Here is a 55,661-nt window from a genome sequence, read left to right as displayed (position 1 = left end):
TCGACAGCGCGGTGCCGGCGTTTGAGCGGATCATGATCGAGACTGCGCTCAAGCACACCGCTGGTCGTCGTCGTGATGCAGCGGTTTTGCTGGGCTGGGGGCGTAATACCCTGACGCGCAAGATCAAGGAACTGGGGATGAAGGTGGATGGTGGGGATGATGATGAGGGGGAAGAGGGTTAATCAGCCTTTAGATCATCATCGTTGCATAGATCCATTCGCGGGCAAGCCTCGCTCCTACAGGATTTTTACGAACCTGTAGGAGCGAGGCTTGCCCGCGAAGCTTTTGGGGCCAACATGCACCGACTGAATGCAGAGTGAACCGCAATCGCGCACGCCAACCGATCCAAAATCCCACCTGCGTTCACAATCGAACCCCTGGCGAAAAAACACGAAAGCCCCATATTACGGGGCTTTCGGCGTTTCAGAGCGTGTGATTGTTTCAACCTGTTAAAACCTGGCACGCCCCCTGCAATAGTCCATTCAGTGATTCAGTTCACTACCCGGTTTCGGGGACCTTGGTACAGGCAGGCCGGGGATTCCCCTCTTTACATCGGGCTCACACCGCACTTGCGACGAGCCCAAACAGTTTTGGGGCCCTTGATACAGGCAGGTCAGGGGTTCCTTCTTTACACCGGGCTCACGCAATGCGCGAGCCCTCCCGTTTTGGGAACCTTGGTACAGGCAGGCCGGGGATTCCCTCTTTTATTGCTCCCGGAGATGGATCTCCAGCCGCCAGCGGTCATCGACCTCGCTACCGGCCCACTCGCCTTGCAGTGGCCGGGCCGCCACCACCGACAGCAACAACCCCCCATCACTCAATCGCACCCGCCAGTTCACGTTCTTGTCGTTGAGCTTGAGCTGACCTTTCTGCGTCTTGCCCTCCGCCTCGAACAGCAACGCCAGGCTGCCGTCGATAAACTCGCCGTGGGACTTGGGTTCGTTGTTGAACCACACCACCAGGCCGTCGTTCGTCACCTCGATCTGCTGCAATTCACTGGGGTCGGGCGTGGTCAGGCGACCGATCATCAGCCCCACCATTACCCCGACAATCGCCAGCGAACCCATCACGCGCGGGAATAGTTTCGAACGGGGATCCGCTTGCGGCGTAGAATGCCCGTCATCTTTACCTTCGGAGCCGTGCATGTTTCACGTCATCCTTTTTCAACCAGAAATTCCGCCGAATACCGGCAACGTTATCAGGCTGTGCGCCAACAGTGGCTGCCACCTGCATTTGATCGAACCGCTGGGCTTCGAGATGGACGACAAGCGCCTGCGCCGGGCCGGCCTCGATTACCACGAGTATGCCACCCTGCAACGCCATGCGGACCTCGCCAGTTGCCTGGAGAGCCTTGGTCATCCAAGGGTGTTCGCGTTTACCACCAAGGGTTCGCGGCCGTTCCACGACGCGAGCTTCGCCGAGGGCGATGCCTTTCTGTTCGGCCCGGAAAGCCGAGGCTTGCCGGCGGAAGTGCTGGACGCCCTGCCCGGCGACCAACGCCTGCGTTTGCCGATGCGCGAAGGCTGTCGCAGCCTGAACCTGTCGAACACTGTGGCGGTTGCCGTCTACGAAGCGTGGCGGCAGAACGACTTCAAATAACACCCCATAACAAATGTGGGAGTGAGCCTGCTCGCGATGGCGGTGTGTCAGCTGACATTGATGTCATCTGACACACCGCCATCGCGAGCAGGCTCACTCCCACACGGGTGTCGCTGCGCAGCTTATTGAACGGTTGGAGTCTCGCCAGCCGCCTGCATGCGTTGCAGTTCTTGTGCGTACAGCGCGTCGAAGTTGACCGGGGCCAGCATCAGGGCCGGGAACGAACCACGGGTCACCAGGCTGTCCAGGGTTTCGCGAGCGTACGGGAACAGGATGTTCGGGCAGAACGCGCCGAGGGTGTGGCTCATCGAAGCGTCGTCCAGGTTCTTGATCAGGAAGATCCCGGCCTGTTGCACTTCAGCGATGAACGCTACTTCTTCACCGTTTTTCACGGTCACGGACAGGGTCAGCACGACTTCGTGGAAGTCGCCTTCCAGTGCCTTCTGGCGGGTGTTCAGATCCAGACCGACGCTTGGTTCCCACTGCTGGCGGAAGATCGCCGGGCTTTTCGGGGCTTCGAACGACAAGTCACGTACGTAGATGCGCTGCAAGGAGAATTGCGGTGCGGTTTCTTCTTCGCTAGCTGCAGTGTTCTGTTGGTCAGTCATCTCAGATCCTTTCTGATCTTGGGGTCTTATAGGGAAGGCATTCAGGCCTTGAGCATGGCGTCGAGCTTGCCGGCGCGCTCAAGGGCAAACAAATCATCACAACCGCCAACGTGGCGCTCACCGATCCAGATCTGCGGCACGGACGTGCGCCCGGCCTTCTGGGCCATGGCGGCGCGCACCTGCGGCTTGCCATCGACCTTGATCTCTTCGAAGGCCACGCCTTTGTTCTCGAGCAGGTACTTGGCTCGCGAGCAGTAAGGGCAGTAATCGCTGGAATAGACGACGACGTTGCTCATATCACTTCACCAGCGGCAGGTTGTCGCCTTTCCAGCTGGAAATACCGCCGGACAGCTTGGCGGCGGTGAAGCCGGACTTCATCAGTTCGCGAGCGTGAGTGCCGGCGGTCTGGCCCATGGCGTCGACCAGGATGATGGTCTTGGCCTTGTGCTTTTCCAGTTCGGCCACGCGAGCAGCCAGTTTGTCGTGAGGAATGTTCAACGCGCCAACAATATGACCGGCGGCGAAATCCTTGACCGGACGAATGTCGATCACAACGCCCGCGTCCTTGTTGACCAGGCCGGTCAGTTCACCGGTGCTCAGGCTGCGGCCGCCGCCTTGCATCTGATAGGCGATCAGCAACGCCAGCAGTACCACGAAGATACCGACGAGCAGATAGTGGTTAGTGGCAAATTCAATCAGGTGAGCAACCATCGAAGGAGGTTCCAGGGCGTTAAAATGTCGGCCAGTATACACAGCCACTATGGTGGGCCAAACCCCGTCCGGCGGTGACGCCGTCGGAACTTCGCTTTAAACTGCCACTCCCTTTTCCATTGCCCTCTTTTAACTCAGCCACGAGTGGAATCCATGACTACCACGCCTAAACCTTTGGTCCTGATTATTCTCGACGGCTTCGGTCACAGTGAGAGCCCTGAATCCAACGCCATCTATGCGGCGAAGAAGCCCGTACTGGACCGTCTGTGGGCCACCGTGCCGAACGGTCTGATCTCGGGCAGTGGCATGGACGTCGGCCTGCCGGATGGCCAGATGGGCAACTCCGAAGTCGGCCACATGAACCTCGGTGCCGGCCGCGTTGTGTATCAAGACTTTACTCGCGTGACCAAATCGATCCGCGACGGCGAGTTCTTCGAGAACCCGACCATCTGCGCGGCTGTGGATAAAGCCGTTGCCGCCGGCAAAGCCGTGCACTTCATGGGCCTGCTGTCCGATGGCGGCGTTCACAGCCACCAGGATCACCTGGTTGCCATGGCCGAATTGGCTGCCAAACGCGGCGCGGAAAAAATCTACCTGCACGCCTTCCTCGATGGCCGCGACACGCCGCCGAAAAGCGCCCAGTCGTCGATCGAACTGCTCGACGCGACCTTCCAGGCCCTCGGCAAAGGCCGGATCGCCAGCATCATTGGCCGTTACTTCGCCATGGACCGCGACAACCGTTGGGACCGCGTGTCCCAGGCCTACAACCTGATCATCGATGGCAATGGCGAATTCAACGCCGCCACCGCCCAGGAAGGCCTGCAAGCCGCGTACGAGCGTGGCGAGAGCGACGAATTCGTCAAAGCCACCTCCATCGGCGAGCCGGTTAAAGTCGAAGACGGCGACGCCGTAGTGTTCATGAACTTCCGCGCCGACCGCGCCCGCGAGCTGACCCGCGTGTTCGTCGAAGACGGTTTCAAGGATTTCGAGCGCACCCGCCAGCCAAAACTGGCCGGTTTCGTCATGCTTACCCAATACGCCGCCAGCATCCCCGCGCCATCGGCCTTCGCTGCCGGCAGCCTTGACAACGTGCTCGGCGACTTCCTGGCGAAAAACGGCAAGACGCAGCTGCGCATCGCCGAAACCGAGAAGTATGCCCACGTGACCTTCTTCTTCTCCGGCGGCCGTGAAGAACCGTTCCCGGGCGAAGAACGCATCCTGATCCCGTCGCCGAAAGTCGCCACTTATGACTTGCAGCCAGAAATGAGCGCGCCGGAAGTCACCGACCGCATCGTCGACGCCATCGAAAACCAGCGTTACGACGTGATTGTGGTCAACTACGCCAACGGCGACATGGTCGGCCACAGCGGCGTGTTCGAAGCAGCGGTAAAAGCCGTGGAATGCCTGGACCTGTGCGTCGGCCGCATCGTCGATGCGCTGGACAAAGTCGGCGGCGAAGCGCTGATCACGGCTGACCACGGCAACGTCGAGCAGATGTCCGACGAAACCACCGGCCAGGCGCATACCGCGCACACCACCGAGCCGGTGCCGTTCATTTATGTCGGCAAGCGTGACCTGAAGGTGCGTGAAGGCGGCGTGTTGGCAGATGTGGCGCCGACCATGCTGAAGCTGTTGGGCCTGGAAAAACCGGCTGAAATGACCGGGACTTCGATTCTGGTGTAATCCGGTCGCTCAAACACCGCCAAACCCTGTAGGAGCAAGCTTGCTCGCGATAGCTATCTAACCGTCGACATCTATGTTGAATGTTAAGGCCCTATCGCGAGCAGGCTCGCTCCTACAGTGGGTTTGCGTGGTTTTTCGGGCCGGTTATCACACAGCCCCAATTGGGCGTTTTTTTTGCAGCGTGGGGCGGGCATACTAGGCCGTCCCTTTCCCTGGTGTCGCCCGCCTCTATGCTTCGCGTCCTGATAGCCCTTGCCCTGACTTGCCTGCTCCAACCGGCCTTTGCTGACGAGCGCGCGCAAACCCAACAACAGTTGGACGCCACGCGTCAGGACATCGCCGAGCTGAAAAAACTGCTGGGCAAGCTCCAGGAAGAAAAATCCGGGGTGCAGAAAGACCTCAAGGGCACCGAGACCGAGATGGGCAAGCTCGAGAAGCAGGTCGAAGCCCTGCAAAAAGAGCTGAAGAAAAGCGAATCCGAGCTGCAGCGTCTCGATGGTGAGAAAAAAAAACTCCAGAGCGCGCGCATTGAACAGCAAAGACTGATCGCCATTCAGGCCCGCGCGGCCTATCAGAACGGCCGTCAGGAGTATTTGAAGCTGCTGCTCAACCAGCAGAATCCGGAAAAATTCGCCCGCACCCTCACCTATTACGATTACCTGAGCCAGGCCCGCCTGGAGCAGTTGAAGAGTTTCAACGAAACCTTGCGCCAACTGGCCAACGTCGAAAAAGACATCGCCCTGCAACAAGCGCAGTTGCTGGTGCAAAAGAGCAGCCTCGACAGCCAGCGCGATGAACTCGACAAAGTCCGTCAGGAACGCCAGCAAGTCCTCGCCAAGCTCAGCGATGACGTAAAGGCTCGCGATCAGAAACTGGCCGCCCGCGAGCAGGATCAGGCAGACCTGTCTAAAGTCCTTAAAACCATCGAAGAAACCCTGGCCCGCCAGGCTCGTGAGGCAGAAGAAGCGCGGCAAAAAGCGCTGATTGCCCAGCAGGAAGCCGAAAAAAAGCGTTTACGTGAGGCTCAGGCGGCAGCAGATGCAGACGCCACTGACGCCCCACGCAAACCCATTAAATCGACACCCGGCGCCTTGGTATCAAGCTCAGGCGAGACGTTTGGCGGCCCGTTTGCTTCCAGCCGGGGAAAACTTCCATGGCCGGTTGATGGTCGACTGCTGGCACGCTTTGGCGAAACCCGTGGCGACGACGCCCGCACCAAGTGGGACGGCGTGATGATCAGCGCCTCCGCCGGCAGCCAGGTGCATGCCGTGCACGGTGGTCGCGTGGTGTTTGCCGACTGGCTGCGCGGTGCCGGCTTGCTGGTGATCCTTGACCACGGCAACGGTTTTTTGAGTCTTTACGGTCACAACCAGACGCTGCTCAAGTCTGCGGGTGACGTGGTGAAAGCCGGTGAGTCCATCTCCACTGTCGGTAACAGCGGCGGGCAGGACACTCCAGCACTGTATTTCGCAATTCGTCAGCAGGGTCACCCGAGTGATCCGGCGCAATGGTGCCGCGCGCAAGGATAGGCGTTGAGTCACCTACATTAGGAGTTCGTTCGACATGCTGCATTTGTCCCGTCTTACCTCGCTGGCCCTGACGATCGCCCTGGTGATCGGCGCGCCTCTGGCGTTCGCTGCTCAACCGGCTCCGGCGGTCGCGCCTGCGGGCACTGCTGCGACTACCAAGGCGCCGCTGCCGCTGGAAGAGTTGCGCACCTTTGCCGAGGTCATGGACCGGATCAAGGCAGCCTATGTCGAACCGGTGGACGACAAGACCCTGCTGGAAAACGCCATCAAGGGCATGCTCAGCAACCTCGACCCGCACTCCGCCTACCTGGGCCCGGAAGACTTCGCTGAATTGCAGGAAAGCACCAGCGGCGAATTCGGCGGCCTGGGCATCGAAGTCGGCGCCGAAGACGGTTTCATCAAGGTGGTTTCGCCGATTGATGACACGCCCGCCTCGAAGGCCGGCATTCAGGCCGGCGACTTCATCGTCAAGATCAACGGCCAGCCGACTCGCGGCCAGAGCATGACCGAAGCCGTGGACAAGATGCGCGGCAAGATCGGCCAGAAAATCACCCTGACCCTGGTTCGCGATGGCGGCACACCGTTCGACGTGACCCTGTCCCGCGCCATCATTCAGGTGAAGAGCGTGAAGAGCCAGTTGCTGGAGTCCGGCTACGGCTACATCCGCATCACCCAGTTCCAGGTCAAGACCGGCGAAGAAGTCTCCAAGGCCCTGGCCAAGTTGCGCAAGGACAACGGCAAGAAGCTCAAAGGCATCATCCTCGACCTGCGTAACAACCCGGGCGGCGTGCTGCAGGCGGCGGTGGAAGTGGTCGACCACTTCATCACCAAGGGCCTGATCGTTTACACCAAGGGCCGCATCGCCAACTCCGAGTTGCGCTTCTCCGCCACCGGCAAAGACGAAAGCGAAGCGGTGCCGATGGTTGCGCTGATCAACGGCGGCAGCGCCTCGGCCTCGGAAATTGTGGCCGGTGCCTTGCAAGACCAGAAACGCGCGGTGGTCATGGGCACCACCAGTTTCGGCAAGGGCTCGGTGCAAACCGTGCTGCCGCTGAACAACGACCGCGCGCTGAAGATCACCACGGCGCTGTATTACACGCCGAACGGCCGCTCGATCCAGGCCCAGGGCATCGTCCCGGACATCGAAGTGCGCAAGGCCAAGATCACCAGCGAGCAGGACGGCGAATACTTCAAGGAAGCCGATCTGCAAGGTCACCTGGGCAATGGCAACGGCGGCGCCGACAAACCGACCGGCTCCAGCGCCAAGGCCAAGGCAATGCCGCAGGACGATGACTACCAGTTGGCCCAGGCCCTGAGCCTGCTCAAAGGGCTGAGCATCACTTCCGGCCGCTGAGATGCGCCTGCGGTTGGTTCTCGGTCTGCTGTGCTGTCTGGCGGGTGTTGCTCACGCGGCGCCCGCCCCTCAAAAAGCCTACATCAGCCTGATCATCGATGACCTGGGGCAGAACCTGCCCCGGGATCGCCGCGTGCTGGCCCTGCCCGGCCCGGTGACCACGGCGATCATGCCCGACACACCCCACGCCACCGAATTCGCTCGCGAAGCCCATCGCGCCGGCAAGATTGTCATCTTGCACATGCCGATGGACCCCGCCACGGGACCGTTCGCCTGGCATCCCGAGCTGCCCATCGAAGAGCTGGAGAAGCGCCTCAACGCGGCGTTCAAAATGGTCCCGTACACAAGCGGCATCAACAACCACATGGGCAGTCGCATGACCGCACAGCAACCCGCCATGGCCTGGTTGATGGCGGATTTGCAGCGGCGGCACAAGTTCTTCGTCGACAGCCGCACCAGCGCGCAAACCGTGGCCGCGGCCGAAGCGCAGAAGATCGGGTTGGCGAGTGTTTCGCGGGATGTGTTTCTGGATGATGAGCGAACGGAAGCGGCGATCTTCACCCAGCTACAGACCGCGATCAATCTGGCGCACAAACAGGGTTCGGCGGTGATGATCGGGCATCCGTATCCGCAGACGCTGGCAGTGCTGGAGCGCGAATTGCCGAAGCTGAAAGCTCAGGGCATTGACTGGATTGATATCAAGTTGATGATCAGCGTGCGCAGCAACCGTGCAACGACTGCGCACGGCAAGGACGGCGTTTACCGCTAATCAACGGAACCACTGTAGGAGCCGGCTTGCCGGCGATGGCAGCCTCGAATCATGCATCGATTTCACTGCCGCCATCGCCGGCAAGCCGGCTCCTACAAGGATTGGCTGGACGGTTAGAGGTACCGCCCCATGATCTCGTCCACCACGCCTTCCTTGCGCAGCTGATCCAGCGCGGCTTGCAGCTTGGCGACGGTTTCATCCGGCACGTCTTTGTTCAGCGCCAAATACAACTCCGCACTGTTGAAGCGCAACACGGTCTTGAGCCCGGTGACGCCGTCCTGACGCGCCAGGTAACGCCCGGCCGGGTCGCCCGTGGCCCACAAGTCGATCTGGCCGCTGGTCAGCTTCTTCGCGTTGTCCTGATCCCGCAGCACGACAATCGGCTTCAACCCTTGCTTGGCCAGCGTCTCGGCAATCGCATCGCCCTTGTACGCACCGATCTTGTATTTGCGCGCGTCTTCCAGGGTTTCCAGGCTGATCTTGCTGTCCGCCTTGGCCAGCATGATCCAGTCATCCGGACCGATCGGGCCGACCCACTTGAAGAGCTTTTCACGGTCCGGCAGTCGTGCCATCACGAACACGCCATACCCGGGTTTCTCGAGGGCGAGCTTGTAGATGCGCTCCCAAGGGAAACGCAGGGTCAGGCTGTAGGTTACGTCGGCACGCTTGAACATCTCGCGGACAATGTCCACGGCGATGCCATTGATGTTCTCGTCCTGAGCGAAGTTCTTGCCGTTCTTGGCCATGTTGTAAGGCGGGAAGTTTTCCGTCAGCAGCACCAGGTCGGCGTCGGGATTTTCGGTGGCGTGCACGCCACTGATCTGCAATAGAGAAGCGCTGGCAAGGGCAAGAAGAAGGCGTTTGAGCATGTCTGGCTACCGAGATCCATGGCGTACCCAAGAGTGCCTTGAGCCCGCCATGATGTCCACTGGCCTGTATCGTTTGTTTAGCGCATCACGATGCCGCGATGGGCCATGTAGGCCTTGGCTTCCTGCACGGTGTATTCACCGAAATGGAAAATACTAGCGGCCAGAACAGCGCTGGCGTGACCTTCGATGATGCCGTCGGCCAAATGCTGCAGGTTGCCGACGCCGCCGGAGGCGATCACCGGAATCCCCAGCGCGTCGCTGATCGCACGGGTAACGCCCAGGTCGAAGCCGTTTTTCATGCCGTCCTGGTCCATGCTGGTCAGCAGGATTTCGCCGGCTCCCAGGCCTTCCATCTTCTTCGCCCACTCGACGGCGTCGAGACCGGTCGGCTTGCGCCCGCCGTGAGTGAAGATTTCCCAGCGCGGGGTTTCGCCCGGACCGGAGACCTTCTTCGCGTCGATGGCAACCACGATGCACTGCGAACCGAAATGCTGCGCCGCCTCACCCACGAATTCCGGGTTGAACACGGCGGCGGTGTTGATCGAGACCTTGTCTGCGCCGGCATTCAGCAGGTTGCGAATGTCCTGCACGGTGCGCACGCCGCCGCCAACGGTCAGCGGAATAAAGACCTGGCTGGCCATGCGCTCAACGGTATGCAGCGTGGTGTCGCGACCGTCGACGCTGGCGGTGATGTCGAGAAAAGTAATCTCGTCGGCACCCTGCTCGTCGTAACGACGGGCGATTTCCACCGGGTCGCCGGCATCGCGGATGTTTTCGAACTTCACACCTTTGACGACCCGGCCGTTATCCACGTCCAGGCAAGGGATGATGCGTTTGGCCAGCGCCATGGTCAGTCCTCAGCCTTTGTACGAATCGCAGAAAGCTTGCGCTTCAGCGACGTCGAGGGTGCCTTCGTAGATTGCCCGGCCGGTGATCGCGCCGATGATGCCCGGCGCCTTGGCGTCGAGCAGCGACTTGATGTCGCCCAGGTTGTGGATACCACCGGAAGCAATAACCGGGATCTTCGTGGCCGCAGCCAGCGCAGCGGTGAACGGCACGTTGCAGCCCTGCATCATGCCGTCTTTGGCGATGTCGGTATAAACGATCGCAGACACGCCGTCGGCTTCGAATTGCTTGGCCAGGTCGATGACCTGAACGGTGCTGATTTCAGCCCAGCCATCGGTAGCGACGAAACCGTCTTTGGCATCGAGGCCGACGATCACTTTGCCCGGGAACGCGCGGCAGGCTTCAGCAACGAACGCCGGATCTTTCACGGCTTTGGTGCCGATGATCACGTAGCTCACGCCCGCTTTGACGTAGTGCTCGATGGTTTCCAGCGAGCGGATACCGCCGCCGATCTGGATCGGCAGGTTCGGGTAGCGCTTGGCGATAGCGGTGACCACTTCGCCGTTGACCGGCTGGCCTTCGAAGGCACCGTTCAGGTCGACCAGATGCAGACGACGGCAACCGCCCTCCACCCACTTGGCGGCCATGCTCACCGGGTCATCGGAGAACACCGTGGAATCTTCCATGCGGCCCTGGCGCAGACGAACACAGGCACCGTCTTTGAGATCGATAGCGGGAATAATCAGCATCTGGCAAACCTTCAAATTCGAGTGTTCAGCTTCGCTCGGAAATCAGTTTTTCTCGAGCGCCCACAAGTCGCTTTCGATGCTTTCGAACCTTTCTTTAAGGTGCGTCTGCACATCGAAAATCGCCCTGTTGTAATAGTGCGGCGCAATTTCACGGGTAAACAGCTCAAGGATTTCGGCCGCTTCGAACGAACCCAGGTCCAGTTCGAAGCGATCCTCCATGAAGCGTTTGATCTTGTGATTGGCCTCGTTCTCCTGCTCGGGAGTGAGGGTCAGGATCGGCGGCTTCTTCTTGACGGCCATTTACCAGCGACCATCCCACGCAGCGAAGTTCTGCAGCAATTGCAGGCCATGGGTATGGCTCTTCTCCGGGTGGAACTGCACGGCGAAACGCGAGCCATCGGCCAGCGCCGCAGCGAAATCGACACCGTAGTGACCGCCACCGACCACCTGCCGCGCGTTACCGGCAGCGATGTAGTAGCTGTGCACGAAGTAGAAACGCGCCAGGTCCGGAATGTTGTGCCACAGCGGGTGACTCACCGTCTGCTTCACTTCGTTCCAGCCCATGTGCGGGACTTTCAGGTGTTCGCCGTCTTCAACAAGGCCTTTGCCGAAGAACTTCACCGCGCCCGGGAACAGACCGATGCAGTCGACGCCGTCGTTCTCTTCACTTGTGTCGAGCAAGGCTTGCATGCCGACGCAGATGCCGAGGAACGGACGGTCCTGGCTGACTTCACGCACCAGCGAGTCGAAACCCAGGCGACGGATCTCCGCCATGCAATCGCGAATCGCACCGACGCCGGGGAAAACCACTCGGTCAGCTTCGCGAATCACGTCGGCATCACTGGTGATCAAGACCTTGCCGGCACCGACGTGCTCGAGGGCCTTGGCCACCGAGTGCAGGTTGCCCATGCCGTAATCGATAACCGCGACCGTCTGCATTACAGAACGCCTTTGGTCGATGGCATCTGACCGGCCATGCGGTCATCGAGCTCTACGGCCATGCGCAGTGCGCGGCCGAAAGCCTTGAACACGGTTTCGATCTGGTGGTGGGTGTTGGTGCCACGCAGGTTGTCGATGTGCAGGCTGACCAGCGCGTGGTTGACGAAGCCCTGGAAGAATTCCTGGAACAGGTCAACGTCGAAACCGCCCACGGTGGCGCGGGTGTAGGGAACGTGCATCTGCAGGCCAGGGCGGCCGGAGAAGTCGATCACCACGCGCGACAGCGCTTCATCGAGCGGCACGTAGGCGTGGCCGTAGCGACGGATGCCTTTCTTGTCGCCGATGGCTTTGGCGAAAGCCTGACCCAAGGTGATACCGACGTCTTCCACGGTGTGGTGGTCGTCGATATGCAGGTCGCCCTTGCTGACGATATCCAGGTCGATCAGCCCGTGACGGGCGATCTGGTCCAGCATGTGCTCAAGAAAAGGAACACCGATATCAAATCGGGCCTTTCCGGTGCCATCCAGGTTGATCGAGGCTTTGATCTGGGTTTCCAGAGTGTCGCGCTCGACTGACGCCTTACGTTCGGCCATCACCAGCTCCGCAAAATCATTGGGCGAAAAAGGCAGCCATTATAGGGGCGCGGGCGGGAAACAGAAACACGAGAGGTGATATGACTGACGGAGTGAATTCAACAAAGTCGGTGGTGTACCTGTCATGACATGTAGGAGCGAGGCTTGCCCGCGAAGGCGGTGTACCTGAAACACCGCATCATCGTTCTTCGCGAGCAAGCTTCGCTCCTACAGGTAGCAGTGCGCCCGACGGATCGGGCGCGGGGTACTTAGTGGAATAGAACTGCCGTTTTCTGCAGGGTCACCCAAACACCCCACGCCAACGGAATCCCCACCACCAGCCACGCTGCAATCGCCAACGGCTTGGTGCCCGACGCCGCTTTCCACTCCAGCGAGGTGCTGGCATCAGCACCCTTGTCGTGGCCCAGCGCCTGTTCGGCGGCCAGTTCAGCGTCGGTCATGAAGTACTTGTCGGCCACCGGGCGCACCAGCAGGTTGCAGATGAAACCCAGCACCAGCAGGCCCGCGAGGATGTACAGCGTGATGTCGTAAGCGGCGGCACGTTCAACGCCGATGCTCAGCTGATACTCACGCAGGTAGTTCACCAGCACCGGACCCAACACACCCGCTGCCGCCCAGGCGGTCAACAGACGACCGTGGATCGCACCGACCATTTGCGTACCGAACAGGTCCGCCAGGTAAGCCGGCACCGTCGCAAAACCGCCGCCATACATCGACAGGATGATGCAGAACGCCGCCACGAACAGCGCAACGTTGCCCAGGTGACCAAGGTTCGGGATCAACGCGTACAGCGCAAAACCGAGGGCGAAGAACACGAAATAGGTGTTTTTGCGGCCCAGGTAATCCGAGAACGATGCCCAGAAGAATCGGCCACCAATGTTGAACAGGCTCAGCAAACCGGTGAAGCCGGCAGCAATCGCGGCAATCGAGGCCAGTTGGCCCGCGTCCAGCTGACCAAACGTCTGGTCGGTACCGAGCAATTTGCCGGCGAACACTTCCTGCAACAGCGGCGAAGCCATGCCGAGGATGCCGATACCGGCGGACACGTTCAGGCACAGCACCAGCCATACCAGACGGAATTGCGGGGTTTTCCACGCCACATTCACGTGCACGTGACGATGAGTGATCATCGCGTTCGAAGCTTTTTTCGCCGGAGCGGTCCAGCCTTCAGGCTTCCAGCCGGTTGGTGGTACGCGGTAGGACAGTGCGCCGCCGATCATGAACACGAAGTAGATCGCGGCCATCACCAGGAAGCTCTGCCACACGCCCACGCTGTCTGCCGACGCGAAGTGCCCCATCAAGGCTGCGGCCAGCGGAGCACCGACCATCGCACCACCGCCAAAACCCATGATCGCCATGCCGGTCGCCATGCCGCGCTTGTCCGGGAACCACTTGATCAGGGTCGAGACCGGCGAGATGTAACCCAGGCCCAGGCCGATACCGCCAATGACCCCGGAGCCGATCCACATCAGCCAGATCTGGTGCGTATACACACCCAGCGCCGAAATCAGCAGACCACCACACCAGCACAGTGCCGACACAACGCCAGCCTTGCGCGGCCCGGCGTGTTCCAGCCAGCCACCCCAGATCGCGGCCGAGCAGCCGAGGAAGATGAAGAACAGGGTGTAGATCCAGCCGAGCATCGAGATCGGCCAGTCGCATTGCGACGAGAACACTTGCGAGATGAAGCTCATGTCCGGTGCACAGGTCACCGCCTTGGTCACGCCCAGGGCTTTGGACAGTGGCAACCAGAACACCGAAAAGCCGTAGGCCATGCCGATGCAGAGGTGGATGGCCAGCGCGGCCGGTGGCACCAGCCAACGGTTGAAACCGGGCTTGGCGATGATGCGCTCCTTGGACAGGAACGCAGGCTGGCCGGCATAGATGCCGTCCGCCGTGATGCTCGTGGTCATTGTGTATCCCCCAATTATTAGTATGGTTCGCCAGCCACTGCTCACCTCCAGCCTTTATGCGCACGCATGACTGTTTTTTTGAGGTAAAGCTCCATTTTGGTGCGACATCGCGTCGCAGAAGGACGGACGAACCGGCAGAGGTTACCATTTGCACGTGACAGAAAAACCAAACTGATATCACGTTTTTGCAAGTCATCTGTTCTCGTACCACTGAAGGAACCGTCATGCCTGTCATCGTCGAGCTGCTGAACGAAGCCACCTACCAGGATCAGCAGGATTTGCAGAAGATTTACCGCGATGCGCCGGATTGGCTGTTCGCGCCGTTTGCCGATGATGTGCAGTTGATCGAAGGCTGCCTGCGGGACGGCTCGCTGATCGCCGGGCGTTTCAATGATCGCCTGCTGGGCGCGGCACGTTTGCAAAGGCACCAGGACGTCTGGCATCTGTCCCAACTATGTGTACGAAAAATCACCCGTCGTCGTGGGGTTGCCGAGCGAATGGTGAACGAAGCGCAGAAACTGGCGTCGCAATCGGGTGCGACATTGCGCCTGCTGGCACCTGCCGGGCACCTTGAGTCCCAGGCGCTGGCGGCCAAACTGAAAGTGCCACTGGATGTGCTGCCGGGTTGATCGCTGACCGGTCGTCCACTTCTGAGCGCTATACTCCCCGGCTAAATCGACTAACTACAAGGACTCGCCCATGAAAGCGTTCGGCAAAATCCTGGGTCTGGTACTTCTCGGGTTGTTGCTGATCATTGTGGCGCTGGGCTTTGCCCTGACCCACCTCTTCGATCCCAACGACTATAAAGACGAGATTCGCCAGATTGCCCGCGACAAGGCCCACATCGAGCTGACGCTCAATGGCGACATCGGCTGGAGCCTGTTCCCGTGGCTGGGCCTGGAATTGCACGAAGCCAGTGTCGCGACCCTGGCCAAGCCCACCGAACCGTTCGCTGACTTGCAGATGCTCGGCCTGTCGGTGCGCGTGCTGCCGCTGCTGCGCCGTGAAGTGCAGATGAGCGACGTGCGCGTCGAAGGCCTGAACCTGCGCCTGAACCGCGACAAGGACGGCCACGGCAACTGGGAAGACATCGGCAAGGTGCCGGCGACGGCCAACTCGACCGCTCCTGCGGTCACACCCGGCGAACCTGCACCGCAAACCACCGTTCAAGTGGAAAAACCGGCGCAGCCGATCCGCCTGGACATCGACAGCCTGACCGTCAACAACGCCCGCGTTGAATACAGCGACGAGAAGACCGGCCAGCATTTCAGCGCCGAAAGCATCCAGTTGAGCACCGGGCCGGTCCACGATTCGACCAACATCCCGGTCAAGCTCACCGCGTTCCTGGGCACCAACCAGCCCGTTCTGCGGGTCCGCACCGAGCTCAATGGCGAGCTGCGTTTTGAACGCGCCTTGCAACGCTACAAATTCGAGGACATGAAGCTGTCCGGCGAAATCGCCGGTGATCCGCTGCAAGGCAAGACCGTGACCTTCGCCGCCCAAGGGCAGTTGCTGCTGGATAAAGCAGCGAACGTCGCCGAATGGACTGGCATCAAGATTTCCGCCAACCAGTTGCGTGCACTGGGCGAACTGAAGGTCAACGACCTCGACAAAACGCCGCAAATCAACGGCGGCCTTTCGATTGCCCAATTCGACCTGGCGAAATTCGTCGACAGCATCGGCCAGAAACTCCCGGCGATGGCTGAAGGCAGTTTGAGCAAAGTTGAACTGGTCAGCCGCATTGCCGGTACGCCGACCAGTCTGGTGCTCGACAACATCAACCTGAAAGTCGATGACAGCACCTTCAGCGGTCGTATCGCCGTCGAGGATTTCGCCAAGCAATCGCTGCGCGCCGCGCTCAAGGCTGACACCTTCAACGTCGACCGCTACCTGCCGCCAAAATCCGCCGAAGCCAATAGCGCGACGCAAGTGCGCCAGGCCGAAGTGGCCAGCACCGAAGCCGATGCCATGGCCGGCGCAGGCAGCACACCGCTGCCGGACAAGCCCACCAAAGACGCGTGGAGCAACGAGCGCCTGCTGCCGGTGGAGCGCCTGAGCAAACTCGACGTGGATGCTGACCTGACCTTTGGCCAGTTGACCCTCGACAAGCTGCCGATCCAGAACGCGGCGCTCAAGGCCAATGGCAAGGAAGGCCTGCTGACGCTTGAGAACCTGCGCGGCGACCTGTACGACGGCACCTTCGAATCCAGGGGCACCCTCGACGTGCGCCAGCAGACACCGGCGCTGAACATGCAGACACGCATCAGCAAAGTGCCTGTGGAAAAAATCCTCGAAAGCCAGGGTAAAAAACCGCCAGTCAAAGGCCTGGTCACGCTCGACAGCAACCTGACCGGCAATGGCAACAGCCAGAAAGCGCTGATCGAAACCCTCAACGGCAATGCCAGTTTCGTCATCAACAACGGCGTGCTGCTCAATGCCAACCTCGAACAGCAACTGTGCAAAGGCATCGCCACGCTCAACCGCAAAACCCTCAGCGGCGAACCACGCGGCAAGGACACGCCGTTCCAGGAGCTCAAGGGCAACCTGGCCTTCCGTAACGGCGTGGCCAGCAACCCGGACCTGAAAGTGCGCATCCCGGGCATGACCGTGAATGGCGACGGTGACGTCGACCTGCGGGTATTGGGCATGGACTACCGCGTCGGCATCATCGTCGAAGGCGATACGAGCGCCATGCCGGATCCGGCCTGTCAGGTCGGCGACAAATTTGTCGGCATCGAATGGCCGCTGCGCTGCCGTGGCCCGCTGGAACTCGGCGCCAAGGCTTGCCGCCTCGACAACGAACGCATGGGCCAGGTCGCGTCCAAAATGGCGGGCGACAAAATCAGCGAAAAAATCGACGAAAAGCTTGGCGACAAAGTCAGTCCCGAGCTGAAAAACGCATTGAAGGGGCTGTTCAAGCGATGAGATCCGAGCAGTTTTCATCGGCGGTGCTGGACTGGTACGACCGCCACGGCCGCCACGATTTGCCTTGGCAGCAAGGCATCACACCGTATCGGGTGTGGGTCTCGGAGATCATGTTGCAGCAAACCCAGGTCAGCACCGTGCTGAATTACTTCGACCGGTTCATGGCCTCGCTGCCGACGGTCGAAGCCCTGGCCGCCGCGCCGGAAGACGAAGTGCTGCACCTGTGGACCGGCCTCGGTTACTACACCCGCGCGCGCAATTTGCAGAAGACCGCGAAGATCGTCGTCGCTGAGTACGGCGGCGAATTTCCGCGGGATGTGGAAAAGCTGGTCGAGCTGCCGGGGATCGGCCTGTCCACGGCGGGCGCCATCGCCAGCCTGAGCATGGGCCTGCGGGCGCCGATCCTCGACGGCAACGTCAAACGCGTCCTGGCGCGCTTTACGGCGCAAGAGGGTTATCCGGGCGAGCCGAAGGTCGCGAAACAGCTGTGGGCGAACGCTGAGCGCTTCACGCCGCATGATCGGGTCAACGCCTACACCCAGGCGATGATGGATCTGGGCGCCACGCTTTGCACCCGCAGCAAACCGAGCTGCCTGCTCTGCCCGCTGGAAAAGGGCTGCGAAGCGCACATGCTCGGCCTGGAAACCCGCTACCCGATCCCGAAGCCACGCAAAGCCGTGCCACAGAAGCGCACGCTGATGCCGATGCTCGCCAACGGAGACGGCGCGATTCTGCTTTACCGTCGCCCTTCCACGGGCTTGTGGGGCGGTCTCTGGAGCCTGCCGGAACTCGACGACCTCGACGACCTGCAACATCTGGCCTCACAGCACTCGCTGGAGCTGGGCAGCCAACAAGCGCTGCCGAGCCTCGTACACACGTTCAGCCATTTTCAGTTGTCCATCGAACCCTGGCTGGTTCAGGTCCAGGAGTCCGGCCATCACGTGGCCGAGGCCGACTGGCTCTGGTATAACCTCGCCACCCCGCCGCGCCTGGGCCTTGCCGCCCCGGTCAAAACCTTGCTCGAACGCGCGGCCGCCGTATTGAACGCAGGAGAGTCGTCATGACCCGCACCATCATGTGCCGCAAGTACAAAGAAGAATTGCCAGCCCTGGAGCGCGCTCCATTCCCGGGCGCCAAAGGCCAGGACATTTTTGACCACGTCTCGGCGAAGGCCTGGGCCGACTGGCAGAAACACCAGACCCTGCTGATCAACGAAAAACGCCTGAACATGATGAACGCCGAAGACCGCAAATATCTGCAAGGCGAGATGGACAAGTACTTCTCCGGCGAGGAATACGCCAAGGCTGAAGGCTACGTTCCGCCTGCAGAATAATCCCGCTTTATCGGGGGTCGGAACGTAAGCGACGGTAATAATTAAATTTTTTTTGAAAACTTGCTTGACGACCCCCTGAAAAACCCGTTTAATGCGCCCCGTTGCCCAGATAGCTCAGTCGGTAGAGCAGGGGATTGAAAATCCCCGTGTCGGCGGTTCGATTCCGTCTCTGGGCACCAAATACCGAAAACCCTGAATCGCAAGATTCAGGGTTTTTTTATGCCTGCGATTTAACGAAGTCCGGCACACGGTGGCGGAAGCGACGGATCGACGATCTGCCGGAAGAACAGCGTAAGCAGCAGATCCTGAGAGGCCAGACCGCTCAAGCCTAAAACCACGCAATGGGCGGACAGATGATTCCCTGCAGCCCATTCGCTGGAACAAAGGCATCGGCCGGTCAACTCCGGTTAACTGCTAGCTTTCACCGGCCCAATGAAAGACCAGATTACGCGCAGGACCACTTCCTATCTCGGCACTGTCACGCCGCACTTCTCCATGTCGCGTAGCAACCACGGTGTACTTGCCGGGCGGTAGCTGAACATAAACCAGCGGGCCAGCCTCGTTCAGCGTCAACACGGTTTGCCCTTGGGCTTTCTGAATGACCACGTCGACGTCGGGAATGTATTTATTCTCCGCCCCGACCGAAAACGTCATGTGCAAGTTATAGCCAGCCGTTTGCTGGATGGCCTTCGACTCATCCAGGCCTATACCGCCGGACAGATAAGTAATTCCGTTTTGCTCCTGCGGTTGAACCTGCACGCCAGCGCTGTCGATTGGTTCAAGACTGGCGGCAGACGACATCACCGGGAACATCAACATGCCCACCGCGGCGATGGGCAACGCAAGGGAATGCACGTACTTCATGATCACGCCTCCCGGGCTCCATGGAACCCATTTGTCATGCCTTTTAGATTTCCTCTCGAACGCCCGGGTTTTAGATTGATTGGTACTTGGGCTCACTGCGAAATGGACTACACGTTATATTCCTCAAGCACGACTTGCCGTCGGAGCGATCCCGCAAACCCGATCGGGCTTTCCTTCCGGCTTACCAGCCACGCCCGGCATCGCTGCCCCCACCTCCGCTGCCATCCTCTTCTGCCTGTTCATTCCTTTGCAGAAGACGCCATGAGCTCACTCGAACCCGGTAACACTCAGGATGCACAACTCGCCTCACTACTCGGCAATCTTGGGGAGCTGATTCGTGATGCACGGCAGAAAGTGCTACGCACGGTCGATACGGTCCAGGTACAAACTTGCTGGCAGATTGGGAGGCACATTGTCGAGTTCGAGCAGGAAGGGGCTCGACGGGCGGGGTACGGAAAGCAATTGCTGGCAACGCTGGCGCAGAGCCTGACAGCCGAGTTCGGGAAGGGCTTTGATAACTCTAATCTTCGCTACATGCGCCTGTTTTACCAAGCATTCCCAATTCGTGACGCACTGCGTCACGAATTGAGCTGGACCCACTACCGCAGGCTGCTGCGCGTCGATAGTGACACGGCACGCCAATGGTATATGGACGAGGCGGCCAACCAAAACTGGTCATCCCGCGCCCTGGAACGCCAGATCAACACCCTCTATTACGAGCGCCTGCTCACCAGCCGCGATCGACCTGCTGTAAGGCTGGAAGCCGCCACCAACCTCCAGAAAATGAAAGCACACCCACGAGACTTCATCAGGGACCCGGTGATGCTGGAGTTTCTTGGCTCAACCAACGCAGGTTTGACTCAAGAAACCAATCTGGAACAAGCATTGATCCATCAGCTTCAAGCCTTCCTGCTGGAACTGGGTAGAGGCTTTGCCTTCATCGCTCGCCAGCAACGCATCAGTACCGAGAGCAAAGACTTCTACATCGATCTGGTGTTTTACAACTACGTACTCAAGTGCTTCGTCATCTTCGATCTGAAGCGCGGCGAACTGACCCATCAGGATGTTGGCCAGATGGACATGTACGTACGCATGTATGACGACCTCAAGCGCGGACCGGAAGATGGCCCCACCGTCGGTATCATTCTCTGTGCGAAAAAAGATGAATCAGTGGTGCGCTACTCGGTGCTGAAAGACAACGAACAACTCTTCGCCAGTAAATACAAAACAGTCCTGCCCAGCGAAGACGAACTCCGCGCCGAACTGGACCGGGAGCAGGCGGCAATCGAGGAGCGACTGCTCGATCAGCTCCCCCTGTGAACACAGATGGATTGTCCACCCGCCGCACGAAGACTATCGTTGGCAGCTACCCGCAAAGGTCTGAAGCCGATGAATTTGCAGGACATGTCACTGGCCCCCACTCAAATCGAGTTACCGCTGCCAACTCCCGTTTCTGGCGAACCATTCAAAGAGCCGGCCGCAGACGGCTTCATCCTCGGTGGTTTCACTTGGCGGCACGCCTTTCAGGACCTTGTGCGCCCGGTCGTCATCATCAACGCCGCCACCTCGGTTCGCTGCCGTCACTATTCGCGCTTCGCCGATTACCTGTTCGCCAACGGCTTCGATGTCATCACCTATGACTACCGTGGCATCGGCGAGTCGCGACCCGAATCCTTGAAAGGATTTGAAGCCTCCTGGTCAGACTGGGGCGCGCTGGATTTCGAAGCCATGCTCAAGCGCGCTCAGCGCGAATTTCCCGGTCAGCCCATCGACGTCGTCGGCCACAGCTTTGGCGGCTGTGCGGCGAGCCTGGGAGCCTCAGGGCAGCTGATTCGGCGCATGGTCACCGTCGGTGCGCAATTCGCCTACTGGCGCGACTACGCGCCCGCTCATCGCTGGCGGATGTTCGGCAAGTGGCATGTGGTGATGCCGCTGATCACCATGATCTATGGCTACTTCCCCGGAAAGCGTCTTGGCTGGCTGGAAGACACGCCCGCCGGGGTGGTTCGAGACTGGAGCACGCCCACGCGCCGATATGAAACGCGGCCCAGCGGTCGCACGCTGGCCAAAAAACCAGGGGCAACGATGAAAGCCAGGACACTGGCCATCAGCATCACAGACGATCCTTACGGCACGATCCCGGCCATCGAACGCCTGCTCGGCTACTTCAGCGGCGGTACGAACACCCACTGGCGAATCGCCCCCGAAGACATCGGCGAAGCAGAAGTCGGACATTTCGCCTTTTTTCGCAGCGCATACCAAGCCACACTATGGCCCATTGCATTGTCCTGGCTGCAGAGCGGTGAACTGGCCCCCGATACCCCCGGGCGGACAGTACCGCGCAGCGAGTCCTTTTAACGCACGACGGATCAAAACCATGGCCTCCGCCAACAAGCAGCAAAAACGCGCCACCCGCGCCAAAGCCAAGGCCAAGCAGAACCGCACCCAACGGGCTGCCGCGCCGGTCGAGCTGGACCCGAACGATGATCGCATCGACTTTGAATCGGTGGACCTCACCGAGCTGTTCAAGAAAATGATCGACGCTGAAAAAATCAGTCAGCAAGCCATGTGCATCGCTTTCCTTGAAGACCCATTGCTGGAACTGGTGTACGAGCAGGAAGGCGAAGAAGGCGCGATGGACTTCATCCTCGCCGCGCTGATCGAGTACCGCCAATGGTCTACCGAGGTCGACGAAGCCGGTGCCCTGGCATGGATCGAATCCCCGGCCTTCCAGGCCGACTATGTAGCGGCCTCCGACATCATCGCAGCCCAAACCCAACAGAAACCGAACTGAGTTCCCATGGCCTCCCTGAACAAGCAACAGAAACGCGCCAAGCGCGCCAAGATCAAAGCCAAACAGATCAACATCCACGGCAGAAAACCAGCCGCGCTGGACGATGACTTGGGTGAAATCGGCGAACCGATCCCGGAATACACCCTGGCGATGTTCAGCAAGATGCGCGACGCCGAAGCTGTCGGCCGCAGTGAAATGCTCTCCGTGCTGCTGACGAACCTCGCCTTTATCATCATTGACCATCCAGAACTGCTGGACATGGAAAACGCCGACGACGAAGGCATGGCCGCCACTCACCTGGCCGCCGACATGTTGATCGACTACCGCATGTGGGCCGACGGCATGGATCGCGAAACCGCCCAGGCATGGCTGACCGACCCGCAATTCATCACCGACTTCGGCATTGCGCTGGACAGCTATCGTCAGTCGCCGGATGCGCAGGAAGAAAAGGGCGAATAAAAGCCCTCAGAAATAGAAACGGCCGCTTGTCATCACTGACAACGGCCGTTTTTTTTACAAACCTGAAAACAACAATCAGGCAGCCACAGCATCCAGACGTGGAATTTCCATCCCGACCTTGGCACTGGCATAGCTCAGATCACCGCTGGCGATGGATTGAGCCTTGAAACCGGCGCCGATCAGGTCGCGCACGTACAGCTTGTTGTAGATGAACATGAACACGAAGTTGCTGAGGCCGAATGTGAAGCAGGCCACGATGAACATGATCGCTGCCCACTTGATGTCGCCACGGAACAGTGGCGGCAGGAAGCCGAAGAAAAACACGGTCCACGAGAAGCCGATCGGGGCTTCCTTCATGGCTCCGGTATTAGGGTTTTTGAACACAACCGATGTAAACGCCATGCCTGTCTCTCCTTGATGCCCCAATGGGTAAGCTGAATGGCCGGGCTAGCTCCATGCAGCGCTGGCTCGTGGCTGTCGCGCGAACGGCAGGCGCACGCAAATGCATCTGTGACACGCACCAGATGAGGGAGCAGGCAAGAAAGGGTCGAGGGGCTTTAGCCGGGAAGGCTGGGGCGTCGAACAATCCGTGTCCTGAAACTCCATTGCATCCCGCAACAGCAAGATACACATTCGGCAAGGAGGCTACTATCTCGACATCATCGTGTCCATCAGGGAGCAGGCCGATAAACCCCCTGAATGAAAGCAAAAACGACCGCGATCATGGCTGATGGCGGTCGTTTTCAGTACATCGACAGTGTGCGTAAAGCTTAGCGCGCCACTGCGCCAACCAGTTGCTCATTGCGACGACGGCGAGCCACCAGCAAACCGGTAGCAACCACCAGAGCACTCAGCAAACCGGTCGCGAGGATCTCCACACGGTGGGCGTCCTGGAACAGCATGATGGTCAGGGCCGCGACGATGAAGACGATCACCGCGTAGGTCAGGCCCGGGAACAGCCACATGCTGAAGGCGATTTTTTCACCGCGGGCCATACGCTGTTTGCGCATGCGCAGTTGCGAGATCGCGATCACCAGGTACACCAGCAACGCGATGGCGCCGGAGCTGGCCAGCAGGAATTCGAACACGGCGGCCGGAGCCACATAGTTGGCGAATGTTGCCAGGAACGCTGCGCCCGTGGACAGCATCACCGCCCAGTATGGCGTGCCACTTTTGTTGGTGCGCGTGGACACGGCCGGTGCATCACCGCGCTTGCCCAGGGAGAACATCATGCGCGACGAGGTGTACAGCGCCGAGTTCAGGCAGCTGGTCACAGCGACCAGTACCACGATGTCGACGATCATCTTGGCGTTCGGGATGCCCATGCGCTCAAGTACGGTCTGATAGGAACCAACGCTGGCCAGAACCGGGTCGTTCCATGGCACCAGGGCCACGACGATGAAGATCGAAACGAGGTAGAACAAACCAATCCGCCAGATCACCGAGTTGGTGGCCTTGGAGATTTGCTTGCCAGGGTTCTTCGATTCTGCGGCCGCGATGGTCACGATCTCGGTGCCCATGAAGGAAAACATGGTCGTCAGGATCGCGCCCAGTACCGCGCCCATGCCGTTTGGCAGGAAGCCCTGAGTGTCGAAAATGTGCGAAACGCCGCTCACCTGGCTGTTCGGCAGGAAACCGAAGATCGCCGCGATGCCCAGAATGATGAAACCAATGATCGCCACAACCTTGAGCAGGGCGAACCAGAACTCGAACTCGCCGTAGTTCTTCACGCTGAACAGGTTAGTGATAGTCAGCAGCATCGTGATGACCAAGGCGAAAGCCCAGATGTCCACGCCAGGGAACCAGGCGTGCAGGATGGTCGCGGCGGCGTTGGCCTCCAACGGGATCACCAGCACCCAGAACCACCAGTACAGCCAGCCGATGGTGAAACCGGCCCAGTGACCGATCGCGCGATCGGCGTATGTCGAGAAGGAGCCGGTGTCTGGCGAGGCAACCGCCATTTCACCCAGCATGCGCATCACCAACACCACCAGCATACCGGCGGCGGCATAAGCCAACAGCACGGCCGGGCCTGCTGCAGCAATAGCGTGGCCCGAGCCAACGAACAGGCCGGCGCCGATAACACCGGCAATCGACAGCATGGTCACATGACGCGGTTTGAGCCCCTGTTCGAGGCCGTTAGAGCTTTGGGTATTGCTCATTGAAACTACCTTTGTAAGGAAAAGCGAATGCGTGCATCCCGTCGTGAACTCTCTTCTGTAAAAAGAAACCAACGGGGTGTTCCGGAATCTGCACGCAATAATTGCGCCAAAATGTTTCAAAACCCTCTAACCCGGCGATCTCACCCTGACCGGACAGTCATCGCAAGTCATTGAAAATAATGGCACTTCGCCAGAGCGTTACCCTGCGACCCACTTAAGGAACGAATCTGCGCACCGGAAACACACCCAACAAATGCTCAACGCACAATAAAAGTGCGGATCAGGAACGTTTGGCCGGTTAGCGCTTCCAACACCCCGCCAAAGCTGGCAACATCGCGCCCTTTTTTACGGGACAGCCGCGCCACATCGGGTTCAAACGGCTGTTCGGTTGATAGCAGCGCGACAGTCTGCTGTACCGATGCGACAACCTGTCACATGCCACCCGTTTACCGCCCGTAGCGCTGTTGGCTGCCATTCAGACGCTATGCTAGGTTGGCCGCCTCGCCAGGAAGGCCCGCCAACAGCAGGAGCGCAACATATATGAGGAACGCACATGGCTGAGGCCACGCCCGCGCTTGAAATCCGCAACTTGCACAAACGCTACGGACAGCTTGAGGTGCTCAAAGGCATCTCGCTGACCGCCCGCGACGGCGATGTGATCTCGATCCTGGGTTCCTCCGGTTCCGGCAAGTCCACGTTCCTGCGTTGCATCAACCTGCTGGAAAACCCGCATCAGGGCCAGATCCTGGTGGCCGGCGAAGAACTCAAGCTCAAAGCCGCCAAGAACGGCGAACTGGTCGCGGCCGACGGCAAGCAGATCAACCGCCTGCGCAGCGAGATTGGTTTTGTGTTTCAAAACTTTAATCTGTGGCCGCACATGAGCGTGCTCGACAACATCATCGAGGCCCCTCGCCGCGTGCTCGGCCAGAGCAAGGCCGAAGCCATCGAAGTCGCCGAAGCCTTGCTGGCCAAGGTCGGCATCGCCGACAAGCGTCATGCGTACCCGGCGCAACTGTCTGGCGGCCAGCAACAGCGCGCGGCCATTGCCCGCACGCTGGCGATGCAACCCAAGGTGATCCTGTTCGACGAACCCACCTCCGCCCTTGACCCGGAAATGGTCCAGGAAGTACTTAATGTCATCCGCGCACTGGCCGAAGAAGGCCGCACCATGCTGCTGGTCACCCACGAAATGGGTTTCGCCCGTCAGGTGTCCAGCGAAGTGGTGTTCCTCCACCAGGGCCTGGTAGAAGAGCAAGGATCGCCACAGCAGGTGTTCGAAAACCCGCTTTCGGCGCGCTGCAAACAATTCATGTCCAGCAACCGCTAACGGAGCTACCCGCATGCAGAACTACAAAAAGGTCTTCCTGGCAGCCGCCGTCACCCTGGCGTTCAGCGCCGGTGCCATGGCAGAAACCCTGAAGATGGGCATCGAAGCGGCCTACCCGCCGTTCAACAACAAAGATGCCAGTGGCAATGTCGTCGGCTTCGACAAGGAAATCGGCGACGCCCTGTGCGCCAAGATGAAAGTCGAATGCACCGTGGTCACCTCCGACTGGGACGGCATCATTCCGGCCCTGAACGCCAAGAAGTTCGACTTCCTGATCTCCTCGATGTCGATCACCGATGAGCGCAAGCAGGCCGTCGACTTCACCGACCCGTATTACTCGAACAAGCTGCAATTCATCGCCAAGAAAGACGTCGACTTCAAAACCGACAAGGATGCGCTGAAAGGTAAAGTGATCGGCGCCCAGCGCGCGACACTGGCCGGCACCTGGCTCGAAGACAACATGCCTGGCGTTGAAACCAAGCTTTATGACACCCAGGAAAACGCTTACCTCGACCTGACCTCCGGTCGTCTGGACGGCATCCTGGCGGACAAATACGTCAACTACGAGTGGCTGAAAAGCGACGCCGGCAAACCTTACGAATTCAAAGGCGACCCGGTGGAAGAAAGCGACAAGATCGGTATCGCCGTTCGCAAGAACGACCCGATCCGCGAGAAGCTGAACGTCGCACTGAAAGAAATCGTTGCTGACGGCACCTACAAGAAGATCAACGACAAGTACTTCCCGTTCAGCATCTATTGATACTGACCTGCCGGACCGGCGCCGTTTTCTGACGGCGCCGGTCCCCGGCCTTGCCTGCCGCGATTTGAAAAGAAATCCATGATTATCGACCTCTACGGATTCGGCCCGGCGCTCGCCGCTGGCGCGCTGATGACTGTGAAACTGGCACTCTCGGCCCTGTGTCTCGGGCTGGTGCTCGGTTTGCTCGGCGCCTTGGCCAAGACTTCCCCGTACAAGCCGTTGCAATGGCTTGGCGGCACTTATTCGACACTGGTACGCGGCATTCCGGAACTGCTCTGGGTGCTGTTGATCTACTTCGGCACGGTCAACCTGATGCGTGCCCTGGGCGAGTTTTTCGGCAACCCCGACCTTGAACTCAATGCCTTTGCGGCCGGCGTGATTGCGCTGGGCCTGTGCTTTGGCGCCTACGCCACGGAAGTGTTCCGCGGTGCAATTCTGGCAATCCCCAAAGGCCACCGCGAAGCCGGTGTGGCACTGGGCCTTTCGAAATTTCGCATCTTCACCAAGTTGATCATGCCGCAGATGTGGCGCATCGCCCTGCCCGGCCTGGGCAACCTGTTCATGATCCTGATGAAAGACACCGCGCTGGTGTCGGTCATTGGCCTGGAAGAAATCATGCGTCACGCGCAAATCGGCGTGACCGTGTCCAAACAGCCGTTCACCTTTTATATGGTGGCCGCGTTCATGTACCTGGGCCTGACGATTCTGGCCATGACGGGCATGCACTTCATGGAAAAACGCGCCGCTCGCGGCTTCGCGAGGAGCACCCAATGAACTGGGAAGTCATCATCAAGTGGCTGCCGAAACTGGCTCAGGGCGCAACGCTGACCCTGGAACTGGTGGCCATCGCCGTGATTGCCGGCCTGTTGCTGGCGATTCCGCTGGGCATCGCGCGTTCGTCACGCCTGTGGTGGGTTCGGGCATTTCCCTACGGCTATATCTTCTTTTTCCGTGGCACGCCGTTGCTGGTTCAGCTGTTCCTGGTCTACTACGGCCTGGCGCAGTTCGATGCGATCCGTAACAGCTCGATGTGGCCGTACCTGCGCGATCCGTTCTGGTGCGCCACGGCGACCATGACCTTGCACACCGCGGCCTACATCGCCGAGATCCTGCGCGGGGCGATCCAGGCGATTCCACCGGGGGAGATCGAAGCGGCGCGGGCGCTGGGCATGTCCCGGGCGAAGGCGCTGTTCTACATCATCCTGCCGCGAGCGGCGCGCATCGGCCTGCCGGCGTACAGCAACGAAGTGATCCTGATGCTCAAGGCCAGCGCGCTGGCCAGTACCGTGACCCTGCTGGAACTGACTGGCATGGCCCGCACCATCATTGCGCGGACGTATCTGCCGGTGGAGATCTTCTTCGCCGCAGGCATGTTCTACCTGCTGATGGCCTACGTGCTGGTTCGCGGCTTCAAGCTGCTGGAGCGCTGGTTGCGCGTCGATGCCTGCCAAGGGCGTTGATTCCCACGTGTTGACGGGCGAGGCCCTGCTCGCCCGCTTCATGGCCCTGGATGCTTTTCTGATCGAGCATCAGGCGCTGTGGAAGCCTCGACCGTTCACTCATCTGCAACTTCCTTGGGAAGCGTCCTACCCGGAGCTGGCTGAATGGCTACGCGGGCGGTCGCTGGAAGACGCGGAAAACAGTCATAACCAACCTTGCCTGCTAAATGCGCCGGAGCCGTTCGCTTCGCTGGCGGCGCTATCCCTTGAGCTGGGTTCGGTGGGTGAGCTGCCGGCACACACACTGGAGACCGCAGGGCATCGGTTGAATGTCGATGTGCCGGGGCGCAAGTGGCAGCAGATCGAGGCGTTTGCCAGTCGGTTGTCGTTTGCTGCGCCACCGATGCATTGGCTGGATTGGTGTTCGGGTAAAGGCCACTTGGGTCGACGCCTGCTGCAAACCGGTCAGCAGCTCACCTGCCTGGAACATGATCCTGCTCTGGTGCTAGGCGGTCAGGCACTCAGCCAGCGCCATCAACTGCATGCACTGCATGTCGAGCAGGATGTGCTGGCACCCGGCGCCGCCTCTTTGCTGAACGCCGATCACACACCGGTCGCACTGCATGCCTGTGGCGATCTGCATGTGCGATTGATCCAGCTCGCCAGCGCCGCCGGGTGCAAACAAATGGCCATTGCGCCGTGTTGCTATAACAGGATCAGTCTTCCTGCATATCAGCCAGTTTCCGCTGTCGGTTTGCGCTCCGACCTACAGCTGTCACTCGACGATCTCTCACTCCCGATGAGCGAAACCGTCACCGCCGGTGCCCGCGTCCGACGTCAGCGCGACACATCCATGGCCCGACGCCTGGCTTTCGACCTGCTGCAACGGCAACTTCGCGGTGTTGAGGAGTACCTGCCCACGCCTTCCCTGCCGAGCGCCTGGCTGGACAGATCATTCGCCGACTACTGCCACCATCTGGCCGCATTCAAAGAGTTATCCACAGTCGGCTCGCAAGACTGGTCCGCGCTAGAAGCCGCCGGCTGGCAGCGACTGGCCGAAGTACGCAATCTGGAGCTGCTGCGCGGACTTTTCCGACGCCCGCTGGAGCTTTGGCTGAACCTTGATCGAGCACTTTTCCTCTCTGAGCAGGGCTATACCGTTCGCCTCGGCACTTTCTGTGAAACCCCACTCACGCCGCGTAACTTCCTTTTGCTGGCGGAGCGCGCCTAAAACAGCCACAGCCTGTGGATAACTCTGTTGATGAAATATCGTGGATCCAATGTTTACGCCTGTTTCAGGGCTGAAACCAAACTGTTCAATTTTCGTACACCCGAATAAAAAACCGGAAAAACAGGCATTTGCGAGAAAATGAGACTGGATCCACATTTTCGATCTTAACCGCGTGCATCGCCTTCCCCGTTGTGCATAAGCATTAATTCAAAAGAACATAAACGCCCCGGAAATCCTCAACTATCTTTGCCAAGCGTCAGAATTCTCTGATGTCAGGGACAGCAAGGAGCTGGGAAAACATGAGCACATTGAACAGTGCACAGGAAGCCGTCGATACCGTCGCCAACGAAGCCATTGTCGCTGCGTTGCAGCAAACCTTCGCGGTGGGCGGCGCCATCATCAACAACGCAACGGGCGAGGTCATCGCCGCGCTGCACAACAACGTGCTGATGCCTTTCCCTGGCGGCGGCACGACTTACTTTCTACCCCACGACCCGACCGCCCACGGCGAACGGCAACTGGTGGACTGGTACTACGAAAACGTCGCACCACTGAACCTGCCACCGCCCAATCAACTGACCGTCGTCACCACGCTCGACCCGTGCGCCATGTGCGCCGGTTCGCTGCTGACCGCAGGATTCAACGTCGCTGTCAGTGCGATCGATGACTACGCGGGTATCAACTACAACAGCCAGTTCACCTTTCCATCGTTGCCGCCGCAGATCCGCCAACAGGCGCAGGACACCTGGGGCTATTACGCGATTGCAGCGCCAGTCAGCCGCGCCTATCAGGGTTCGAACAGCCCGGTGTTCGGCGGCCAGACCATCGACTCGGCGGCGTACTTCCTGTGCAGCTCGATCTTCTCCGCCAGCGTCAACACCGTGCGCGACGCCAGCAACAACAGCGGCCTGCCGCCGGATCAACTGCAAAACCCCGCCACCCTGCCGGCGAATAGCAAAGTGCGCCAGGCACTGACAGCCCTCAGCCCATTCGCACTGACCGTGCAATCGGCGAACCCACGGGATCCCGGCGCGGAACTCGCGCCTCCCTTGCTGAAAACCGCGCAGCAAAGCACGGTGTTCAACTCGGTGGCGCTGATCGACCCGTTCGGCAACCTGCTGGTGTGCCTGGGAGGCGTCGAGAACCAGTCGCCGATTCGTACAGCGTTCATGGAAACGACCCGCAGCTATGCGGTCATGCGCTGGACCCTGATGAACGACCCCGATCCGGTGGTTCGCGAACAGGCAGCGCAATACCTGACCCATCCGAAGTACGGCACCTTCGTCTTCCTCTATGCACCTGATCCAACAACGCCCCAGGCCGTGATGACCTTCGGCGCCTACGGTTCGACCATGGAAGGCCCCGTGCCGCAGAGCTATCCGTCGAACCTGCAATACGTGCTGCTGCCGGGCAATACCACCGCGCAAGCGTTGTCGACACTGGCCCAGAACCTGCCGCCGTTCTATACGCAAAGCGTGCAAGTGGCGCCTGCGCAGGTGCTGAGTCAGGACCTGATCAACGCGGTTAAAAACGGCGTGTAATGCTACTTCGGCCAGCCCCGCAGATGCATCTGCGGGGCCGGTCTTACGCCTGCGCAAAAATAGTCTGAATTCAGGGGTTTACAGAACCAACGCAATCGATATAATCGTCGCCCTAACACGCCGGTATAGCTCAGTTGGTAGAGCAACTGACTTGTAATCAGTAGGTCCCGGGTTCGACTCCTGGTGCCGGCACCATACAAAACGAAGCCCTCGTAGAAATACGAGGGCTTTGTTGTTTCTGGGGTTTCATACCCGATTTGGTCACAGCTCTTGTCACAGCTTCTCAGCTGATTGGGAGCTGGCGGCAGCCTTGTTGGCTGGCGCCTCGCTGCACTGCCCATTGATGCGCCCTTCCCTCAGGGGATTGGGGCGCATATTTTGTGGTGGGAGCAAGATGATCTTGTTTCGGCGGGGGGACGTTTCAAACGTCCGGCAAGAGTGCTTGTCGAATCAGCGAAACAGTTCGCCCCGCAAGACTTCCACCACACGCTCCTGCTGCTCGACCGACATGCCTACCCACAGCGGCAGTCGCAGCAAGCGCTCCGAGAGGCTCACCGTGTTGTCCATGGTGCCATGGACACGGCCGTATCGCTTGCCAGCCGGCGAGGAGTGCAGCGGCACGTAATGGAAGACCGAATTGATTCCCTCTCGCTTGAGACCATCGAGCACCGGCTGTCGCGGCACGTCTGCGGGCAGCAGCACGTAGTACATGTGCGCGTTGTGCTGGCAGTCGGCCGGCACGATAGGGCGGCGCAGTGCCCCGCTGGTTTCCAGCGGCGCCAGCAATTCGTGATACCGCTGCCAGATGGCAAGCCGCGCCTGCGTGATCTGTTCGGCCTCTTCCAACTGCGCCCAGAGAAACGCGGCAATCATGTCCCCTGGAAGGAATGACGACCCGACTTCCTGCCAAGTGTATTTGTCGACCTCGCCGCGGAAGAAACGGCTACGGTCAGTGCCTTTTTCGCGGATGATTTCTGCGCGCAACACATACGCAGGATCATTGACGAGCAATGCGCCGCCCTCGCCCGAAATGACGTTCTTGGTCTCATGGAAGCTGAAGGCGCCGAAGTCCCCGATACTGCCCAGAGCACGGCCCTTGTAAGCGGCCATGACCCCCTGCGCCGCGTCCTCGACCACCTTCAGGTTGTGACGCCGGGCAATCTCCATGATCGTATCCATCTCGCAACTCACGCCCGCATAATGAACCGGCACGATTGCCTTGGTACGCGGTGTGATGGCCGCCTCGATCAGCGTCTCATCCAGGTTCAGGGTATCCGGACGGATATCGACGAACACGGGAACGCCGCCGCGCAAAACGAAGGCATTGGCCGTGGAAACGAACGTGAACGAGGGCATGATGACCTCGTCACCCGGCTGGATGTCCAACAACAACGCGGACATTTCCAGCGCTGCCGTGCACGAGTGGGTCAGCAAGGCCTTGCTCGACCCCGTGCGTTCGGTCAACCACTCATGGCACCGCTTGGTGAACGGGCCATCGCCGGCGAGGATATTTCCGAACTTGGCTTCAGCGATGTAATAAAGCTCTTTCCCCGTCATGTAGGGGCGATTGAACTGGATCGTTTTGTCTTCCATCATTTGAGCCTTCGCACGCAAATTTTAATCGGGTCGAACTAGACATCACGTCGTTATGCAACGTGGGGGGCATCCACTCTTTTTCCGGACGACAAGTAGCCTGGAAGCACCGACCGGAAAGCTCACTCCCACCTTGATGAGCAAACACTCCAGCCACATCACGAAACCAAACAGCACATTGAGAGCCTTGGGTACCACTAATTCGGCGGTCTCGCTAGCATTGCACCACTGTAGCTTCTTGGCGCCGCGTGAAATCATCATCGCCGGCAGCAGTTGGCGACGATCTTCATGGGTGCTTGCCGCTAGGTTCCCAGGCGCTCGGGTAGACACACCCCGGGCATTTTGCCTGCGCGACCTGCTGGAAATGGAAAGAAATGCAGAACAACAGCGCCAGTATCCAGAAACGCAACGCAGCCGGTGAAGGTTTGTACGCAAAATTCAGAACAATCGCGACGAAAACCGGCGCCATCAGCAGGTAGTCATACAGGTACGGATGAATGGTAATGGCCTGCGGCCACAGCAGGCAGGTCATCATGTATTGCGAAAAAAGCAGGTAGTAGAACATGCGGATGCCGGCCAACGGGGAGGTCCCCGCCGGTGCCGCAACGCCGGCAGGCTCACGCCGTTTGATCATGCGGAAATAGGCCAACTGGGCTATCAGGAACAGGATCGGCACGGCAATGGTCGGAATTGGCCGCGGGTCCGCCGGATCAAGTACCGACTTCAAGATGTTGGTGAAATAAGTGGTGTCGCCATCCAGGCCAGAGCGAAACATATAGCCGCTGTTGGACGTGGTGAAACCCAGTGCCTTCGATATCAGTGGGGACGGCAGATAGAAGGCAACTGCCGCAACGAGGGCCACCAGTGCCAGACGACACATCCGTCTGTCGAGACCGTCGCTGCGGCATGCCCAAACCAGCAAGGCGATGCCCAGCAACCCCGCCGAGATCGGAGAAAACAAGGCAAATAACACGATCACTGTCATGACCGCTCCGGACCGTTCCTGATTTTTCCAGATCAAGAACGCAACCAGCGCCTGGAGCGTAATTATCAATGGGAACGTATTGTCGACGTTGAATCTGGCCGAAGAAATCCAGAATCCCGGCATCGACACCATGAATACGACCGATAACAGAATCAGCAGTCCCTGACCGAATGCCAGGCGCTTTTCCACCAGACGGGACAGAAAAAAGAACGTAACGCCTGCCAGCGAAATGATATTCAGGAAAGCCCCTGTCATTCTCATCGGCAATGCCGACACACACATTTCCACTTTATAGAGGGCGTACATGTAGAACAGATAAGCCGTGGAATGGTTGGAATACGCGATCTTATTTGCGTAGTGCTCCATCGAATAGAAGACGAGGAAACCGTGCTGCGAAAAAGCGTGTTGATCCCAGATGGGGAACGTGATGTTTCTCAGGCGCTCAGGCGCGTTCACAATCTGGCCTAGCGCTGCCCGAAAGCCCAGTGCGTACACCATGCCGATGGTTATGACGACTGCCAGCAAGTATAAGCAGCAGAAAAACTTATTATTTCTTATAAAGATCATCTTTTCTAATATTCGCAATAAGCTTGGGATAGTTGGTGCCAGTGCGGGAGGCCCAACGCGGCATTTGCTGCCAAACGAAGTAGAATCGGGTAGCGATCGGGGGAATGGCCCGTAGTATAGAAGATTACGGTCAGGCGGCAGCGCAATCATAGTCTATGAAGTACGGCCTGGTGAAGCGCTCCTCGTAGAGAATGGCGAATTGATTCATCGTGCTTTTCCAGTCGTGGGCGGGTGTTGGCGAAGCTGCCAACCACGCGCGCGCAGGCTGCAACGGTCTTTCGAGGCGATTAGTCTTTGATGGCAGGCGCTCGGATGACAAGCCAGTTATTGAGGACGTTACCCCATATCTGACAAACGAGGGCCAGCCTATTTGGTATGACAAAATCAATATTGATTATGGTGAGACCATCGTTACGGCAATTCAACAAGGCATATCCTCATCTGGTGCCGTGGTGTTTTTCGTTACGCCTCACTTTCTGATGTCTCTTGTTGCAAAAACGGTTAGCTCAAAGCTGCTGGAGCCAGACCCACGCACCAAACCAGGAACACCAATATTCCTGAAAAAGGCAGCCGGGAAGGGCCCGTCACGACGCCCTGCGGTGCTCTCACAATGAAGGCCTGATTCTTGAAGTCATAGCGTCCAAGTGTGATCGCGACGCGCTCCATGAGAAATCTCGTCTATGGGCCGTTCTCTGCCAGTCGTCACTACAGGATGTGCTGGTCAGTGACAATGCAAATGGGTGGTCAAGTCCATCTGGCATCCACCAGCGTAATCACCATGGATGTGGGAGACCGAGAGACGGGACCAAGTCGCAACTCCCTGCTGGGCGTTCACCAGATTCTGATGATGGCAGAACTCTCGGTGAACCGGGCGCTGGACCAACTCGACTCGATTGAATAGAACGCTGCACGCAAAAAGCCACGTTCAAGCTCCGTGGATTTCCTGCCTCTTAAAAAGAGGAACTCCACGGACCCCAATCATTTTTTCGGTGAGCTTTATAGGTATGAAGCACTTCTTTCGTAATCAGCAGTTTCGAGGCTCGATTCCCTGTACCAGAAACAACAAAGCCCTCGTAGAAATACGAGGGCTTTGTTGTTTCTGCGGTTTAAAAACGCAGGCCTTAGTGACTCACGCGACGCTCTAATTACCCTTCTGGCACTGCTCAAGAATGAGAACAGCCCCCGGATAATGAAACCCGGACGTACTGGTAACCAAACCACCCTCTGGATCCGGAAAGTAGGCGGCCATGTAATGGGGCCGCCCACGTGTCTGGCTACTCAACTGCTCATGAAGCTCTTCGTACCAAGCCTTGATGTAGGCCGTGACCGGTTTCTTGCCTGAGTTTTCCAGCAGCTTCTCGAAATCGGAATCGGGAAAGAAAGGCGCGGCGAAAGTAGCTGAAAATCGGTAGTCCGCTTCCTGCACGCTCAACTCTCTAACATCCTTCCAGGCAGATTTCTTTTTCTTGAGGATGTTCTTGCTACGAGCACCTGCTGTGGTGCGTGTGCCAATTCGCTGCCATGCCTGCTTGGCTTCGAATGCAAAGGAAACCTCGGGTGTTTGCACCATCAGATCGGCACGACCGATGCGATGGTTTTTCTCAAGGTTTTCATCAGGGGCCCCGCGCTTGGTCGTGCTGTACTCCTCAAGCGCCGCCCACTGATTGATCCACGCCGCGCCCGCCAGAACACTGATGCTGGTCCGCTCGTTGTACCACCAGGGTGCATCACAGCAGGATTCTCCAGTCGCTTTTTCAACATTGCGCAGGTAGCGGTCAATCGACTTTTTCCACCCCTGCAACAACTGCTGGATATGCTCATCGTGTGCGAAATGTTCTGTGTTGAAACCGTCGATGGTGAAGAAACTCATAAAATTAACTCAACTCCTTTTGGGCGCTGTGGCAGGGATAATTATTGCGAGCCACTATTACGACATCATCCACGATAACACCAGCTAACTGGCTGATTTATGTGGCGGGCAAATAAAAAAACCCTCGCCGCACGACGAGGGTTTTGTTGTTTTCGCAGTTTGAAAAAGCCGGTCTTAGTGACCCGCGCTCTGCCCACCATCCACATGCAGGATTTCGCCAGTAACGAAATTGGCGCTGTCCAGATAAACAACCGCCTGCGCAATGTCGCTGATCTCGCCCATGTGCCCGACCGGGTGCAGAGCGCCCAGCGCTGCGTGGGTTTCCTCACCGTGCATCGGCGTCTTGATGATGCCTGGGGAAACCGCGTTGACCCGAATCCCGCGCTTGGCGTATTCGATGGCCAGGGATTTGGTCGCCGCGTTCAAACCACCTTTGGTCAGCGAAGCCAGTACCGATGGCACGCCGTCGATCGCGTGGTCGACCAGGCTGGTGGTGATGTTGACGACGTGGCCGCTGCCTTGTTTTTCCATCTCGGTGATCGCGAGTTGGGTGATGTAGAAGAAGCCGTTCAGGTTCACCGACAGCACATTGGCGTAGTCTTCAGCGGTGTACTGGGTGAACGGTTTGGCGACGAAGATACCGGCGTTGTTGACCAGGGTGTCGACGCGGCCAAAACGTGCTATGGCTTCGCGGATCACTTGTTGAGCGACTTCCGGGTTGCCGATGTCGCCGGCCACGGTGAGGATGTCCGGATCGGTGGATGGCTTGATCGAACGGGAAGTGGCGACAACTTTGTAATCCAGATCACGGAACGCTTTAACCATGCCGGCGCCGAGACCTTGGGAAGCGCCAGTAATTACGATGACTTTTTTCGAATTGCTCATGATGAACCTCTACTAATAAATGATGGTTTGAAAAAGTAATGAATCAGGCTTCGGCGGGTTCCTTCGCCATTTGTCTCAACATTTGCTCGTAGTACTCGACCGACTGCGAACCGGACACCAGGTGCCGACCGTTGAGGATCATGGCCGGTACCGAATTGATGCCGTGCTGCTGGTAAAAAGCTTCCAGCTCACGCACTTCTTTGGCGAACGCTCCGGACGCCAACACCTCTTGCGCCGCCGCTGCATCCAGCCCCGCTTCGGCTGCCAGTCGAACCAGCGTCTCGCGATCACTCGGGTTCTGGCCGTCGGTGAAGTAACCGCGTAGCAGGATCTTCTTCAGCGCAACTTGCCGCCCTTGCTGTAACGCCCACAACAGCAGACGGTGAGCATCGAAGGTGTTGTAGAAGTGGGTGCGCTTCTCCAGGTCAAACTTGAAACCGAGTGCTTCACCACGAGCGATTTGCATCGCTTTGCCGGCGGCGACGTCTTCAGCGGTGCGCCCGTATTTGCGCATCAGGTGCTCGACGGCTTTCTCGCCTTCAAGTGGCATGTTCGGGTTCAACTCGAACGGCTTGTAGGTCAGATCCACCGAGACTTCACCCGACACGTTCTCAATCGCCTGCTCTAACGCCGTCGCGCCCAGTGCACACCAAGGGCACACCACGTCGGAGACGAAATCGATGGAGACCGACGCAGTCACGACTTGCCCTCCTTCTCAGCCAGTTGCTTGCGGTACTGGGTGGTAGTGATCCCGGCGTAGCCCCAGTTATCGGTGTCGACTTCTTCGATCACGATGTGGGTCAGGTGCGGGTCCTTCTTGAGGACGCGTTCCAGTGTTTCAGTGATTTCAGCGATCACCTGAGCTTTCTGCTCAGAGGTAACGCCATCGCGGGTAATGCGTACGCTTACAAAAGGCATGAGGAAGATCTCCAGTGACCTGCTCATCGGGATGATGGGTAGGTGTTGGAGCTCAATGTAGGAGTTTGGGGGGTGGGGATAAAGGTGGGGGCGGGAACATCATTAGTTACGTGGTGTAATTGGTTGTGCTACGCAGTCGGGAAAAATGCTTGGATCAAAAATCCTCAATCAGCTAACCTCTCTTTATCGAAAATTTTAGATATCACTTGGGAAGAGGTGGAGCTTCATGACAATTCAATTCTTCGACAGCCCATTCCACGTCACGCATGACGAGGAGGTCGCCAGCAAAATGGCCTTGAAAATGGAGTTGTCGATATTCATCACTGACTGCATCAAAAAACTGGGCCTCAAACAGAGCGAGGCCGCAGACAAGCTAGGCGTGACTCAATCACGCATTTCAGAACTGGCCACTGGCAAGATCGAGAAATTCACCATCGATGCAATGATGGACATGCTGGATAAACTGGGCTTGCGCACCACGTTTACATTGCCGTCCAACGAGACCGGAGCCTTGCCACAAATCGTCATTTCAAAAGCTCACGCTGGCTAGACGTTGAACCCCATTTTCCGAAGTTCTCGTTTCAGCTCTTTCAACCGATCTTGCGCAACGGCCATTGCGTGACGATCTGTTCTGTTGGTGGTTTTCACGAACGAATGAAGGACGAAAATGGTGTCCGCATACTTTGCAATGTAAATGCAGCGGTATGCAGGGCTACCGTTGATGATCAACTCAATGGCACCCGCTCCAACCGAACTGAGCTGCTTGATTGCCAGTTCTGGATCTGCGCTGTATTGCACGCGCATCAGGTCTTTCCCGAACTCATCCTGTACCCAGCTCGGCAAGTCTTTGTACTCACGAGTTGCAGCTTCATTTACAAAAGCAAATCTCTTCAAAAGTGGATTCCTACCTGGAACAGGCGCTGCTTTCCGAACGTCTCAGTAGACGATTGATAGGCGCTGTTTAGTAGTTATCGCTGGCTGTTTCCGCAGTAGGACTCAGCCTCTTTTGAAGTAGTCCGCCTTGTTACGTGGCGCAGTTTTTCACTTTTTGCGACACGTCTTGGGAATCGCTTTTTGTAGGAGCCGGCTTGCCGGCGACAGCGATTTTGAGGACGCCATCGCCAGCAAGCCGGCTCCTACACGTTCGGGGGTTTAATCAACGATTACGGTTTCTACGGTGATTTGCTTGAGGGCGTGAAACGGTGCGAGAGCAGCTTCATCGGCGGTAGCACCGGTAATCAACCGCCACTCCCGCTCAATCGGCGTCCAGTGCTGTTGCCGCGCTCGGCCGAGTTTGTCGGTGTCGGCGAGAACAACAATCTGCGCCGCCCGTTTGATGATGCATTCCTTGAGATAGGCCTGCTGCGCGCTCGCCTCACACAATCCAAACTCCGCGACCACGCCGTCCGCACCGAGGAAGGCTTTGTCGACGCTCAGTCGACTTAACGTCAACTCCGCCAACGGCCCCAGCGTGCTCATGCTCGAACCGCGCAAGTCGCCGCCGATCAGGGTAAGGCGAATGCCCGGCGCATTGGCCAGGGTCATCACCGCCAGCAGGTTGTTGGTGACCACGTGCACGTCTTGTCGCGAGCACAGGTGATGGGCCAGCGCGGCGCAGGTGGTGCCGCCGTCGAGCAGGACGGTGTCGCCGTCCTGGACATGCGCCGCCGCCGCTTGGGCGATGGCGTCTTTCTGTTCCCACTGGCTGGTTTTGCGTTCTTCGAGGGAGGCTTCCGGTTCATGCACGCCGACCACGGCGGTGGCGCCGCCGTAGGTGCGCACCAGGTGCCGTTGTTTGGCGAGCATGGTCAGGTCGCGTCGCACCGTGGCTTCCGAAACCCCGAGGGCCGCGCTCAATTGCTCGACGTTGGCATCGCCGATGCGTACGAGGTCGAGGATGGCGCGGTGGCGTTCGGAGGCTTTCATGGCGGGTCTCGCACGGTGGACGGTGGTCGATCTTACACGACAGCGCCCCTGCGGCTCATCCCCGTCGCGTAGCCAGTTCCGCGCCCTGGCGCAGCGCTTCGAGCAGGCTGCGCTCATCGGCGATGCCTTTACCGGCGATGTCGAATGCGGTGCCGTGGTCGACCGAAGTGCGAATCACGTCTAGGCCGACGGTGACGTTCACGCCCGCTTCCAGGCCGAGCACCTTGACCGGGCCGTGACCCTGGTCGTGATACATCGCGACCACCAGATCGAAGTCGCCGCGTCCGGCGCGGAAGAACAGGGTGTCGGCCGGCAGCGGGCCGGTGACATCGAGGCCGCGTTCCTGCAACAGCTTCACCGCAGGGATGATTTTTTCTTCTTCTTCGCCATAACCGAACAGGCCGTTTTCACCGGCATGCGGATTGATCCCGCACACGCCGATGCGCGGGCGGGCGATGCCGGCCTTGATCAGCGTCGCGTTGCCGCGCTCGATGGTGCGCTGGACCAGGCCCGGCTCGATCTTGCGGATCGCATCGATGATGCCGATGTGGGTCGTGACGTGAATCACCCGCAATTGCGGTGCCACCAGCATCATGGATACTTCATCGACGTTGGTCAGATGCGCGAGCATTTCGGTGTGACCTGGGTATTTGTGGCCGCCGGCGTGCAGCGCTTCCTTGTTCAGCGGCGCGGTGCAGATCGCGTCAATTTGATTGGCCTGCGCCAGCTCCACGGCACGAGCGATGTATTGATAAGCGGCATCACCGGCGATAGGCGACAGCACACCAAATGGCAGGTCGTCGGGGATCAGGTCGAGGTCGATGCAGTCGATCACGCCGGTCTCGTAGCGTGCCTCGGAAGCGTCCTTGATGCGGCGAATTTTGGCGCTGCCGCCGACGATCACATTGGCTTGTTCGAGACGGCGCGCATCACCAATCACCAGCGGTCGGCACTGTTGATAGACGATGTCGTGAGTCAGGCTCTTGACCACGATTTCCGGACCGACACCCGAGGCGTCGCCCATGGTGATGCCGATGATAGGGAGGTAATTGCTCATAGTGTTCATTCGAGTCCTTGGATTCGTGTGCGTTGGGGCGAGGAGCGATCGGCGCTGTCGCTCAGGTGTTGCCATGCCGCATACAAAGCGTGATCGGTGCCGAACGCTCCGGCCTTGGTCACGATGCCGGGACGATGGCCTTGCCGGGAAACAGTCGGGCGGGCGAAGGCAACGCCGGCCTCGATTTCGGTGATGAGTTGCAGGCTGTCGATGCCGACGGTGGTCAAGATGGCCCGGGCCGTCTCACCGCCTGTGGCGATCAGGCCGCCGACCTTGGCGAAGTGCGGTTCGACCAGCACGGCCAACATGCTTGAAAGTTGCGCACCCTCTTGCGGATCGAACGCGTCATCGCGGCCGATGCGCAGCAGCAGGTCGCTCCAGCCATCGAGTTGCTCGCCAATGCGCGCCTGCCAGGTTGCCCAATCTTCATGGGCGACGCCCTGGCGAAGGACCTCGGGCGGGACGACCAGTTCGCTGACGCCGCCGCGCTCCTTGAGCAGCGCGCATTGCCGCTCGCAGACGCCGGAAAGGCTGCCGACGAGGATCAGGATCGGCGCCTGGTTTTTTTCCTGCGCGGTCGATTCGATGGCCGTGAACCGTGTTTCTGAAAAATCCGGAAGGCTGGCGATTTCCCGCGCCAGGCCACCCGAACCGATCCAGAACAGCGGCTGATCCATCGACGCGGTCAGGCGAGCGAGGGTCAGCAGATCGTCTTCGATTTGTGCATCGACGATCAGCGCTTGCGTGCCGCTGCGGGCGACTTCGGTGATGCGCTGCGCGAGCGCATTTTCGTTGCCGCGCAAAGTGTCGAGGTCCAGCTTCGCGGTACTCAGGCCGGCGGCGATGAGCATCGCTTCTACGTCAGCTGGGCGATCAGCGTTTTCGAGTTTCCAGGTATCGGTGGTTTCCAGCGGTTGACCGTTCACGAAGACCCGACCGCCGCGCAACGTGCGCCCCGTAGCAGGGAATGCCGGGGCGACGATCGCCAGGCCGGCCAAGGGTTGCAGGGCAGCAACTTCCGCTGCCCAGTTACCGCGCAAGGTCGAATCGATTTTCTTGTACAACCGCTGCCCAGGCTGATGCAGCGCCTTGAATGCAGCAACGGTGCGCTCGGCAGCCTGCGCCGCAGAGAGGCGGCGAGTGTCCGTATCAGCAGCGATCACCTGAGCATCGGCCTTGTCATTCAAAGGATCGAGCGTGACGACGGTTTGTAGCCCCACGCTCGCAAAGCCGATGGCGCAATCCGCCGCACCGGACAGATCATCGGCGATGATCAGAATCCTCATCGCAACGCCTCCTGCTTTTGAGGTTCGATCTCCTGCTCAGGGATGACGACAGGGTTGCGCTTTTGTACGCGCTTGGCGACGGCTGCAGTGAGTATCGGCGCAAGAATCGCGGTGACCACCACGCAGGCGGCTACCAATATGGTCGCGCTCTTGGCCGCTTCGGCGTAAACCGGATTGGCCGCCGCGATCAGCGCAGGAACGGCTGCGGCGTTCCCGGCGGTGGTAGCCGCAGCGACACCCGCGACGCCCGTGCCACCGGTCAAACGATCAGCGAAGAACAGCGGAATGCCAGTCAACACAACGACGGCGACACCCATGCCGAGACCCAGCAAACCAGCCTGCCAGACGTTGTGCAGATCCAGACTTGCGCCCAGTGCCAAAGCGAAAAACGGGATCATCACCGGAACGGCCTTGGCCAGGAAGTCGCGCATGTCGCGGTCGAGATTGCCCAGCAACATGCCCAGCGCCAGCGGCAGGATGCTTCCCACCAGCGTCGGCCACGGGAACGCCGACAGGCCGGCGATGCCAAGGGTGACCATGGTCAGAAACGGGCCGGACTCCAGGGACATGACCGAGTAGGCACCGACGTCTTCGGAGCGACCGTACTGCCCCATCAGCGCCATGTACAAGCCGCCGTTGGTGTCGTTCATCGCGGCGACCACCGCCAGCGTCGAGATGCCGGCGAACAAGCCTGACGAAATCGGCTGCTCGCCCAGGAAATGCCCGAGCACGATACCGATGAGCACGGCGATGCCGACTTTGGTAATCAGCAGCGTGCCGCCCTTCTTGAGCAGGTAAGGCGTGGCCTTGATGTTGATGCTCGCGCCCATGCACACATAGAACACCGCGAGGATAGGCAACGCTCCGGTGAACAGCGCGTTGGTGAAGGAGCCGAAAAACTTGGGCGTATCAGGCATGAAGGTGGCGACCAGCGAACCGATCAGCAGGGGCACGATCATCATGCCGCCCGGAATGCGTTCTATGGTGCGCTTGATAGGAAATTGGGCCACGAGGGTCTCCTTTTATAATTGTGGGGTAAGACGTGTTTCACCTCGAAACTGACTGAACCGATCACCAGAGTGATTGATTCAGTCAAAATAATCTTATGCCACCCTTACAAATTGCGCAAATCAATCATTTTGGATGCTCGTTTTGATCATTTTGCGTCGGTAGTCGTTGCGCACCTGACGCACTTGCCGCGACCTAGAGCCTCGCGCCGCCCACAAAAAAGCCCCGAACCAGTCGGGGCTTCTTCGTTCTCAGCCTCTAATCAGGCCTCGATACGGCAACCGATCATCAGAAAATGTTGATCGGGTAGTCGACGAACACACGTACTTCGTTGCCGCTGACGTTGTACTCACTCGACTTCTGCGAAACACGCAGGATCGAGCTGCGCAGTTTCACGCTCAGGTCTTTGGCCGGGCCGCTTTGCACGACGTACTTGAACTGGTTGAAGATTTCGCGCTCGGTACCGCCTTCGCTGGTGGAGGTGGTGATGTTGTCGCCGCGCACGTAAGCCACGTTGTAGCTCAGGCCCGGAACGCCGAACGTGCTGAAGTCCAGACCGTAGCCGACCTGCCAGCTGCGCTCGTCTTCAGCGTTGAAGTCGGACCAGTAGGAGTTCGCCAGGTAGATGGTGTTGCCACCGTCACCGACGCGACCTTGATCCTTCTGATAGCCGCCGTAGGCGTAGCCCAGGTTGCTGTCGCCGGTGCTGCGCTGGTGAGCGACGGTGAACGAGTGCGGGCCGGTGGCGAAGGTGGCTGCCAGGCTCCAGATCTTGTTGTCATCGCCGGTGGCGCCGCTTTCGCGGACGTAGGAATCGTCCAGCTTGGTGCGGTAGCCGTTGAAGTCGAGGGTCAGGGACTGATCCTTGTCGATCGGGAACACGTAGTTGGCGTTCACGTATTGCTTCTTCAACACGTCTTCAACGTCGGACGCGTACACCGCCGCCTTGAACTGCTCGGTGAACTGGTAGCTACCGCCCAATACGTTGATCGACTTCAAGCCACCGCTGTCACGGCCTTCCGCGCTTTTGCGCGATTCGGCGGTGAAGCGACCGGCGTTCAGTTCCAGGCCTTTGATCTCCTTGGAGGTGATCAGCGTGCCGGTATAGCTTTCCGGCAGCAGGCGCACGTTGTCGTAGCTCAACACCGGCAGGGCCGGCATCTGGTCACCGTAAGTCAGCGTGGTGCTGGAGAGACGGAATTTGACCGCTGCGCCGCCCTTCGACAGGTCGTCAGCCGCGTTGCCACTGTCGCCTTTCTTGAAGAAGTCGATGCCTTGCGCGCCGGTGCGACCCTTGCCGCCGTCCAGACGCAGTGCGTACAGACCGAACGCGTCCACACCCACACCGACGGTGCCTTGGGTGAAACCGGACGAGAACGTGCCGATGGCCGCTTGGCCCCACTCGGCTTTGTCCGCACGACCGTCTTTGTAGTCACGATTGATGTAGGCGTTGCGCAGCAGCACTTTTAGGCTGCTGTCTTCAACAAAACCCTTGGATTCGGCCTGGTCGTTAGCCATGGCCTGTGTCGCACTCAACATCCCCAGAGCGATCAGGCTGATTCGCTTATTCAACATTTTGTTCTTTTCCTTATTTCGGGTTGATACGCGCTGTGTCGAACGGCTGAAACGGCGCTATCGCACTCTTTTTTCACCCGAAAACAAAAAGGCCCGCCCACGATAAATCGCGGAGCGGGCCTTTTTATTTTTTTGAGTCATGGCGGTTAGCCACAGGCGTTGGGGCGAATCCTATCCGCGCCCTTAACCATGTGTCAATTTCATGAATCGTCTGTGATTAGGTGAAAATCGTCTAAGAAATTACTTGTCCACGATTGCCAGCTGCACAGTTTGGCTGTCGACGAATTGTTCGAAATGGGTAACTTTGCCATTGGCGATGGTCCACAAATGGGCGACGCGAGCATTCATCGAGCGGCCGGTGGCTTTGTAGACTCCGCTGTAATTGCCGTAGGCAAACACCTTGTCTCCCTGTGCGACGTAGTCCTCGATCTTCAGCTGAAAACCTTCCCATTCGGTGGCCAGACGCTTGAAGACGTTCTCGACGATGGCGTCAAAACCAACGTAGGTGCCGGCGTAGGGAAAGCCTGCGGCTTCGGTCCAGCGAACGTCATCGGCCAGGGCTGCGGCGGTGTTGCGCGCATTTTCCTGGGAGTTGGCGCCTTCGTAGGTGCTTTTGATCAGGCTCAGGTTATCCATGAGAGGCTCCGGGAGAATTCAGTGGGCGCAGCCGTTGAGGCCGCAGGCCTGAAACTCGGATGTCGCGGCGTCTGCGGGAAGCGATTGACTCAGCCATGCCGCGAAGGCTTGCGGCTTGCCGAGCCACGGGCTGATGTCGATCAACGTGAACTGGCCATCCTGCTCCAGGGCGAAGGTCGGGAAACCATGGCCGCCGACGTTGGCCAACAAGGCGCGGCTGGCTTTGATGTGGCCATCGGTGTCGGCGTTTTCAAACGCTGACTGAAAGGCTTCGGCTTCCAGGCCGATGTCGTTGGCGAGCTCGATCAACACGGTTTCATCGGCGATACGCCGCCCTTCCACGTAATGCGCGCTCTGCAAACGGCCTAACAACTCCAGTCCACGGCCAGCGATCTGCTGCGCTGCGAGCACGGCGGCAATCGGCGGAGCGGAATCGAACGCCGCCGTTTCATCACGTAGCAACCCTTCGAAATACGCTTCGCCGAATGGCTGACCGGTGTACTCGGCGATGCGCCGGTCGTGGGGCATCACGTAGTCACGCAAACGTGGCGAGACCCTCTGGCGGTTGGCGCCGGTCATCATGCCGCCGCCATGGGCAATCACCGGCAGAACGGCCTGAGCGGCTTGCACCAGTGGTTTTGCGCCGTAGCACCAGCCGCACAACGGGTCGTAAATGTAGTGAAGGATCATGGGAAGGCTCCGGCAAAAAGGTAGGAAAAATCAATGCCGACAGGTTAGCCCTGCGACAGTTTCTGAAAAACGCCGGAATGGCTTTCAGTCTGTTTCATGAATCGGTCGAATGCTGCAAATCCTTCCTGTAACAACCTCGACACAAATTGAAACAATCAAACAAAGGAACTTCTCAGGAATAATTCACGAAAGTAAATAGCAAGCATTACCATTCGCACCCTTCACGATACTACCCAAAATCCTACGGATGCGTCCTTAATGCCTGCCCCATTTCGTCTTACGCCCTTCAGTCTCGGGCTCTCTGCCTTGCTATCTGCCGGTTTTTCCTACGCCGCGCCTACAACCCTGCCGGCTACTTCGATCAGCGCCGAAGCAGAGGCTGACGATCCACGTGTGAAAGAAACCAGCACAGCGACCCGCACGGCCACGCCGGTACGCTACGTGCCACAAGCCATCGACTCGATAAAAACCTCGAACGTCGTCGATTACGGGACCAACGATCTGGGCACGGCGCTGAGCGGAATGCCCAACGTCAGCAGCGGCGCCGACACCCGCTTCGACAGCTTGCGCATTCGCGGTTTCGACGCCAGCAACGACTTTTACCTGGACGGTATTCGGGACGACAGCCAGTACGTGCGCGACCTGCACAACATCGAGCGCATCGAAGTCCTCAAGGGGCCGGCGGCGGTGTTGTACGGCCGTGGCAGTCAGGGCGGGATCGTCAACCGGGTCAGCAAGCTGCCGGAGTTCGGCCGCCGTTCAACCATCGAAGCCCAAGGTGGCAGCAACGATCTGCGCAGCCTTTACGCGGACCTGAGCACTGACCCCAGCGAGAACATCAGCCTGCGTCTGAACATGGGCAACATGGATCAGAACAGTTTCCGCGATGGCGTCAGCGGCAATCGCCAGTTGTTCGCGCCGTCGATGAGCTGGCAACTGACACCCGACCTGAACTGGTTGGTGCAGTACGAATACAGCCGCTACAACCGTACGCCGGATCGCGGAATTCCCGGTGTCAACGGACGCCCGGCCGATGTCGGACGGGATACGACCTACGGCAGCGATAACGATTTCATCGATGACAAGTCGCAATCCCTGCGCTCGAAACTCAGCTATGACATCAACGAGAACTGGCAGCTGCGTCAGACCTTGGGTGTGTTCAAGCTCAACAGCGATTTCGACAACACCTACCTGATCGGCTACACCCCGGCGACCAATTCGGTCACGCGCCAGCACTGGCAGCAGGACCTGAATACCCGCAACGTGTTTAACAACGTTGAACTGGAGGGCGGTTTCGATACCTTTGGCCTTGAGCATCGATTGCTGACCGGCATCGAAATCGGCAGCCAGCGCCGCGACCCGATCCTGTACACCGCCGCCACGACCGGCCCCGGCAGTCGGCCCGTTCCGGCGCTGAACCTGAACAGCCCTAATCGCAATTTGCGTCACACCGGACGCATGCAGGTGTCCAGCGACAACCACACCGAAGTCGAAAGCCGTGCGGTGTACGTGCAGGACCAACTGCGCCTGAACGATGAATGGCAACTGTTGGGCGGTCTGCGTTACGACACCTTCGACATCGAATCGACCAACAACCTGCGGGACATTTCCGAGGACCGCGACAGCCACAGCACCAGCCCACGTGTAGGACTGGTCTGGACGCCACTGCAGAATCACTCCTTCTATGCGTCATGGACCAAGACCTTTTCCCCGGTGGGCGGTGGCTTGATCGGCATCACGCCTGGCGCTGCCGGCAACACCAACGACCTGAGCCCCGAGCTGACCAAGCAGAAGGAAATCGGCGTGAAGAGCGACTGGCTCGACGATCGCCTGAGCACCACGCTGGCGGTCTACGAACTGGAGCTTTACAACCGTCGCACCAGCGATCCGCTCAACCCGACCATTACCTTGCTTTCGGGCCTGCAACGTTCCCGCGGGATCGAGCTGACCGGTACCGGCAAAATTGTCGGCAACTGGTACGTGCGCGGTGGCGTGGGCATTCAGGACGCGACGGTCGAGAAGGACAACAACGGCTTTGAAGGCAAGCGCATCAGCAACGTGGCCAAGCACAACGGCAGCCTGTTCCTGACCTGGAAACCGGAAATGGGCTGGTACGCCGAAACCGGTTTGACCCTGGTGGGCCAGCGTTACGCCGACAACCTCAACACCACCGTGCTACCGGGTTATGGCCGTTGGGATGCGTTGGCCGGGTTCCGTCAGAAGGATTGGGATTTGCGTGCGGCGCTGAACAACATCAGCGACAAAACCTATTACTCGTCGGCCACCAGCGCGGCGCAGATTCAACCGGGTGAACCGCGCAGCGTGGTGGTGACCGGGACTTACAGCTTCTAAACACCCCGGACTCCGGCATCACGCCGCCCCGTGTAGGAGCCGGCTTGCTGCGGGCGGCGTTCCGACGATTGCGGTGTAACAGTCAGCGTAATTGTTGAATGTTAAGCCGCTATCGCCAGCAAGCCGGCTCCTACAGGGGTCTGCGTAATGCCCACAAAACCATCGCCCATAAAAAAGCGCCGCCCTCCCGGCAGCGCTTTTATCAATCCGTTGTTTTTCTTCTTATCCTTCCATCACATCCCACAACGCTTCCAGTTCCGCTTCGCTGAATAAACCAGCGGGGTAACGCTCGATCATCATCCGGCGCGGATCAGGTTCCCTGATCTGACGCGTTCCATTGGACTTCAACCAGTGCGCCAGAATCTGGAGCGAATCGCTGTTCTTTACTGCCAGGGGATGCAATGCCCGCTCGCTCACCACATTCATTTCGGCGTTCATTTCCGCGCTCTCTCCTGGTTTGTGAGCGGCTAACTTATCCAAGGTTTATGACAGAACATCGAAGTCCTCCCCCTCCCTGTCTACACCTGGTGAGATACAAGAGCTGTGCCAATGTGTCTGGATGGTCGACGAGCGGATACAAAAAAAGCCCGCAGTCCTGACGGGCTGCGGGCTTTCTGCGAGGCGTACGGGGAAAACGTTTGCCTGAGCGATTTAGCAATCAACTCAAGCTGTTACAACCCCACTCACTCCTTGTGCGGCGCGGGCTGTTGTTGGGTAAGGCAGTGGATGTTACCGCCTCCCAGTAACAGTTCGCGGCCCGGCACCATCACCACTTCGTGTTGCGGGAACAGGCTCTGCAAAATCTCTTTGGCCGGACCATCCAGCGGATCGTCGAAACTTGGCGCGATGATGCCGCCGTTGACGATGAGAAAGTTCACGTAGGAACCAGCCAGACGCACGGTCGGATTGCGCTCCTGAGTTCCGTCCACCGGATCGACACCGGCGCACTCTTCTTCGGTCGCATACAGCGGCCCCGGAATCGGCATCTTGTGCACCGTGAATGGGCGACCCTTGGCGTCGGTGCTGCTTTCCAGCACCTTCATCGCCGCCTGGCAGCGCGGGTAATTCGGGTCTTGCGGGTCGTCGGTCCAGGCCAGCAATACTTCGCCCGGACGCACGTAGCAGCAGAAGTTATCCACATGGCCGTCGGTTTCGTCGTTGAACAAACCGTCCGGCAGCCAGATGATTTTATCCACAGCCAGATTCGCGCTGAGCATCGCTTCAATTTCCGCACGGTTCATGTGCGGGTTGCGATTGCGGTTGAGCAGGCATTCTTCAGTGGTGATCAGCGTGCCTTCGCCATCCACGTGAATCGAACCGCCCTCGAGCACAAAACCCTCGGTGCGATAACGCGGGCTGCGCTCGATCTCGAGGATCTTGCCGCCGACCTGCGAGTCGCGGTTCCAAGGCGAATACAACCCACCGTCAAAGCCGCCCCAGGAGTTGAAATCCCAGTTCACGCCGCGGACTTCACCGCTGTTATTGATGACGAATGTCGGGCCGGTGTCGCGGACCCAGGCATCGTCGCTGGACATCTCGACCACACGAATATTCGGCACATCGAGACGCGCCCGAGCGTTTTCGTATTGGCCGGCGGACACCGCCACGGTCACTGGTTCGAAACGCGCGATGGCCTTGGCCACCGCCACGTGTGCGGCTTGCGCCGGTTTGCCACCCAGGCGCCAGTTGTCCGGACGCTCGGGCCAGATCATCCAGGTTTGGGTTTGCGCCGCCCACTCGGCGGGCATGTAGAAGCCGTCGGCGCGCGGGGTGCTGTTTAAAGTGGTCATGCAGTCAGGACTCCAGGGAACCGTCGAGGGTTTTGAGCGCATTGTATAGGTTCGGGCGGCGATCACGGAACGAGCCCCACGCGCTGCGAATGTGCTCCAGTTCGTCGAGGTCGAAGCGATGAACCAATACGCCTTCTTCGGTTTTATCGAGTTCCTGAACCTTCTCGCCGAACTGGTTGGCGATGAACGACGAGCCGTAGAAGGTGATGTCGTACCCGTCCTGCTCCTCATTGCCGATGCGATTACTGGCGATCAGCGGCATCAGGTTGGCACCGGCATGGCCCTGTTGCACACGCTGCCAATGGTCACGGGACGAAATGGTCTTGTCGTGCGGCTCGCTGCCGATGGCGGTCGGGTAGAACAGAATTTCCGCACCCAGCAACGCCATGCTGCGCGCGCATTCCGGGAACCACTGATCCCAGCAGATGCCCACGCCGATTTTCGCGTAGCGGGTATTCCAGACTTTGAAGCCGGTATCGCCCGGGTTGAAGTAATACTTTTCGTGATAGCCAGGGCCGTCCGGGATGTGGCTTTTACGATAAATCCCGAGGTTGGAGCCGTCGGCATCGATGATCGCAATGCTGTTGAAACGTGCGCGACCGGCCAGTTCGTAGAAGCTGATCGGCAGCACTACTTGCAGTTCTTTGGCGACTTTCTGGAAATGCTTGATGGCGACGTTGTCTTCAACCGTCGTGGCCAGTTGCAGGTAATCCGGGTTCGGCTTCTGGCAGAAGTACGGCGCCTCGAACAGTTCCTGGATCAGGATGATCTGCGCGCCTTTGGCCGCAGCCTCACGGACCAGCCTTTCAGCGGTTTCGAGGTTGGCTTCAAGGTCCCAGGAACAGGCCATCTGGGTGGCGGCGACGGTAACGATACGGCTCATGAATCATCTCCGGGCAAGTGCTGTGGGTCGAGTTTGGCATCGACCGATGACAGAAAGGGAAGCGCCGGGCGTGAAGAGACACGCCGCGGCAATGGCGACTTTATAGCCGATAAAAATCGGCTTTAAAAGCGATTAATCTTCCTTCCGTCGAAAACAACAGCGCTTAAACCCGATAACAATCGGTTTTATCGGTGTATTGCAGGACGCTTTCGCGGGCAAGCCTCGCTCCTACACAGGTTCGTGTCATACGCAATTTTTGCGAACGACCCGGACCTGTAGGAGCGAGCGGTGCGGCGATCCGACTTACCCGCGAAAGCGATTTCAAACCTTACAACCCCTCCCCCAACACCTTCGCCAGCATGTCGACAAAGAAATCCACACTCTGGCGCGACGTAACCATCGGCGGTTTGATCTTGAGGACGTTCAGGAAATCACCGGTCGGCTGCATGAAAATCCCCAGCTCGCGCAGCCGGTCACACAGCGCCGTCGTTTCCTCGGTCGCCGGCTCCAGGGTCTCGCGGTTGCGGATCAACTCCACGCCCAGATAAAAACCGGAACCGTGCACCGCGCCCACCAGCGGATGACTGTCGATCAGCGCCTCAAGACGCTCTTTGAAATACCCGCCCACGACCTGGGCGTTTTCCCAGAGTTTTTCCTCTTCCATCACATCCAGAACGGCCATGCCGATCTGGCAACTGACCGGGCTGCCACCCGCCGACGAGAAGAAGTAGCCCTCGGCCTCCAGCGCTTCGGCGATTTCCCGACGGGTGATCACCGCGCCCAGCGGCTGGCCGTTACCCATGCCTTTGGCCATGGTGATGATGTCCGGCACCACGCCCTGCTCTTCGAAGCCCCAGAAGAAATGGCCCATGCGTCCGTAACCCACCTGCACTTCGTCGGCGATGCACACGCCGCCCTGCGCACGGACCATTGCATAGACCTGTTTCAGGTAACCCGGCGGCAGCGAAATACCACCGGCATTGCCATACACCGGCTCGCAGATGAAACCGGCCAGCGGGCGACCTTGCTCGGCGATTTTCGCCAGGTTGTGTTCGACGCTGCGCACATAATCCGGCGCACTGTCCGGGCCACGGAATTCGCCGCGATAGGTGTTCGGCGCTGTCACCGGGTGCACCCAGTCGGGACGGCTGCTCAAGGCCTTGGGGTTGTCGGCGATCGAGGTCGAGACCGCGTCCGCGCCCACGGTCCAGCCGTGATACGCCTCCAGCACGCTGATGATGTCGCGACCACCGCTGTAGGCCCACGCCAGACGGATCGCCAGGTCGTTGGCCTCACTGCCGCTGTTGACCAGGAACACCCGGTCCATGCCCTCCGGCGACAGTTTCAGCAAGCGCTCGGAAAACTCGGCAACCGCTGCGTAGTTGAACCTCGAGTTGGTGTTGAGCAGCGACCATTGACGACTGGCGACCGCGGCCATGCGCGGATGACCGTGGCCAAGCACCGCGACGTTGTTGAGCATGTCGAGGTAGGAGCGACCCTGCATGTCGATCAAGTGATTGCGCCAGCCACGCTCGATGCGCGGCGGGTCGACGTAATAGTGCTTCTGGGTCCGGGCGAAACTGGCGTCGCGGCGCGCCAGCAAGGTCTGCGAATCAAGCTCTGCCTCGGCATCGCACGCCAGCCCCAACAACGCTGCCGGCGACGGGCACAACGCTTGCCAGGCGGCCGCGCGCGAAGGCGTGCAAAACAACGGCGCATCGAGCGCCGCGCCTCGGCACAACTGCACCCGCAACGGGCCGCTGACCGAACCCAGCACCTGGCCTTTGACCAAGGCTGCACCGGTGTGCAGCGACGGTGTCACACCCCACAGCCGCACGCTCAACTGCGGGCCGTCCAGTTGCAGCACACCCGGCGCCGGTTGATGAACAACCCCGGCAAACGGCGATTCGACCGCAGTGCCATGAGGCACCCGCAGCTCGACGTGCAACGGGCAGGTGTCTGGTTCCGTCGCACTGTCCGGGCGTGTGCGGGACAAACGGTATTGTCCATAACGGCTCGCTGCCAAGCCGTGGGCCGCAGCCGCTTCGCTCAACAGACGCTGATCGATCCCCTCCTGTTCCCAGTTACCGGCCTCGAAATGCGGGCTCAATACGCCCAGATCGATCAAGGCAAATTCACGCCCGACCAGGCTCGGCAGCAGCGGTGCGAAGCCTTCGCTGCCGATGTCCGGCAGGCTGTGACCCACCGAGGTGAGGATCGCCGCTTCCATCAACGCCAACGGCACCGACGTGGCCACGCGGAAAATCTCCCACTCATGGGTCAGGTTGTCGCGACTGTAGGCATTACCCGGGTCGATGCTGACCTGCTGCTCGCCGCTGAGCACCAGCACCGCCGCCCGCGCAACGATCAATGGCCACAGCGCCAGCAGCTCTTCGTGTTGCAACGGATTGACCGCGTGATAAGCCTGAACCGCCGGCAAAATGTAGAACGGATCGCCACCGGCATGGTGCAGCAGCGCCGCGCAGGTCACCGACAGGTCGGTAATGCGCCACGTGCGGACCAGATCGCCAAAATCGATCACGCCCTGCAATTGCCACTGGCGTTGCGCATCGCGCTGCCAGACCGCGTTGTCGTCGGTGATATCCATGTGAATGGCCTGCACCGGCAACTTGTCCACCAGCGGCTGCAAATGCCGCTCGGCCTGTTCGGCCACTTCGGCGATCAACGCGCGTTGCCGGTCATCTGCAATCACCGGCAACAAATGCGCGATCAACGCATTCGCGTGGCGGGCGTCCCACTGAAGGGTGCGCTCAAGGCCCGCATGATCGAAAGCGGCCAGCGCCAGGTCCATTTCGCCGCAGAGCCGGCCGAAACCGGCCACCACGGATCCGGGCAGATGATCGAGATGCGTAAGCGACTGGCCCTCGATGTATTCGAGCAGGCGTACGTGCACCGCTTGCCCGCCGATTTCCAGTGACAGCAAATCGGCGCCGCTTTGCGCGGCAATCACTCGCGGCACCGGCACACCGCAGTGTTCGGCCAGATGCTTGAGCCCGGCATGCTGGGCTTGCAGCTCCAGCACCGAATAGTCGCCCCGGCAGATTTTCAGGACGAAACGCCCATGCTTACTGTCAACGCGGAAGTTGAGGTCTTGCTGGCTGCCGAGCGCCTGCAGCTTTGCGCTCAGCCCGTAATGCCCCTCGAGCAGCTCAAGCGCTTGCGCCGCAGACACTTGCGGGCTGGGCAAACTGGCGCGATGAATCAACGTGGCGAGCGGCATACAACAACCCCTGAAATGTTATTAGGCGCTTATATCGCCACTGCATCGATCGATAATCAACCCCCCTGTTTACGCCACAAAACCCAAATTGAGACACAACCCTATTGCACCACCACTCTCCTGCCGACAAGCTATGATCATTCGCTATATCGTCTGACGGAAAAAAGGCTGGCCCACATGCGTATTCTCATCACCGGCGGCGCCGGCTTCATCGGCTCTGCTCTGGTTCGCCAGCTGATTCGGCACACCGAGCATGAAGTGCTCAACCTGGACAAACTGACCTATGCGGGCAATCTCGAATCGCTGACCAGCATTGCCACCGACACTCGCTACGAGTTCGTGCAGGCCGATATTGTCGATCAAGCCACCGTGAGCGCCGTACTGACACGTTTCCAGCCACACGCCATCATGCACCTGGCGGCAGAGTCCCATGTCGACCGCTCCATCGATGGGCCTTCGGATTTCATTCAAACCAATATCGTCGGCACCTACAGCCTGCTGGAGGCCACTCGCGCCTACTGGCACACGCTGGCCGAGCCGGAAAAAAGCGCCTTCCGCTTCCACCATATCTCCACCGATGAAGTCTACGGCGACCTGCAGGGTGTCGATGATCTGTTCACCGAAACGACTTCGTACGCGCCAAGCTCGCCGTACTCCGCCAGCAAAGCGGCCTCGGACCACCTCGTCCGCGCATGGCAGCGTACCTACGGGCTGCCGGTATTGCTGACCAACTGCTCGAACAACTATGGCCCATTCCACTTCCCCGAAAAATTGATTCCGCTGGTGATTCTCAACGCACTGGCCGGCAAGCCGCTGCCGGTCTACGGAAACGGCCTGCAGATCCGCGACTGGCTGTTCGTCGAGGATCACGCACGAGCGCTGCTCAAAGTAGTCACCGAAGGTGTCGTCGGCGAGACGTACAACATTGGCGGACACAACGAACAGACGAACATCGACGTGGTACGCAGCATCTGTGCCCTGCTCGAAGAACTCGCCCCGGTCAAACCAGCCGGTGTTACTCGGTATGCCGACTTGATCACCTTCGTCCAGGACCGCCCCGGGCACGATCTGCGTTACGCGATCGATGCCGGCAAAATCGAGCGCGACCTGGGTTGGGTGCCTGAAGAGACCTTCGAAACCGGCCTGCGCAAAACCGTTCAGTGGTATCTGGAAAACCTGGAATGGTGCCGCCGCGTTCAAGATGGCAGTTATCAGGGTGAACGACTAGGCTCCACCGATATCAAGGAGTTACTCGCATGATGAAAGGAATTGTGTTGGCTGGAGGGTCGGGCACGCGCCTGCACCCGATCACGCTAGGCGTTTCCAAACAGCTGTTGCCGATCTACGACAAGCCGATGATCTACTACCCGATCTCGGTGTTGATGCTGGCTGGCATCAAGGA

58 protein-coding genes and 2 tRNA genes (2 of these 60 only partly in view) are annotated in these 55,661 nt (G+C 59.2%); 28 read left to right on the top strand and 32 right to left on the bottom strand.

The genetic code is table 11. The features are described from left to right. Window positions 1–182 carry the end of a nitrogen regulation protein NR(I) gene (gene ntrC, locus KGA82_RS25305; protein WP_064675450.1) on the top strand. Its footprint begins 1,255 nt before the window's first position, so only the last 182 of its 1,437 coding nucleotides appear in the window; its start codon lies beyond the left edge, outside the window; its stop codon occupies window positions 180–182. A 522-nt stretch (window positions 183–704) separates the two neighbouring features. Here ntrC and KGA82_RS25300 read toward each other — a convergent pair. Then, on the bottom strand, window positions 705–1,145 hold the full coding sequence (locus KGA82_RS25300) for a hypothetical protein (protein ID WP_032828573.1): 441 nt from the start codon (window positions 1,143–1,145) through the stop codon (window positions 705–707). Here KGA82_RS25300 and trmL point away from each other — a divergent pair. Further along, complete coding sequence (gene trmL / locus KGA82_RS25295) at window positions 1,144–1,599, top strand: tRNA (uridine(34)/cytosine(34)/5-carboxymethylaminomethyluridine(34)-2'-O)-methyltransferase TrmL (protein ID WP_223452963.1); 456 nt, start codon at window positions 1,144–1,146, stop codon at window positions 1,597–1,599. The genes KGA82_RS25300 and trmL overlap by 2 nt on opposite strands. A 122-nt stretch (window positions 1,600–1,721) precedes the next feature. Here the strand turns inward: trmL and secB are convergent, their stop codons facing one another. From secB to KGA82_RS25280, 3 genes are read right to left on the bottom strand one after another with little or no spacing between them, the layout of a single operon-like run. Continuing rightward, entirely contained in the window at window positions 1,722–2,207 is a 486-nt protein-coding gene (secB, locus tag KGA82_RS25290; RefSeq protein WP_007897410.1) for a protein-export chaperone SecB, read from the bottom strand. 41 nt (window positions 2,208–2,248) lie between these two features. Next, window positions 2,249–2,503 (bottom strand): glutaredoxin 3, encoded by a 255-nt coding sequence (grxC, locus tag KGA82_RS25285; RefSeq protein WP_008024917.1) that lies wholly within the window; start codon window positions 2,501–2,503, stop codon window positions 2,249–2,251. 1 nt (window position 2,504) lies between these two features. Then, complete coding sequence (locus KGA82_RS25280; RefSeq protein WP_008024918.1) at window positions 2,505–2,918, bottom strand: rhodanese-like domain-containing protein; 414 nt, start codon at window positions 2,916–2,918, stop codon at window positions 2,505–2,507. A 153-nt stretch (window positions 2,919–3,071) separates the two neighbouring features. Here KGA82_RS25280 and gpmI point away from each other — a divergent pair, with 153 nt between their 5' ends. The 4 genes from gpmI (at window position 3,072) to KGA82_RS25260 (ending at window position 8,253) form a co-directional block, all read left to right on the top strand. Next, complete coding sequence (gene gpmI / locus KGA82_RS25275) at window positions 3,072–4,601, top strand: 2,3-bisphosphoglycerate-independent phosphoglycerate mutase (RefSeq protein WP_223452960.1); 1,530 nt, start codon at window positions 3,072–3,074, stop codon at window positions 4,599–4,601. Between the two features lie 230 nt (window positions 4,602–4,831). Continuing rightward, a complete protein-coding gene (locus KGA82_RS25270; RefSeq protein ID WP_223452959.1) occupies window positions 4,832–6,130 on the top strand; it encodes a murein hydrolase activator EnvC family protein in 1,299 nt (432 codons plus the stop codon). Window positions 6,131–6,164: 34 nt separating this feature from the next. Next, window positions 6,165–7,484 (top strand): S41 family peptidase, encoded by a 1,320-nt coding sequence (locus KGA82_RS25265; RefSeq protein ID WP_008024923.1) that lies wholly within the window; start codon window positions 6,165–6,167, stop codon window positions 7,482–7,484. A gap of 1 nt (window position 7,485) precedes the next feature. After that, window positions 7,486–8,253, top strand: a complete 768-nt coding sequence (locus tag KGA82_RS25260) for a divergent polysaccharide deacetylase family protein (RefSeq protein WP_223452957.1) — start codon at window positions 7,486–7,488, stop codon at window positions 8,251–8,253. A 113-nt stretch (window positions 8,254–8,366) separates the two neighbouring features. On the opposite strand, the gene KGA82_RS25255 is transcribed toward KGA82_RS25260, so the two are convergent. From KGA82_RS25255 to KGA82_RS25225, 7 genes are all read right to left on the bottom strand, one after another. Further along, on the bottom strand, window positions 8,367–9,122 hold the full coding sequence (locus tag KGA82_RS25255) for a substrate-binding periplasmic protein (protein ID WP_008024926.1): 756 nt from the start codon (window positions 9,120–9,122) through the stop codon (window positions 8,367–8,369). A 77-nt stretch (window positions 9,123–9,199) separates the two neighbouring features. Next, window positions 9,200–9,970: an imidazole glycerol phosphate synthase subunit HisF gene (hisF, locus tag KGA82_RS25250; protein ID WP_007972752.1), complete on the bottom strand. Its 771-nt coding sequence runs from the start codon at window positions 9,968–9,970 to the stop codon at window positions 9,200–9,202. A 9-nt stretch (window positions 9,971–9,979) separates the two neighbouring features. Further along, complete coding sequence (gene hisA, locus KGA82_RS25245; RefSeq protein ID WP_008041005.1) at window positions 9,980–10,717, bottom strand: 1-(5-phosphoribosyl)-5-[(5-phosphoribosylamino)methylideneamino]imidazole-4-carboxamide isomerase; 738 nt, start codon at window positions 10,715–10,717, stop codon at window positions 9,980–9,982. Between the two features lie 42 nt (window positions 10,718–10,759). Continuing rightward, the gene (locus KGA82_RS25240; protein WP_008024930.1) at window positions 10,760–11,017 is read right to left on the bottom strand and encodes a DUF2164 domain-containing protein; all 258 of its coding nucleotides are present in this window, start codon (window positions 11,015–11,017) and stop codon (window positions 10,760–10,762) included. Next, complete coding sequence (gene hisH, locus KGA82_RS25235; protein ID WP_192226824.1) at window positions 11,018–11,656, bottom strand: imidazole glycerol phosphate synthase subunit HisH; 639 nt, start codon at window positions 11,654–11,656, stop codon at window positions 11,018–11,020. It abuts the gene before it with no gap. Next, entirely contained in the window at window positions 11,656–12,249 is a 594-nt protein-coding gene (gene hisB / locus KGA82_RS25230; RefSeq protein ID WP_003218037.1) for an imidazoleglycerol-phosphate dehydratase HisB, read from the bottom strand. The genes hisH and hisB overlap by 1 nt, the downstream gene beginning before the upstream one ends. 248 nt (window positions 12,250–12,497) lie before the next feature. After that, window positions 12,498–14,162 (bottom strand): OFA family MFS transporter, encoded by a 1,665-nt coding sequence (locus tag KGA82_RS25225; RefSeq protein WP_008024938.1) that lies wholly within the window; start codon window positions 14,160–14,162, stop codon window positions 12,498–12,500. A 224-nt stretch (window positions 14,163–14,386) separates the two neighbouring features. Here KGA82_RS25225 and KGA82_RS25220 point away from each other — a divergent pair, with 224 nt between their 5' ends. The 5 genes from KGA82_RS25220 to KGA82_RS25200 all read left to right on the top strand — a co-directional run bounded on the left by KGA82_RS25220 (window position 14,387) and on the right by KGA82_RS25200 (window position 18,599). Then, complete coding sequence (locus KGA82_RS25220; RefSeq protein WP_008041009.1) at window positions 14,387–14,791, top strand: acetyl-CoA sensor PanZ family protein; 405 nt, start codon at window positions 14,387–14,389, stop codon at window positions 14,789–14,791. Between the two features lie 70 nt (window positions 14,792–14,861). Further along, entirely contained in the window at window positions 14,862–17,087 is a 2,226-nt protein-coding gene (locus KGA82_RS25215) for an AsmA family protein (protein WP_223452955.1), read from the top strand. Beyond that, window positions 17,084–18,151, top strand: a complete 1,068-nt coding sequence (gene mutY / locus KGA82_RS25210) for an A/G-specific adenine glycosylase (protein WP_223452952.1) — start codon at window positions 17,084–17,086, stop codon at window positions 18,149–18,151. Before KGA82_RS25215 ends, mutY begins: the two co-directional genes overlap by 4 nt. Continuing rightward, complete coding sequence (locus tag KGA82_RS25205) at window positions 18,148–18,420, top strand: oxidative damage protection protein (RefSeq protein WP_008024947.1); 273 nt, start codon at window positions 18,148–18,150, stop codon at window positions 18,418–18,420. The genes mutY and KGA82_RS25205 overlap by 4 nt, the downstream gene beginning before the upstream one ends. 103 nt (window positions 18,421–18,523) lie before the next feature. Next, window positions 18,524–18,599, top strand: a tRNA-Phe gene (locus tag KGA82_RS25200). Window positions 18,600–18,834: 235 nt separating this feature from the next. Here KGA82_RS25200 and KGA82_RS25195 read toward each other — a convergent pair. After that, window positions 18,835–19,284 (bottom strand): carboxypeptidase regulatory-like domain-containing protein, encoded by a 450-nt coding sequence (locus KGA82_RS25195; protein ID WP_223452946.1) that lies wholly within the window; start codon window positions 19,282–19,284, stop codon window positions 18,835–18,837. A gap of 261 nt (window positions 19,285–19,545) precedes the next feature. On the opposite strand from KGA82_RS25195, the gene KGA82_RS25190 reads away from it, so the two are divergent. From KGA82_RS25190 to KGA82_RS25175, 4 genes are all read left to right on the top strand, one after another. Further along, the gene (locus KGA82_RS25190; RefSeq protein WP_223452944.1) at window positions 19,546–20,604 is read left to right on the top strand and encodes a YhcG family protein; all 1,059 of its coding nucleotides are present in this window, start codon (window positions 19,546–19,548) and stop codon (window positions 20,602–20,604) included. 69 nt (window positions 20,605–20,673) lie between these two features. After that, on the top strand, window positions 20,674–21,642 hold the full coding sequence (locus KGA82_RS25185; protein ID WP_223452941.1) for an alpha/beta fold hydrolase: 969 nt from the start codon (window positions 20,674–20,676) through the stop codon (window positions 21,640–21,642). A 19-nt stretch (window positions 21,643–21,661) separates the two neighbouring features. Then, on the top strand, window positions 21,662–22,078 hold the full coding sequence (locus tag KGA82_RS25180; RefSeq protein WP_223452938.1) for a hypothetical protein: 417 nt from the start codon (window positions 21,662–21,664) through the stop codon (window positions 22,076–22,078). A 6-nt stretch (window positions 22,079–22,084) separates the two neighbouring features. Further along, entirely contained in the window at window positions 22,085–22,537 is a 453-nt protein-coding gene (locus KGA82_RS25175; RefSeq protein WP_008041028.1) for a hypothetical protein, read from the top strand. Between the two features lie 75 nt (window positions 22,538–22,612). On the opposite strand, the gene KGA82_RS25170 is transcribed toward KGA82_RS25175, so the two are convergent. Continuing rightward, window positions 22,613–22,939: a hypothetical protein gene (locus KGA82_RS25170; protein ID WP_017336019.1), complete on the bottom strand. Its 327-nt coding sequence runs from the start codon at window positions 22,937–22,939 to the stop codon at window positions 22,613–22,615. A 368-nt stretch (window positions 22,940–23,307) separates the two neighbouring features. Continuing rightward, on the bottom strand, window positions 23,308–24,699 hold the full coding sequence (gene gabP, locus KGA82_RS25165) for a GABA permease (protein WP_008024968.1): 1,392 nt from the start codon (window positions 24,697–24,699) through the stop codon (window positions 23,308–23,310). 553 nt (window positions 24,700–25,252) lie between these two features. Here gabP and KGA82_RS25160 point away from each other — a divergent pair. From KGA82_RS25160 to KGA82_RS25130, 7 genes are all read left to right on the top strand, one after another. Continuing rightward, the gene (locus KGA82_RS25160) at window positions 25,253–26,026 is read left to right on the top strand and encodes an ABC transporter ATP-binding protein (RefSeq protein WP_007897462.1); all 774 of its coding nucleotides are present in this window, start codon (window positions 25,253–25,255) and stop codon (window positions 26,024–26,026) included. A 13-nt stretch (window positions 26,027–26,039) separates the two neighbouring features. Next, entirely contained in the window at window positions 26,040–26,786 is a 747-nt protein-coding gene (locus KGA82_RS25155; protein ID WP_008041033.1) for an ABC transporter substrate-binding protein, read from the top strand. Between the two features lie 78 nt (window positions 26,787–26,864). Then, window positions 26,865–27,560, top strand: a complete 696-nt coding sequence (locus tag KGA82_RS25150; RefSeq protein WP_008024973.1) for an ABC transporter permease — start codon at window positions 26,865–26,867, stop codon at window positions 27,558–27,560. Further along, complete coding sequence (locus tag KGA82_RS25145) at window positions 27,557–28,246, top strand: ABC transporter permease (protein WP_008041034.1); 690 nt, start codon at window positions 27,557–27,559, stop codon at window positions 28,244–28,246. The genes KGA82_RS25150 and KGA82_RS25145 overlap by 4 nt, the downstream gene beginning before the upstream one ends. Further along, entirely contained in the window at window positions 28,227–29,456 is a 1,230-nt protein-coding gene (locus KGA82_RS25140; protein ID WP_223452937.1) for a methyltransferase, read from the top strand. Before KGA82_RS25145 ends, KGA82_RS25140 begins: the two co-directional genes overlap by 20 nt. A 299-nt stretch (window positions 29,457–29,755) precedes the next feature. Continuing rightward, the gene (locus KGA82_RS25135) at window positions 29,756–30,997 is read left to right on the top strand and encodes a nucleoside deaminase (protein WP_008041036.1); all 1,242 of its coding nucleotides are present in this window, start codon (window positions 29,756–29,758) and stop codon (window positions 30,995–30,997) included. Window positions 30,998–31,116: 119 nt separating this feature from the next. Next, a tRNA-Thr gene (locus KGA82_RS25130) sits at window positions 31,117–31,192 on the top strand. 255 nt (window positions 31,193–31,447) lie between these two features. Here the strand turns inward: KGA82_RS25130 and rffA are convergent. Both rffA and KGA82_RS25120 read right to left on the bottom strand, forming a co-directional pair. Next, complete coding sequence (gene rffA, locus KGA82_RS25125; protein WP_223453020.1) at window positions 31,448–32,590, bottom strand: dTDP-4-amino-4,6-dideoxygalactose transaminase; 1,143 nt, start codon at window positions 32,588–32,590, stop codon at window positions 31,448–31,450. Window positions 32,591–32,876: 286 nt separating this feature from the next. Continuing rightward, the gene (locus KGA82_RS25120; protein WP_223452932.1) at window positions 32,877–34,100 is read right to left on the bottom strand and encodes a hypothetical protein; all 1,224 of its coding nucleotides are present in this window, start codon (window positions 34,098–34,100) and stop codon (window positions 32,877–32,879) included. 251 nt (window positions 34,101–34,351) lie between these two features. Between KGA82_RS25120 and KGA82_RS25115 the strand changes: the two genes are divergently transcribed. Further along, window positions 34,352–34,756 (top strand): toll/interleukin-1 receptor domain-containing protein, encoded by a 405-nt coding sequence (locus KGA82_RS25115; RefSeq protein ID WP_223452926.1) that lies wholly within the window; start codon window positions 34,352–34,354, stop codon window positions 34,754–34,756. 50 nt (window positions 34,757–34,806) lie between these two features. After that, a complete protein-coding gene (locus KGA82_RS29560; RefSeq protein WP_411737597.1) occupies window positions 34,807–35,043 on the top strand; it encodes a DUF6124 family protein in 237 nt (78 codons plus the stop codon). A gap of 240 nt (window positions 35,044–35,283) precedes the next feature. Here the strand turns inward: KGA82_RS29560 and KGA82_RS25110 are convergent, their stop codons facing one another. The 4 genes from KGA82_RS25110 to KGA82_RS25095 all read right to left on the bottom strand — a co-directional run bounded on the left by KGA82_RS25110 (window position 35,284) and on the right by KGA82_RS25095 (window position 37,815). After that, a complete protein-coding gene (locus tag KGA82_RS25110; RefSeq protein ID WP_223452918.1) occupies window positions 35,284–36,012 on the bottom strand; it encodes a hypothetical protein in 729 nt (242 codons plus the stop codon). 174 nt (window positions 36,013–36,186) lie between these two features. Next, on the bottom strand, window positions 36,187–36,897 hold the full coding sequence (locus KGA82_RS25105; RefSeq protein ID WP_008024998.1) for an SDR family NAD(P)-dependent oxidoreductase: 711 nt from the start codon (window positions 36,895–36,897) through the stop codon (window positions 36,187–36,189). A gap of 43 nt (window positions 36,898–36,940) precedes the next feature. Beyond that, entirely contained in the window at window positions 36,941–37,597 is a 657-nt protein-coding gene (locus KGA82_RS25100) for a DsbA family oxidoreductase (protein ID WP_223452914.1), read from the bottom strand. After that, entirely contained in the window at window positions 37,594–37,815 is a 222-nt protein-coding gene (locus tag KGA82_RS25095; RefSeq protein WP_008025002.1) for a tautomerase family protein, read from the bottom strand. Before KGA82_RS25095 ends, KGA82_RS25100 begins: the two co-directional genes overlap by 4 nt. Window positions 37,816–38,041: 226 nt before the next feature. On the opposite strand from KGA82_RS25095, the gene KGA82_RS25090 reads away from it, so the two are divergent. Continuing rightward, window positions 38,042–38,365 carry a helix-turn-helix domain-containing protein gene (locus KGA82_RS25090; RefSeq protein WP_223452911.1) on the top strand — a complete coding sequence of 108 codons (324 nt, stop codon included), beginning with the start codon at window positions 38,042–38,044 and terminating at the stop codon, window positions 38,363–38,365. On the opposite strand, the gene KGA82_RS25085 is transcribed toward KGA82_RS25090, so the two are convergent. The 8 genes from KGA82_RS25085 to KGA82_RS25050 form a co-directional block, all read right to left on the bottom strand. After that, window positions 38,362–38,709: a type II toxin-antitoxin system RelE/ParE family toxin gene (locus tag KGA82_RS25085; protein WP_008041045.1), complete on the bottom strand. Its 348-nt coding sequence runs from the start codon at window positions 38,707–38,709 to the stop codon at window positions 38,362–38,364. The two genes, KGA82_RS25090 and KGA82_RS25085, sit on opposite strands and share 4 nt — an antisense overlap. Before the next feature lie 258 nt (window positions 38,710–38,967). Then, a complete protein-coding gene (locus tag KGA82_RS25080) occupies window positions 38,968–39,741 on the bottom strand; it encodes a DeoR/GlpR family DNA-binding transcription regulator (RefSeq protein WP_192226787.1) in 774 nt (257 codons plus the stop codon). Window positions 39,742–39,796: 55 nt separating this feature from the next. Continuing rightward, window positions 39,797–40,798 (bottom strand): 4-hydroxythreonine-4-phosphate dehydrogenase PdxA, encoded by a 1,002-nt coding sequence (pdxA, locus tag KGA82_RS25075; protein ID WP_223452906.1) that lies wholly within the window; start codon window positions 40,796–40,798, stop codon window positions 39,797–39,799. Window positions 40,799–40,803: 5 nt separating this feature from the next. Continuing rightward, complete coding sequence (locus KGA82_RS25070) at window positions 40,804–42,084, bottom strand: four-carbon acid sugar kinase family protein (RefSeq protein WP_223452903.1); 1,281 nt, start codon at window positions 42,082–42,084, stop codon at window positions 40,804–40,806. After that, on the bottom strand, window positions 42,081–43,094 hold the full coding sequence (locus tag KGA82_RS25065) for a 2-keto-3-deoxygluconate permease (RefSeq protein WP_008025009.1): 1,014 nt from the start codon (window positions 43,092–43,094) through the stop codon (window positions 42,081–42,083). The genes KGA82_RS25070 and KGA82_RS25065 overlap by 4 nt, the downstream gene beginning before the upstream one ends. Before the next feature lie 286 nt (window positions 43,095–43,380). Then, on the bottom strand, window positions 43,381–44,667 hold the full coding sequence (locus KGA82_RS25060; RefSeq protein WP_192226780.1) for an OprD family porin: 1,287 nt from the start codon (window positions 44,665–44,667) through the stop codon (window positions 43,381–43,383). Between the two features lie 240 nt (window positions 44,668–44,907). After that, on the bottom strand, window positions 44,908–45,303 hold the full coding sequence (locus KGA82_RS25055) for a nuclear transport factor 2 family protein (RefSeq protein ID WP_223452899.1): 396 nt from the start codon (window positions 45,301–45,303) through the stop codon (window positions 44,908–44,910). A gap of 18 nt (window positions 45,304–45,321) precedes the next feature. Continuing rightward, the gene (locus KGA82_RS25050; protein WP_223452894.1) at window positions 45,322–45,993 is read right to left on the bottom strand and encodes a DsbA family protein; all 672 of its coding nucleotides are present in this window, start codon (window positions 45,991–45,993) and stop codon (window positions 45,322–45,324) included. Between the two features lie 258 nt (window positions 45,994–46,251). On the opposite strand from KGA82_RS25050, the gene KGA82_RS25045 reads away from it, so the two are divergent. Continuing rightward, complete coding sequence (locus tag KGA82_RS25045) at window positions 46,252–48,345, top strand: TonB-dependent receptor (protein WP_223452883.1); 2,094 nt, start codon at window positions 46,252–46,254, stop codon at window positions 48,343–48,345. A gap of 222 nt (window positions 48,346–48,567) precedes the next feature. On the opposite strand, the gene KGA82_RS25040 is transcribed toward KGA82_RS25045, so the two are convergent. The 4 genes from KGA82_RS25040 to KGA82_RS25025 form a co-directional block, all read right to left on the bottom strand. Next, window positions 48,568–48,783, bottom strand: coding sequence for a hypothetical protein (locus KGA82_RS25040; RefSeq protein ID WP_008040104.1), 216 nt, complete (start codon window positions 48,781–48,783; stop codon window positions 48,568–48,570). Between the two features lie 245 nt (window positions 48,784–49,028). After that, window positions 49,029–50,135, bottom strand: a complete 1,107-nt coding sequence (gene aguA / locus KGA82_RS25035; RefSeq protein ID WP_008040106.1) for an agmatine deiminase — start codon at window positions 50,133–50,135, stop codon at window positions 49,029–49,031. Window positions 50,136–50,139: 4 nt separating this feature from the next. Beyond that, window positions 50,140–51,018 (bottom strand): N-carbamoylputrescine amidase, encoded by an 879-nt coding sequence (gene aguB / locus KGA82_RS25030; protein WP_223452881.1) that lies wholly within the window; start codon window positions 51,016–51,018, stop codon window positions 50,140–50,142. A 328-nt stretch (window positions 51,019–51,346) separates the two neighbouring features. Further along, window positions 51,347–54,259, bottom strand: a complete 2,913-nt coding sequence (locus KGA82_RS25025) for an aminotransferase (protein WP_223452870.1) — start codon at window positions 54,257–54,259, stop codon at window positions 51,347–51,349. Window positions 54,260–54,436: 177 nt separating this feature from the next. Between KGA82_RS25025 and rfbB the strand changes: the two genes are divergently transcribed. Together rfbB and rfbA are read left to right on the top strand one after the other, a co-directional pair. Further along, a complete protein-coding gene (gene rfbB / locus KGA82_RS25020; protein WP_223452866.1) occupies window positions 54,437–55,519 on the top strand; it encodes a dTDP-glucose 4,6-dehydratase in 1,083 nt (360 codons plus the stop codon). Then, window positions 55,516–55,661, top strand: the start of a protein-coding gene (rfbA, locus tag KGA82_RS25015; protein WP_223452863.1) for a glucose-1-phosphate thymidylyltransferase RfbA. Its footprint extends 727 nt past the window's final position; 146 of the gene's 873 nt are visible here — the first part of the coding sequence; it begins with the start codon at window positions 55,516–55,518; its stop codon lies beyond the right edge, outside the window. The genes rfbB and rfbA overlap by 4 nt, the downstream gene beginning before the upstream one ends.

Source organism: Pseudomonas sp. BF-RE-22 (assembly GCF_019956155.1).
In the GTDB taxonomy this organism is placed as follows: Bacteria; Pseudomonadota; Gammaproteobacteria; order Pseudomonadales; family Pseudomonadaceae; genus Aquipseudomonas; species Aquipseudomonas migulae.
Note: the sequence above shows the minus strand (reverse complement) of the source record. Positions and strands in the feature narration are given on the sequence as shown.

What these genes read in the sequence shown, in the direction of transcription:
- trmL (WP_223452963.1), top strand. Translation starts at nt 1,144, where the DNA reads ATGTTTCACGTCATCCTTTTTCAACCAGAAATTCCGCCGAATACCGGC.
- KGA82_RS25300 (WP_032828573.1), bottom strand. Translation starts at nt 1,145, where the DNA reads ATGCACGGCTCCGAAGGTAAAGATGACGGGCATTCTACGCCGCAAGCG.
- secB (WP_007897410.1), bottom strand. Translation starts at nt 2,207, where the DNA reads ATGACTGACCAACAGAACACTGCAGCTAGCGAAGAAGAAACCGCACCG.
- grxC (WP_008024917.1), bottom strand. Translation starts at nt 2,503, where the DNA reads ATGAGCAACGTCGTCGTCTATTCCAGCGATTACTGCCCTTACTGCTCG.
- KGA82_RS25280 (WP_008024918.1), bottom strand. Translation starts at nt 2,918, where the DNA reads ATGGTTGCTCACCTGATTGAATTTGCCACTAACCACTATCTGCTCGTC.
- gpmI (WP_223452960.1), top strand. Translation starts at nt 3,072, where the DNA reads ATGACTACCACGCCTAAACCTTTGGTCCTGATTATTCTCGACGGCTTC.
- KGA82_RS25270 (WP_223452959.1), top strand. Translation starts at nt 4,832, where the DNA reads ATGCTTCGCGTCCTGATAGCCCTTGCCCTGACTTGCCTGCTCCAACCG.
- KGA82_RS25265 (WP_008024923.1), top strand. Translation starts at nt 6,165, where the DNA reads ATGCTGCATTTGTCCCGTCTTACCTCGCTGGCCCTGACGATCGCCCTG.
- KGA82_RS25260 (WP_223452957.1), top strand. Translation starts at nt 7,486, where the DNA reads ATGCGCCTGCGGTTGGTTCTCGGTCTGCTGTGCTGTCTGGCGGGTGTT.
- KGA82_RS25255 (WP_008024926.1), bottom strand. Translation starts at nt 9,122, where the DNA reads ATGCTCAAACGCCTTCTTCTTGCCCTTGCCAGCGCTTCTCTATTGCAG.
- hisF (WP_007972752.1), bottom strand. Translation starts at nt 9,970, where the DNA reads ATGGCGCTGGCCAAACGCATCATCCCTTGCCTGGACGTGGATAACGGC.
- hisA (WP_008041005.1), bottom strand. Translation starts at nt 10,717, where the DNA reads ATGCTGATTATTCCCGCTATCGATCTCAAAGACGGTGCCTGTGTTCGT.
- KGA82_RS25240 (WP_008024930.1), bottom strand. Translation starts at nt 11,017, where the DNA reads ATGGCCGTCAAGAAGAAGCCGCCGATCCTGACCCTCACTCCCGAGCAG.
- hisH (WP_192226824.1), bottom strand. Translation starts at nt 11,656, where the DNA reads ATGCAGACGGTCGCGGTTATCGATTACGGCATGGGCAACCTGCACTCG.
- hisB (WP_003218037.1), bottom strand. Translation starts at nt 12,249, where the DNA reads ATGGCCGAACGTAAGGCGTCAGTCGAGCGCGACACTCTGGAAACCCAG.
- KGA82_RS25225 (WP_008024938.1), bottom strand. Translation starts at nt 14,162, where the DNA reads ATGACCACGAGCATCACGGCGGACGGCATCTATGCCGGCCAGCCTGCG.
- KGA82_RS25220 (WP_008041009.1), top strand. Translation starts at nt 14,387, where the DNA reads ATGCCTGTCATCGTCGAGCTGCTGAACGAAGCCACCTACCAGGATCAG.
- KGA82_RS25215 (WP_223452955.1), top strand. Translation starts at nt 14,862, where the DNA reads ATGAAAGCGTTCGGCAAAATCCTGGGTCTGGTACTTCTCGGGTTGTTG.
- mutY (WP_223452952.1), top strand. Translation starts at nt 17,084, where the DNA reads ATGAGATCCGAGCAGTTTTCATCGGCGGTGCTGGACTGGTACGACCGC.
- KGA82_RS25205 (WP_008024947.1), top strand. Translation starts at nt 18,148, where the DNA reads ATGACCCGCACCATCATGTGCCGCAAGTACAAAGAAGAATTGCCAGCC.
- KGA82_RS25195 (WP_223452946.1), bottom strand. Translation starts at nt 19,284, where the DNA reads ATGAAGTACGTGCATTCCCTTGCGTTGCCCATCGCCGCGGTGGGCATG.
- KGA82_RS25190 (WP_223452944.1), top strand. Translation starts at nt 19,546, where the DNA reads ATGAGCTCACTCGAACCCGGTAACACTCAGGATGCACAACTCGCCTCA.
- KGA82_RS25185 (WP_223452941.1), top strand. Translation starts at nt 20,674, where the DNA reads ATGAATTTGCAGGACATGTCACTGGCCCCCACTCAAATCGAGTTACCG.
- KGA82_RS25180 (WP_223452938.1), top strand. Translation starts at nt 21,662, where the DNA reads ATGGCCTCCGCCAACAAGCAGCAAAAACGCGCCACCCGCGCCAAAGCC.
- KGA82_RS25175 (WP_008041028.1), top strand. Translation starts at nt 22,085, where the DNA reads ATGGCCTCCCTGAACAAGCAACAGAAACGCGCCAAGCGCGCCAAGATC.
- KGA82_RS25170 (WP_017336019.1), bottom strand. Translation starts at nt 22,939, where the DNA reads ATGGCGTTTACATCGGTTGTGTTCAAAAACCCTAATACCGGAGCCATG.
- gabP (WP_008024968.1), bottom strand. Translation starts at nt 24,699, where the DNA reads ATGAGCAATACCCAAAGCTCTAACGGCCTCGAACAGGGGCTCAAACCG.
- KGA82_RS25160 (WP_007897462.1), top strand. Translation starts at nt 25,253, where the DNA reads ATGGCTGAGGCCACGCCCGCGCTTGAAATCCGCAACTTGCACAAACGC.
- KGA82_RS25155 (WP_008041033.1), top strand. Translation starts at nt 26,040, where the DNA reads ATGCAGAACTACAAAAAGGTCTTCCTGGCAGCCGCCGTCACCCTGGCG.
- KGA82_RS25150 (WP_008024973.1), top strand. Translation starts at nt 26,865, where the DNA reads ATGATTATCGACCTCTACGGATTCGGCCCGGCGCTCGCCGCTGGCGCG.
- KGA82_RS25145 (WP_008041034.1), top strand. Translation starts at nt 27,557, where the DNA reads ATGAACTGGGAAGTCATCATCAAGTGGCTGCCGAAACTGGCTCAGGGC.
- KGA82_RS25140 (WP_223452937.1), top strand. Translation starts at nt 28,227, where the DNA reads ATGCCTGCCAAGGGCGTTGATTCCCACGTGTTGACGGGCGAGGCCCTG.
- KGA82_RS25135 (WP_008041036.1), top strand. Translation starts at nt 29,756, where the DNA reads ATGAGCACATTGAACAGTGCACAGGAAGCCGTCGATACCGTCGCCAAC.
- rffA (WP_223453020.1), bottom strand. Translation starts at nt 32,590, where the DNA reads ATGGAAGACAAAACGATCCAGTTCAATCGCCCCTACATGACGGGGAAA.
- KGA82_RS29560 (WP_411737597.1), top strand. Translation starts at nt 34,807, where the DNA reads ATGAGAAATCTCGTCTATGGGCCGTTCTCTGCCAGTCGTCACTACAGG.
- KGA82_RS25110 (WP_223452918.1), bottom strand. Translation starts at nt 36,012, where the DNA reads ATGAGTTTCTTCACCATCGACGGTTTCAACACAGAACATTTCGCACAC.
- KGA82_RS25105 (WP_008024998.1), bottom strand. Translation starts at nt 36,897, where the DNA reads ATGAGCAATTCGAAAAAAGTCATCGTAATTACTGGCGCTTCCCAAGGT.
- KGA82_RS25095 (WP_008025002.1), bottom strand. Translation starts at nt 37,815, where the DNA reads ATGCCTTTTGTAAGCGTACGCATTACCCGCGATGGCGTTACCTCTGAG.
- KGA82_RS25090 (WP_223452911.1), top strand. Translation starts at nt 38,042, where the DNA reads ATGACAATTCAATTCTTCGACAGCCCATTCCACGTCACGCATGACGAG.
- KGA82_RS25080 (WP_192226787.1), bottom strand. Translation starts at nt 39,741, where the DNA reads ATGAAAGCCTCCGAACGCCACCGCGCCATCCTCGACCTCGTACGCATC.
- pdxA (WP_223452906.1), bottom strand. Translation starts at nt 40,798, where the DNA reads ATGAGCAATTACCTCCCTATCATCGGCATCACCATGGGCGACGCCTCG.
- KGA82_RS25070 (WP_223452903.1), bottom strand. Translation starts at nt 42,084, where the DNA reads ATGAGGATTCTGATCATCGCCGATGATCTGTCCGGTGCGGCGGATTGC.
- KGA82_RS25060 (WP_192226780.1), bottom strand. Translation starts at nt 44,667, where the DNA reads ATGTTGAATAAGCGAATCAGCCTGATCGCTCTGGGGATGTTGAGTGCG.
- KGA82_RS25055 (WP_223452899.1), bottom strand. Translation starts at nt 45,303, where the DNA reads ATGGATAACCTGAGCCTGATCAAAAGCACCTACGAAGGCGCCAACTCC.
- KGA82_RS25050 (WP_223452894.1), bottom strand. Translation starts at nt 45,993, where the DNA reads ATGATCCTTCACTACATTTACGACCCGTTGTGCGGCTGGTGCTACGGC.
- KGA82_RS25045 (WP_223452883.1), top strand. Translation starts at nt 46,252, where the DNA reads ATGCCTGCCCCATTTCGTCTTACGCCCTTCAGTCTCGGGCTCTCTGCC.
- KGA82_RS25040 (WP_008040104.1), bottom strand. Translation starts at nt 48,783, where the DNA reads ATGAACGCCGAAATGAATGTGGTGAGCGAGCGGGCATTGCATCCCCTG.
- aguA (WP_008040106.1), bottom strand. Translation starts at nt 50,135, where the DNA reads ATGACCACTTTAAACAGCACCCCGCGCGCCGACGGCTTCTACATGCCC.
- aguB (WP_223452881.1), bottom strand. Translation starts at nt 51,018, where the DNA reads ATGAGCCGTATCGTTACCGTCGCCGCCACCCAGATGGCCTGTTCCTGG.
- KGA82_RS25025 (WP_223452870.1), bottom strand. Translation starts at nt 54,259, where the DNA reads ATGCCGCTCGCCACGTTGATTCATCGCGCCAGTTTGCCCAGCCCGCAA.
- rfbB (WP_223452866.1), top strand. Translation starts at nt 54,437, where the DNA reads ATGCGTATTCTCATCACCGGCGGCGCCGGCTTCATCGGCTCTGCTCTG.